Genomic DNA, 55,190 nt, shown 5'->3' on the forward strand with positions numbered 1-55,190 from the left:
GGCCCGAGGCCAGCCCGCTCACGCTGATGTCGTCACCCACGAGGAAGCCGTTGCGCGTGGCCGCGCCCTGGGTCTGCGTGCTGCCGTTGTAGGTCGAATTGCTGGCGGTGCCGCTGACCGATGCGCTGGCGCGGTTGACCACGCTGGCCGTGTTGTCGACCAGGCTCACGGTGTAGTTGTTGCCGCTGTTGCCGTCATTGACGGTGTAGCCGGTGACGCTGACGGTCTTGCCCGAGCCCGCGTTCTTGTTGAGATAGGCCTGGAGCAGGCCGCTGACGCTGTCGCTGCCTTGCAGGCCGCTGACGGTGGGCGTGGCGCCCGCCGTGGTGTTGCCGTCATAGGTCTTGGTGTTGGCCGTGGCGGTCAGCGTCAATGGCGCAGGTGTGATGGCACCGATCGACCCGCTCACGGATGTGGGCAACTGGTAGTTGGCCAGCACGGTACCGCCGGTTGGCGAGTAGTCGCTGTTGCTCAGGGACACCGTCACCGTCTTGCCTGTGCCCACATTGGCGTTGTCATAGGTGCCGGTGGTCTTGGTGACGGTGGCACCGTCAGCGCCTACCCAGCCGCTCAACAGGAAGTTGCCCGACACCAGAGAGGCGGTGGTGCTGGCGTTGTAGACCTTGCTGGTGCTGCCTGTCAGGCTGCCGGTGATGACGGTGAGGGATGCCGGCGAGATGGTGAGTGTGCCGTTGGCAAAGGTCAGCGCGTAATTGGCTGCACTCAGGCCTGTTGGGGTGATGGCGTACCAACCTGCATTGGTGGCGCCCTGGCTGGTGCCGCCATAGCCCAAGGCGCCCGTCAGCACGCTGCTGGTGTCGCCATTGACGAAGCCGCTGTAGCTGACGCCGTGGCCGCCACTATAGGCGTTGCCGTCATAGACCTTGCTGTCGTTGTTGGCGGTGACCGTCAAGGGGGCGGGCGTGACGCTCAAGGCGCTGCTGTTGCCCGCGGCTTGTGCAAAGCTGTAGTTGCCATGGTTGGCGCTCAGGCCGCTGCCCGTCAGGCCGTAGCTGCCCACGCCGCTGCCGGTGTTGGCGCTGGTCGAGAACGCCAGTGAGCCGGTGGTGGCGCTCGCCAGCGTCTCGCCGTTGACGAAGCCCGTCACCGATCCACCGAAGCTGGGGTTGGCTGCGCCATAGGTGCGGCTGGCGCTGTTGGCCACGATCGTCAAGGTGGCGGGGTTGATCGTGAGGGTGCCGCCGCTGTAGCTCAACGTGTAGTTGCCAGCGCTCAGGCCTTGCGGCGTGAAGGTGTAGCTGCCTGCGTTGACCGCGCCCTGGCTGTTGCCGCTGTAGGACAAGGTGCCAGTCAGCAGGCTGCTGGTGTCGCCATTGACGAAGCCGCTGTAGCCAACGCCATTGCCACCTGTCCAGGCCTGGCCATCGTAGGTCTTGCTGGCGTTGTTGGCCGTCACCGTCAAGGGGGCGGGGGTGATCGTCAGGGCGGCACTGTTGCCCGCGGCTTGCACGAAGGTGTAGTTGCCGTTGTTGGCGCTCAGGCCGCTGCCATTGATGGCATAGGTGCCCACATTGCTGGACGAGGTGGCAGCGCTGCTGAAAGCCAGCGTGCCTGTGGTGACGTTGGCCAGCGTCTCGCCATTGACCAGACCACTGACCGAGCCGCTGAAGCCGGGGTTGCTGCTGCCATATTGGCGGCTGGCGGTATTGGCCGTCAGTGTCAAGGTGGCCGGGTTCACCGTCAGCACACCGTTGGCGTAGCCGATGGTGTAGTTGCTGGATGTCAGCCCGGCCGGTGTGATGGTGTAGCTGCCCGCGTTCACCGCGCCTTGGCTGTCACCCGAGTACGAGAGCGTGCCACCCAGAACCGATGTGGTCTCGCTGTTGACAAAGCCGCTGTAGCTGACGCCATTGCCGCCGCTGTAGGTGCTGCCGTTGTAGGTCTTGCTGGCGTTGCTGGCGGTGACCGTCAACGGGGCAGGGGTGATGTTGGCCGTCGTCGAGATCGAGCCACCACCAGAGACCAGGTAGTTGCCTGCATCGGCGCCACTCAAGGACACGCCCGAGACATTGACCGTGATGTTGTTGCCCACGTTGGCGCTGGCAAAGCCGCCGGTGGCGTTGATCGTGACGGCATCACCCGTGACGATGCCGCTGCCGGTCACGCTCGCCGCCGTGGTGCCGTCATAGACCTTGTTGCCAGCCGAAAAGCTGTTGATGGTCTTTTGGGTGATGGTGTAGGTGCCCTGGCTGTAATAGGCCACGGCGTAGTCGGTGCCACCGCTGGTGTAGGTGTTGGGGTTGCCCGCAGCGCCCGTCAGCGTGGTGTAGGCCCCCACGTTCTTGCTGGGTGTCGTGAAGTTCACCGACCCCAGGTCGCCCATCACGAAGCCGTTGGGCCCGCCAAGCGATGTCAGAGGCAGGCCCGTGGCGTTCGTGGTGCCGTCATAAACCCGGGAGGCATCCCCGCTGAAAATGTAGAGCGGGGTCATGGCCATGTTGACCACGTTGTAGCCGGCCGAGGTGTAGCTCTGGTTGCCGCCAGGGATCACCATGGTGCCGCAATTGGGGTAGCCGGGGTTGCAGGGCGGGCTCTGCGTGAAGGTGGTGGCCTTGTTGTTGCCGTTGATGCGGAAAAGCATGTGTGCCACGCTGGGCGCCCAGAACTGTACGCGGGCCTGGCTACCGTTGTTGACGAGGCCCAGCGCACCCAGTGCGTTGGTCGTGTTCTGCGCATCCACAACGATGGCGCCTGTGGTGCTGGATGTCTTGAAGGTGGTCACGGTGCCGGAGTTGGCCTCCACACCAAACCCGAAGACCTTGTCGGCACCCGAGCCCGCGCTGATGCCGCTCATGTACAGCATGCCGCCGCCGGTGTCGACCGTTGCGCCCGACAGCACGTAGATGCCGCCCTTGGTGGCCGAGTAGGAGCCACTGTTGGTTGCGGCACTGCGCCCGTTGATGGTGATGTTGCCGCCCGCTGACTGGATGGACACATTGGTGCCGATCTGCACAGCGGGCGTGCTGGCCGTGGCATTGAGCGCGTAGCCAATGCCGTAGCTTTGCGCGGTGGTCTGGTTGCCTCCGGCGCCACCAATCAGGATGCGGCCGCCGTTGGAGCCCAGGTTGGCCGCCACGTTGACGCCACCCAGGCTGCTGCTGGCATTGTTGGCCGCGCTCAGCGTGATGCCCAGTTGCCCGGTGGTCGAGGTGATGGCGCTGTTGACGTAGATGCTGCGGTCTGCCTGCAGCGTCAGCGTGGCATTGCCGCCAGCGGTCTTGGTGATGGCGCTGGCCACCGTGATGTCACCGCTGCCGGAGCCGGTGCTGCCATACGAGGTGTTGTTGGCCTGCGTGGTGACGGTGACGCTGGTGCCGCTGTTGAGGGCCGTGGCAATGTTGGTGGCCGCCGTGGCATTGATCGTGTAGTCATACGGGTCGATCAACCAGGTACCACCCTGGCCGAGGCGCGAGCCCGCATCAACAGACAGGCCCACGGCCGTGTCCACGTGGGCCGCAGAGGTCTCGATGTGGCCACCGTCTCCGCCGTTTGGTGCACTGGCATCCAGTTGCCCGCCCACATTGAGCTGCCCATGGTCCATGTCGCCCAGCAGGTCGATTTCGCCACGTGCACCGGTGCTCAGCGTGCGTGCCCGGATCACCCCGGTCTGGTTGATGACCGAGCGGCTCAAGGCATCGGCCGCCTGGGCAGTCAGGATCACATGCCCGCCGTCGGCGCGGATGGCGCCACCGTTTTCAATCAGCGAATCAAGCGCACCACGCTTGATCTGCACAGGCACGGCGCCGCCCAGGTCCAGCGTCACCTCGCTGGCAGACACCAAGGCCACCGTGCCGCCGTCGCCTTGCAACTCACCACGGTTGACCACCTTGGCGGCCACCAGCGCCAGGCCAGCACCGTTGCGGGTGAGGATCTGGCCTTCATTGATCACGGATGCAGTGCTGTCACCGCTGAGGCGATAACGGCCCGCCATGAAGTCCGCATCGCTCATCGACAGCGTGGAGGCCAGCAGGCCGCCGGTTTCTACACGCGCGGTCGAGCTGAACAGCACGCCATTGGGGTTGAGCAGGAACACCTGGCCGTTGGAGCGCAAGGCGCCCTGGATGGTCGAGACCTCGCCACCCAGCACGCGGTTGAGCGCCACCGCACTGGCCGATGGCTGGTTGAACTGCACCGTGTTGCCCACACCGATGTTGAAGCTTTGCCAATTGGTGACCAGCTTCTGGGTGGCCTGGTTGATCGTCAGGGTGTTGGCGGTCAGGCTGATGCTGCCGCTGCCCTGGACGATCTGCGCACCTGTTGGCAAACCGCTGCTTCCCCCAGCCAGGGCCGACATGCTGGCCAGCGTCAGGATGGCGGCGGCCACGCGCGTCGCAGTGCCTGCGCGCCCACGTTTGCCGCGGCCAGAAGTCCCCTCGGGTACAGGCACCCAGGTCAACAAATGATCGGACCAGACCAGGCGAAAGACGTGGTTCAGCGAGGCGCCATGCATGTGAGGACTCCAAAGTGCAATCGATGCACAAGGATCGCCACTCAGCACCCCAGCATTTCACCTTGCGGCAAACACCCGCCGAACTCCTTGCCGATTCGACCGAGGCGATCGTGTTGTTCGGAGCCCGGTCTTTGACAGGGCAACCCGCTCGCGCACGATTCGTTACACGGTGTTATCGGAAGAGATAAATAACTCTTTAGATGGTGTGACAGCGTATTTATGGATATATATGGCCATATGATGCCAATTTATTCGCTTGACTGGGCAGGTTTGCCCACTCAATCTTTGTCTTTGGACCGAAGTGGCCTGCGCTCCTGGTCGCGGTCATCTTCCCGGCCGCGGTTCTTCTCCCGTCCTGGCCCTTGGTCATGGCCTAGACCTTGGCCTTGACCGTGCAATCGTTCGGGCTGCTCACGCCGCGTGGCATCCGGGTACGGCGCTTGTCTGGGGCGATCGGGTTCGGGCGCTCTTTGCAGCTCGGGCGGCCGCTGCTGGTACTGGCGCACAACCGGGTCACGCGGCTCATAGCGGTAATGCTCCTCGCGGAGTGATCGTTGCTGCGGCACCTGCTGGGGGTAGCGCTCGCCGGAATAGGGGCGTTGGTAGTTAGGCAGTGGTGCCGGTGGCGGCGCAGTGCGGCGGTTCCATTGGTCCCACCCTGGCCGGCCTCGCGCCCAGTCATGCCCCCAGTGCTCGCCCCAGCGTGGCGGTGCATCGTCTCGCCAGTCACGGAAGTAAGGGGGCTGCACCCGGTAGTAGCGAACCGGCACACGCAGCACGAACACCGGCACGTAATAGGGGTCAACATAGTCCCATGGCCCGTTGTACCAGGCGCTGGCGTACCAGTTGTCGTCCTGGAAGACCCAGTACATGCCGTCGTAGAAAAAGAAGTTCGCGTCAACCTGCGGCGCGTAATACACCGGGTAGCCCGGCACGCGCACCAGATCCGGGTAGAACGGCAGGTTGATGCCAATGCTCAAACCCGGCATGCTCATGCCGATGCCCACGCTCACTTGTGCCGGCGTCGACGCCACAGCGCCGCACACCAAGCAAAAGCCAATGATCAGCTGGCGCATGCGGCCTCCTTCATGGTGACCATGGGGCTGGCTTGAAGGCTAGGCGCGCCGGCCCTGGATCAGGTTGACCAGGAAGACCACGACGGCGATCACCAGCAGGATGTGGATCAGGCCACCCATGGTGTAGGAGGTAACCAGCCCCAACAACCAGAGTACGAGCAGGATAACGGCGAGGGTCATGAGCATGGTGGCTCTCCTTTTGCCTGGCAGTGAGCCAAGCGTGAATCAACTCTTCTTGAACCACGAGCTGGCCTTGCGCTCCCACTCCGCCAGTTGCTTTTCGGCTTCTTCCTTGGCGATACCGTAACGCTCCTGCAGCTTGCCAGTGAGCTCGTCACGCCGCCCGGCAATGACCTTCATGTCGTCATCGGTCAGCCTGCCCCATTGCGCCATGGCCTTGCCGGTGGCCTGTTGCCAATTGCCTTTGATTTGATCCCAGTTCATGTTGAACTCCTTCGTGGTGTGGGGGCAAACGTGCGCGGATGGCTCGTTCTTGCCCGCCTTCATGACAGGGAGACTAAGTGGCGCGCGTCGCGGCTTCTGTGCGGTAGCTCACACAGTGGCACGATGTATCCGATGCGTCAATTCCCCCCTGTCCCGCAGGCTGCAAGCGGTGCGATGGGTTTCAAAGGGCGGCCCGCATTCAATTTGTGGCTCATAAATTAGCCATTCGTGCCGATAAGTGAGTGCCATGTCAAATCGCCCAAAGTTTCGGGCCGAAGGACTCGCGCCATTTTGGAGCTGTAAACATGAAAAACTTCACGGTCAAGAAGCAGCTATTGCTTGCGTTTGGCCTGCTTGCCGTCATTGTGTTGCTCGTGAGCGCCCTTGCTTTACGCGATCTCAGCGTGGCAAACGAGCGCTTCAAGGATCATGTCAACGGCGCGGCAGAGCGCGAGAGCCTGGCCACCGATGTGCGCACTTTTGCCAACCGACGTGCCATCGGCGTGCGTGACATGGTGCTGGTCAAGACGGATGCCGATCGTGAGTCAGCAAAAGCCATGGCCGTTCAGGCCAATGGCGATCTGCAGGCCAGCCTCAAGGCCTTGAAGGGTGCCGTTGCCAGCACAGCCGACGTGAGCGATCGGGATCGTGCACTGGTTGCCGCGATCGACAAAGTCGAATCGCAATACGGCCCAGTCGCTGTGGCCATTGTTCAACTGGCCGCATCGGGGATGCAGGATCAGGCCATCGAAAAAATGAATGCTGAGTGCAGACCCTTGCTGGCCTCATTGCTGGCGGCGGCCAATGACTATGTCAGCTACAGCAAGGAGCAGGCCAAAGTCAGCGTTGAAGAGGCTTCCACCACGTACACCACGCAACGCGCCTTGTTGCTTGCACTCAGTGCATTTTCGTTGGTGACCGCCGTTGCGCTGGGGTGGCTGATCACGCGGCGTCTGCTGGCCTCACTCGGTGCAGAGCCAGTGGACCTCAGCGAGGCCGCACAGCGCGTGGCCCGAGGTGATCTCAGCCCGGTGCAGGGCGTAGATGCGGCCCCGGTGGGCAGTGTGCTGGCATCAATGGGTGCCATGCAGGCGCAATTGGTCGGACTGATCGGGCAAGTGCGCACGTCTGCCGACAGCATCGCCACGGCCAGCGCCCAGATCGCACAAGGCAACAGCGATCTGTCCAGCCGCACCGAAGAGCAGGCATCGGCCCTGGAAGAAACCGCGGCCTCCATGGAACAGCTCAGCTCGACCGTCAGGCAGAACGCCGACAACGCCCGTCAGGCCAATGAACTGGCCCAAGGTGCCAGCACCGTCGCCGTCAGAGGCGGCGCGGTGGTGGGGCAGGTTGTCGAGACGATGAAGGGTATCAACGACAGCTCCAAGAAGATCGCCGACATCATCACCGTCATTGATGGCATTGCCTTCCAGACCAACATCCTGGCGTTGAATGCCGCCGTGGAAGCCGCACGTGCGGGTGAGCAAGGGCGAGGCTTTGCGGTTGTGGCGTCAGAGGTGCGCAACCTGGCAAGCCGCTCGGCAGAGGCTGCAAAGGAGATCAAGAGCCTGATCAATGCCAGCGTGGAGCGTGTTGAACAGGGCTCTGCGCTGGTGGACCAGGCCGGCGTCACCATGTCGGAAGTCGTTGGTGCGATCCAGCGCGTGACAGACATCATGGGTGAGATCAGCACGGCCAGCGTCGAGCAAAGCAGCGGGGTTGCGCAAGTGGGTGAAGCCGTGAGTCAAATGGACCAGGCCACGCAGCAGAATGCGGCGCTGGTCGAAGAAAGTGCCGCCGCAGCGGAGAGCATGAAGCTGCAGGCACAACAGCTGGTGCAGGCGGTGGCCTTGTTCAAGCTCCACCATGCCGACCTCGGCCATGCCACGGCCAGGACACCAACCTCGCACGCCAGGCACAATCCAGGCGCCACAAGGAGCGTGAGCCCCTCGGGCCTCAAAGCCAGGGCAACCCAGTTTGCCGCAGCCAGCAACGCGCCCCAAGTGGCCGCACCACCCAGGACGGGCACTGACAACTGGGAGTCGTTCTGAGCGCGGTTGACCAAGCCATGTGACACGCAGCAGGGCCATGTGGTCATCGAGTCGGGCAGGCTGTACATTGCCAAGGTGCGGTCAGCACGGAGGACGCAGATGCTGCAGATGCCACTTGGACAGGCGGCTCAGCTCAAGTGCTTGCTGTTTGTGGCCTTGCTTTGCCTGGCCGGCTGCAGCAGCCTGCCCACCATCGTCCCCGATCTGGCCCGCGCGCCGCGCCAGCCGGTGCAATTGCAAGGGGTGCATGGCCCCCTGACACCCGCCCAAAGCAAGGCCATCCTTGAGGGGCTGGGGCGCCATGGCCAGGAGACGGGCATCTTTGATCGCCATCTGGCGCGCGAGGAGGCCATCGTCGGCAGCCCGCTCACCACCGGCAACCGCGTGCTGCTGCTTCAGAACGGCCCGGCCACTTACGGCGCCATGCTGGAGGCCATCACCGCGGCACGCGACCACATCAACATGGAAACCTACATCCTCGAAGATGACGAAGTCGGCCAACGCTTTGCACAAGCCCTGATCGACAAACAGCAGCAGGGCGTTCAGGTCAACCTGATCCGCGACAGCGTCGGTACTCGGGGCACCCCGGCGTCGTTCTTCCAGAAGCTGGCTGATGCCGGCGTGCGCGTGCTCGAGTTCAACCCCATCAACCCCTTTGTGGCGCGCAAGGAGTGGGAGCTGAACCAGCGTGATCACCGCAAGCTCCTGATCGTGGATGGGCGCAAGGCCTTCCTGGGCGGCATCAACATCAGCAGCGTGTATGCCAGCGGCTCTGCCAAACAAGGGCGGCGCGTGCAAGATGCCGACGGCCCCACCTGGCGCGACACCGATCTGCAACTGGAGGGGCCAGTGGTGGCCGAGTTGCAAAAGCTCTTCCTGGCCACTTGGGCGGCACAAAAGGGCGACCCACTGGCCACCAGGCGTTACTTCCCGCCCACCCAAGCCGTGGGGCAAGAGGTGGTGCGCGCCATTGGCAGCTCACCAGACGAGGCCTACAGCCTGATCTACGCCACGCTGCTGTCGGCCATTGGCAGCGCCCAGACCAGCGTGCTGTTGACCAATGCTTACTTCGTGCCTGACCCGCAACTGCTCGCTACGCTGGAAGCCGCCGCCGCCCGTGGTGTGGACGTGAGGCTGATCCTGCCCAGCCAGACGGACTCATGGCTGGTGTTCCACGCCGGCCGCGGCTACTACGAGCAACTGCTGCGTGCGGGCGTGAAGCTCTACGAGCGCCGCGGCGTCATCTTGCACTCCAAGACGGTGCTGGTGGACGGCGTGTGGGCCACGGTGGGCTCCACCAACCTGGACTGGCGCAGCTTTCTGCACAACCACGAGCTGAACGCCGTGGTGCTGGGTGCGGATTTCGGCAAGCAGGTGCAGGCCATGTTCGAGAAGGACCTGGCCGAGTCTGATGAGATCACGCTGGCTCAGTGGCAGAAGCGGCCGATCAAGAACCGCCTCAAGGAGTACCTGGCCAGGATGTGGGCTTACTGGCTGTGAAGGGGCAACAAGTCACGCAGGGGGCAGGGGCCACCGCTGCTTGCGCTCGGCGGTGTAGTGCCACCAGGGGTGCGGTGCCTCGCCATCCATGAAGCGGGTGATGGAGATGAACACGTCCAGCACACACGGGTCATGCCGGGTGTTCGTTGCCGTGCAAAGGCGCTCGTACAGCTCATATGGGCACAGGCCGATCAGCTGTGCGGGCTGCGTGATCCCCAGGCGCACCAGATCGGCCGCCATGGCGGGGCCGATGTTGGGCAGGTCGGTCAGGCGGGTGACTTGCTCGCGGATGACTTTGCTGGGGTGCATGGCGGGCGCCTTTCAAATGCCGTTGCCTTGCATCGCAGTGGCCTTTGCCATGAGGACGTAAGGCCCCTCTGGCCCAACGTCTTCCCGAATGGCAACCCACCCCTGGGTCTTGTAGAACTGTATGGCGTTCACATTGGCTTGAAGGCACTTGAGCGTTGGCGTTTTGGTGAAGTACCTGGCGCAACTGGCCAGCAGCGCCTGGCCCACGCCCTGGCGCAGGGCAGAGGGGTGAACAAAGAGGTTGTGTACGAAGCTGTCTGGCTCCCAGATGGAGGCAAACCCAAGCACCTTCGAGCCCCTGACGGCCACCAGGACGCGCTCACCCTCGGTGTGCAGGTCAAAGTCAGATGCCTGGTGCGAACCGGCAGAGGCCCAGGTGAAGGTGGCGTTGCGAGACGCGACGTACAGATCGCGCAGGGCCTGCCTGTCGGCTTCTTCAAACTCGCGTACGAGGCTGTGCATGGTGATCAGCTGCCCGAAGTAGCCAAGCCTGGGCCGGCCACTTGCTCGTAGTGCAGGACCGTTGGGGAAGGATCGTAGAAGTGATGCAGCAACTTGCGCCACGCTTGATAGCCCGCGGATTGGCGAAACCCGATCTCATGGTGTTCGACGGACGCCCAGCGAACCAGCAGCATGTAGTGGTCAGCCTTCTCAACGCACTTCTGAAGCTCGTGGCCGAGATAGCCGGGCATGGACGAGATGATGGCCTGGGCGACGCGGAACGCTGCTTCAAACTCGGCGCCTTGGCCTGGTCGGACTTGCAGTTGGGCGATTTCGAGGATCATGGGTGTTGATTTAGACGGGGCCCTATGCCAGCGTTAACGGGCGGCGCTGCGAAGCGGCGAATGGGATGCATATTCATCAGTAGGTCATCGTGCCCACCAAAGGCGGGCAAGCTTCGCGTCCGTGTTGAACCGCCAGTTGGGCCGATTACCGCGAGATTAGTCTGCTTTGCAGCTTCTTCTGGAAAGCAATAGTGCAGCCAAGCCAAGAAGCATTAATGGATATGTCCCAGGCTCCGGGACGGATGGAGTTATCAGCACAGCGCGACTTGAAAATGTTCGTGAGTTGAATGCGTTGCCGACAATGATGCCTTGGTCATTGATGTCTGTCGCACCTTGTATTTCCCAGCCATCATTTTTCAGCGATGTGTCGAGAAACGAGTTGAGGTCAAGGGCTATTGCCTTGTCCCACAAAACTGCATGATTGCCGCCGCCAGCTACTTGGCTACCACCAACTATTACACCATTGCTATTAATCGCGCTGGCCCAACTGGTGTTAGCTGGAGATTCAAGTGCGCCAAGATCGATTGCAACGTCACCATTCCATAGCGTGGCATGCATCGCGCGATTGCCGGCAACACTGGCCCACCCAATAATTTGTCCAGCATTGTTTATTCCATACGCATAGCTTTCTTGGCCCCCGAGCGTGCCTAGGTCAGTCACTGTTCCATTGCTCCACAAAGTGGCATGACCGACGCCCGCAGATGTGTACGAATACCCAACAACCTGACTCCCATCGTTGATTGCTCTCGCTTCACTGCGATCTCCACCTGGAAGGGTCCCTAAGTCAGTAGAAGTGCCGTTGCTCCATATAACGGCATGATATGCGGCGAAATTGTTTGTGTATGCTCCGCCAACGATTTGGCCAGAGCTATTTATCGCTAGTCCTTCACTGGTGTTGCCCCCAATAGTACCTAAGTCAGTTCGTGTATTCTGGCTCCAAATGGATGCGTGAGATTGCTGATTAATATTTGCGTCGGATGTGCCTGAAATTAGACCCGTATCGTTAATAGCAGAAGCTCTACTGCTGCCTAGATCATATGTTGCAGCGCCATCCCAGAGGATGGCATGTTGCGCCCCACTGGCTGTCAGCAACCAGCCAACGGCCTGTCCTTGATTGTTAATGCCGGCGCCAACACTTTTGCTTCCACCTAGGTCATCAAGGAACGTGATGCTATACCCAGTAGCTCCAAAGGACGTTGCGCAAAAAAATAATGAAGCCAAAGAAGTTAAAACTGGCTTAATTTTAGTGAAGTACATTTAGATCCCTGTTAAATTTGGCTGATAGGTAAGTTTTATTCTATGTCTAAGGCTTATTCTGTCGCGATCCTACTTTGGAGGGGCTGAAGTTGACTTTGGCCCGTGTGCTTTTGGATGCATGTGCCCCCCCCTGAGCTTTTGCGCCTCCTTATCGTCGCGCAGCCCAACTGAGAGCGGACGCGCTAGCTAACTTGATAGCTATTGAGACACGCATGTCCCATAACTGATCTTGTTTGGACAGGTTGCGCTGCTTCTTGACGTCATCTTGTACGTGCATCTCACCAACCTCCCCAGTTGTTCATTGATGCTTGCTCAACAAACTATAACCGTACCGTCCAGAACAAGAAACGCCTGTTTGCAGGTGCCGAAATAGCGTCACCAGCAGACCCCAGCCCCAGCGGCCTGAAAGGGCCTCTGTGTCGCTGAGGAGCGGAGGGCTCACCTGGTTCGGCCCGCAGGGCCGATGGGTAAGCTGTTTGAGCCGCCGAAGGACGGCGAGTTTGCGCACCCAAAGGTGAGCCTGAGCACCGCAAGGGAGTCGGTGCCGCAGGCGCCGACCGGCACAGTGAACCGCTCAGGCCGCTGGGGCTGGGGTTTGCCTGCTCGGTCTCCGCATGTATGACGAACCACAGCCTAGGCAAAACCAAGTGTTCACAATGTCAACATTGTGTGCTTAAATCCACCCCATATACAGCCACCACCGATGGGGAGCCCCACATGAGCCACGCCAAAGCCGACAAAGCCAACTGCCCGCGCATCGGCACCCGCTACCGCGACTGGCGCCTCAACGGCCCTTATGACGCGCTCATCATCGGCTCCGGCATGGGCGGCCTCACCACCGCCGCCTTCCTGTCTGAACTGGGCTGGAAGGTGGCCGTGCTCGAGCAGCACTACACCGCCGGCGGCTACACCCACAGCTACGAGCGCGAAGGCTATGAATGGGATGTTGGCCTGCACTACGTGGGTGACATGGGCGCGCCCACCATGCCGCGCAAGCTGATGGACTTCCTCACCGGCGGGCGCCTGCAATGGGCCGCCATGGCCCAGGCTTATGACCGCTTCTTCATCGGCGACAAGGTGTTTGACGCCCTGGCCGGCAAGCAGGCTTACCGCGATGAGTTGGTGCGCCGCTTCCCGCAAGAGGCCAAGGCCATCGACACCTACCTGGCCCGCCTGGCCGAGGTCAAGAAGTACGTGCCGCTGTTCACCATGGCCCGCCTGCTCAAGCCCTGGCAACGCAAGCTGGCCCAGCCCCTGCTCAACATGCTGCTGCCCCGCAGCTTCAGCATGACCACGGGCGCCGTGCTGGCCGAACTCACGCGCGACCCCGATCTGCTCGCCGTGCTCACGGGCCAGTGGGGGGACTATGGCATGTCACCCAATCAGTCGTCCTTCATCATCCATGCGCTGGTGGCCAGCCACTACATGCATGGCGGCTACTACCCCGTGGGTGGCAGCTGGCGCATTGCCGAAGCCATCCTGCCCAAGATCCGCGCGGCCGGTGGCGAGGTGTTCACCTATGCCCGCGTCAAGCAGATCGTGGCCGAGCAGGGCCAGGTCAAAGGCGTGTTGATGGAAGACGGCACCCGCATCGATTGCGCCTGCGTGGTCTCCAGTGCCGGTGTCTTCAACACCTTCGAGCACCTGCTGCCCCCGGCCGAGGTCAAGCGCGCCGGTTATGACAAGCTGCTGCCCAAGGTCAAGCCCAGCGCGGCCCACCTGGGTGTCTACATCGGGCTCAAGCAGACAGCCGAAGAGCTGGGCCTGCCCAAGACCAACTTCTGGGTCTACCCCGGCAACGATTTTGACGGCATCACCCAGCGCTTCACGGATGACCCGGATGCACCGTTCCCTGTGGTCTACATCTCCTTCCCCTCGGTCAAGGACCCGGACTTTGCGCGGCGCTACCCGGGCAAGGCCACCATCGAGATCGTGGCCCCGACCAACTACGCCTGGTTCGAGAAGTGGGAAGACACCATCTGGGGCAAGCGCGGGCAGGACTACGAAGCCGTGAAGGCCCAGTGGGGCGAGCGCCTGATGGCGGTGCTGTACGACAAGCTGCCACAACTGCGCGGCAAGGTGGATTACTTCGAGGTGTCCACGCCCTTGTCGACCAACTGGTTTGGCGGCTACCAGCGCGGCGAGCTGTATGGCCTGGACCATGACCCGCAGCGCTTCCAGCAAGAGTGGCTGAGCCCGCGCACGCGCATCGAGGGCTTGTGGCTGACGGGGCAGGATGTGCTGTCTTGCGGGATTGTGGGCGCCATGATGGGCGGGGTGCTGACGGCCACCGCCGTGGCGGGCCTGCGCCAGATAGGGCCGGTGCTCAAGGGCATCATGCAGGCCAAGGCGCTTGCCCCTGGCGAGGTGGCGGCGGACCACATTGGCGCGCATTGACCACTTTTCAAGGGTTTTGTTGCGCCTGAGGGCCTGCAAATCGTGCTTTTGCGTGCAATTTCTCCGCATTCATATCCAGCTCGCCTACTAAGATCAGGGTGACGTAATGGGTTCGAGCGGCCCGCTGCCTGGGCGGCTGCTTGCATCTCTGGAGGGTCACTCTTGGAGCTGGACGCGGCATCGGCAGACAACCAGGCGCTGGTCGATCAGACTTTGGCGGATGGGTTTCGCTGGCTGCGGTTTCCGGCGAAGCTGGAGCGCGCCTTTGTCGAGCACCATGGTGAAGAGCGTGCGGTCAAGCTCAGCCTGGCCGCGCTGAGTTCCTTCATCGTGTATGGCGGCGTCCTGATCTCTGATTACCTGATGTACCGCCCGGACATGGGCTTTGCACTGGCCCTGCGCGTTGGCGTGTACGTGCCCTTTGTGCTGATCGTGCTGGCGGTGTTGCGCCAGCTGAACCGCGCCGCGCTCAATGAATGGGTGGTGCCGCTGGTGGCCGGGGTGGCCTGCGTCATCTCCGGGCTGATCGCGCTGACGGGCTCCCACCCCATGGTCTATACCAAGGTGGTCGAGCTGCTGCTGATCGTTTGTTATGCCACGGTGTTTGCACGTTTCAGGCCTATGGTGGCGCTCAGCGTGGGCGCGGCCCTGGTGCACACGACCGTCATCTTCACGGCGGTGGACACGCTGGGCACGCTCAGGCTGGGCGCCAGCTTCCTGCTGCTCACCACCGTGTCGTTTGCGCTGTATGCCTGTTATGTGCGCGAGCACAACGACCGGTTGGCTTACCTGCTGGATGTGCGTGAGCAGGGCTTGCGTTCGTCCTTGAAGGCCACCAACGAGCGGCTTGAAACCGCGGCCCTCACGGATGCGCTCACGGGCACCGCCAACCGCCGCGCTTTTGACGAGTTCCTGACCCAGAGCTGGGCGCGCTGCCACGCCGAGAGCCAGCCGCTGTCTTTGTTGATGGTGGACGTGGACCACTTCAAGGCCTTCAACGACCGCTATGGCCACCAGGCCGGTGACCGTTGCCTGCAGACCGTGGCCGAAGCCATTGGCACGTGCCTGCGCCGGCCGGTGGACTTGCTGGCACGCTGGGGTGGCGAAGAGTTTGCCGTGGTGATCACCGATGCCGATGCGCAGGCCGTGGCCCAGGTGGCGCAGCGCATCCGCCAGGCGGTGGAGGCCTGCGCTTTGCCGCATGCGGCCTCCAGCTGCGCGAGCGTGGTCACGGTCAGCATCGGGTTGGCGTCGATGCGGCCAGCTGAGGGGGACCAACCCCAGGCCCTGGCGCGCCAGGCCGATCAAGCGCTCTACAAGGCCAAGGCGGGTGGCCGCAATCGGGTCTGCGTGGGCGATGAGCCGGTGGCGCAGGCTGTGGGCAGCGAAGCGGGGCAGCGCGAGGTAGCCGCATGAGCGGGGCCAGCGCCCAGCCCATCACGCTGCTGTCGGCCTTGCGCGAGATGCGCGCGCTCTACATGCGCGGCCTGCGTTTCGAGCCCGAGCTGGAGGCGCGTTTCAACCAGGCCAGTGCCCCGGGCCGCATGCTGCACATGCAGATCACCGCGGCCACGGCATTGCTCCTGTTCAACCTGTTCCTGGTGTCGGACTGGTACATGATCCCCGATGCCTTCATGCTGTCGGTGAAGCTGCGCCTGTTCACGCTGACACCGCTCGTGCTGGCGCTGGTCATCTTTGGCTTCGTCGTGCGTGACTGGTGGCTGAGCCATACACCACCCTGGTTGACGGATGTGATCGCCATGGTGGGCACCATGCTGGTGGCGGGCTGCCTGGGTGTGGTGCTGATGGCCAGCAACAGCCCACAGGTCTCGATCTACCGGGCTGGCCTGATCCCGGTGCTGATCTTTGGCAACCTGGTGCAGCGCTTGCGCTTTCCACGTGCGCTGGCGGTATCGGCTTTCATCTTGGGCCTGTTCATTTACACGACCGTGGCGCGCCAGGGCGAGTGCCGGCCCTACGCGATCATCGAGGCCCCCATGGGTTTGCTGATCATCGTGGTGACGCTCTACACGCTGATCTCGAACTTCAACCTGGAGCTGGACGAGCGGCAGCGCTTTTTGCAGAACGAACGCGGGCAGTCACTTCGCTCAGAGCTGGAGCAGATGAAGCGCGGCCTGGAGGACCTGTCCAACCTGGATCCGCTCACCGGCCTGCCGAACCGGCGCTGTTTTGATGGTTACCTCAAGGAGCTGTCCTCGCAAGACGGGGCGACCACCGCAGGGCAGGGCATGGCGCTCTTGCTGATCGACGTGGACCATTTCAAGGCCTTCAACGACCGCTACGGCCACCCGGCTGGCGACCAGTGCCTGCGCCAGGTGGCGCGGGCCATGCGCTCGCGCCTGGGTGAAGGGCGTGGGTTGCTGGCCCGCTGGGGCGGCGAAGAGTTCGTGGTGGTGCTGCCCGGCGCCACGCCCCAGGCGGCCATGGCCGTGGCCGAGGACTTGCGCCAGGCCGTGGCCGCGCTGGCCATGCGGCATGAGGCGTCCACCACCTCGGAGCACGTGAGCATCAGCGTGGGCGTGGCAGACCCCAGCCAGGCCGGCGCCGATGAGCGGCCGCTGGTGGACCGGCTGGTCAGCCGCGCTGACGAGGCGCTGTACCGGGCCAAGCAGGACGGGCGCAACCGCTGCGTGCTGGCCGGAGTGGCCTGATCTATTTTGAGCTGATCGCGCACTTTCCTTGTCACCTTTCCTGGGCTGCTCACGTCTAATGACAAGACAAGCCGCAAACAGGAAGATCGACACCATGCCAACCCCGGACATCAGCATCACATTGCCCGAGCCCCCACTGAGTCAGGTGGACCAGCTGGTGGACAGCGAGCTGGTCCGGCTGGCGACACAAGGTGACCCGCTGGCCTTCACGGCCATCATGCGCAAGTACAACCGCCTGATGTTCCGCAGCGTGCGTGGCGTGGTCCATGACGATGCCGAGGCGCAGGACGTGGTCCAGGAGGCCTATCTGCGTGTGTTCACCTCGATTCGCCAGTTCAAGGCCGATGCCGCATTGGGGACCTGGCTGGTGCGCATTGCCATCAACGCTGCGCTGGATGGGCAGCGCAAACGCGGGCGCTACATCCGCATCGACGACATGGCCGAGCCGGAGCGCCTGTCGCTGGATGAACGCATGGCGGCCCAGCCCGATGCGATGAGCCAACCCGATGCCCTGGCCGAACGGGGCCAGATCGGCGTCTTGTTGCAGCGGGCCGTAGACAGCCTGCCACCCATCTACCGCAGCGTGTTTGTGCTGCGTGCGGTGGAGGACATGAGTGTGGAAGACACCGCCGCCTGCCTGCAGGTCAGCGAGGCGGTGGTCAAGACGCGTTACCTCAGGGCACGCGCCATGTTGCGCGATGCACTGGGCGCCCAGCTGGAGCCGCACATCCCCGGCGTGTATGCCTTTGCAGGCGCACGTTGCGAGGCTGTGGTGCGCCACGTGCTGGGGCAACTGAAGCGGCTGGGTCGGCTTGCGCCACCCATCTGACGCTGCATGACGTGGCTGACGGCCGCGTTTTCAACTTTCGTTTTTTCAACCAAGCAAGGAGATGGCCATGAGCGGTCAGAGCAAACTGTTGTCTGAAATTTTGTCGCCCCTGTCACGCCGCATGGCGCTCAAGGGCTCGGGGGCGGTGCTGTCTGCCGGGGCCGTGGCCCTGCTGGGCGGGCGTGATGCGCTGGCCGCCAGCACCAAAGGCCAGCCGGGTGATGCGGGCAGTGATGTGCGCATCCTCAACACCGCCCTGGGCGCCGAGCTGGAGGCCGTGGCGGCTTACCAGGTGGGGGCCGAGAGCGGCTTGCTGAGCAAGGACGTGCTGGCACTGGCGCTGGCCTTCCAGGGCCACCACAAGGAGCATGCCGAGGCCCTGGCCGCCACCGTGCGCAAGCTGGGCGGGCAGGCGCTGGAGCCCAAGGCCAAGTACAGCTTCCCGGTGGACAAGCTCAAGAACCAGGCCGACGTGCTGCGCTTTGCAGCCGGGCTGGAAAAGGGCGCCATCTCGGCTTACCTGGGCGCGGTGTCCTTGTTTGGCGACAAGGCCCTGGCCCAGGTGGCTGCCAGCATCCTGGGTGACGAGGCCATGCACTGGGCGGTGCTGCGTCAGGCACTGGGTGAGGCCCCGGTGCCAACGGCCTTCATGTCATGAGCGCCCGCCTGATTGGCCTGCTGGTGGCTGGCTTGTCCACGTGGTCGATGGCCGCCCGCGCGGCTGATCAGGCCGAGTGGATGCAACGCGGGCAAGCGGTGTACGAACGCTGCCAGGCCTGCCATGCCATCGAGCAGCATCGCACGGGGCCTGCGCACTGCGGGCTGTTTGGCCGCAAGGCTGGCTCGGCACCGGGCTTTGAGGGCTACTCGGCAGCCATGCGCCAGTCCGGCTGGGTGTGGACGCCCGCCACGCTGGACCGTTTCCTGAAAGCACCGATGCAGGCCATGCCCGGCACCAGCATGGGCTATGCCGGGGTGAAGGACGATGGCGAGCGCGCCGCCTTGATCGCCTGGCTCAAGCTGGCCACCCAGCCCGGGCGCAGTTGCCAACTGCCCCAGCCGTGAACGAACGGGGATCAGGCACTGGCCCCTTTGATCAGGGCTTCGATCACCTCGGAGCCCGTGCCGCCTTGCGGGTCCAGCTCCTGCACCTTGCTCAGATAGGCCCGGGCTGATTCAGGGTCCTTACGGCGCAGCCGGATGAAAGCCAGCGCCTTGAGCGTGAAGGCCCAGAAGCGGGCAGGGCCCGGCGTGAGGAAGTCGGCCATGTCCGGCGTGACGATGCGCCAGTCATCCGGCAGGCCGGCTTGTTCGGCGGCCACCTCCAGCCCTTTTAGCGCGGCCAGCTCGGCCTGTTCAAAGTCCGCATGCCGTGCATGGAACTTGTAGAGCAGGTAGTACAGCGAGGGGCAGTTGGGCGCGCAGACCTGCGCTGTCCACAGCAGGGCCAGCGCGCGCTCGGGCGTCTCGGCCGTGCGCGCCTGTTCGACCAGGGACTTGACCTGCGGTGGCACATCGCCACCAAACAGGTCCGTCGATGATTCGCCGGTGAGGATGTTCACCACGACCCCGCCGAGGCCGCCAGGCGTGTCACCACTTCGCCACCCAAGAGGTGCTTCTCGAAAATCTCGGGTATGTCTTCAGGCTTGACGCGGCTGTAGAGCACGCTGTCGGGGAAGACGACGACGTTGACGCCGCCATCACAAGGGCCCAGGCAGCCGGAGTAGGTCACGCCGACCTGTTCATAGGCATTGCGGACCTGCAGCTCCTTCCAGAAGGCCTGCAGCACGGCCTGGCTGCCCTGTGCGGCGCAGCAGCCCCGAGGGTGCCCGGGCGGGCGTTGTTGAGAGCACACGAAGACACTGCGTTCGGGGCGGGACATTGGGGGTTTCCTTTCAACCGAACTTGAACAAGATGCCGTGGCCGCCGCGCGGGTACTCCCACGCCACATTGCTGTGCTCGGAACAGATGATGCGGCAGCTGCCGCATTCCAGGCAGCCGTCGGTGATGAGCGTCACCGCGCCGTTGCCTTCGGTCTTGTAGCAGGAGGCGGGGCACACGAAGGTGCAGGAGCGGTCCTTGCATTCGCTGCGGCAGACCTCGGCATCCTTGATCTGGATGTGGGGGCGGCCGGCGTCGACCTTGTAGCGGTTCTGGAAGAGTTTCTCTTCCACGTTCACATTGATGGGGATCATGGTGTCACTCCTGAGTCAAGGGGTGGAAGGGCCGTGCAGACAAGCTTCAACGGAAGGCACGCCACAGCTTGAAGGCGTCGCCCACCAGGCCGCTGAAGGTCCGGGCTGTCTTGAAGCTGGAGAAGATCTCGCGCTCCTTGGTCTTCTTGTCGATGTTGTCCACCGTGACCATGGTGCGGGCGGCTTTGTTGAGCAGCTCGGGGTAGGTGGTGAAGAACTGCGGGTTCTCGTGGAAGACCTTGGGCATGTCGCGGTACTTCTTGAGGTCCTTCATCACGAAGGACTCGTCCAGCGCCTTCTGGTAAGCCTTGAGCGTGGATTCGTTGAAATCCTTGCCGGCGGCCTTGGCGTTGATCACCGTCTCGGCCGCCAGGCGGCCTGTGGTCATGGCCAGGTTGGAGCCCTCGCGGTGCACGGCGTTGACGAAGCCACCCGAGTCACCCACGATCATCCAGCCATTGCCATACACCTTGGGCACGGCGAAGAAACCGCCTTCGGGGATCAGGTGGGCGCAGTACTCCTTCATCTCGCCACCCTGGATCAGCGGGGCCACGGAGGGGTGCTGCTTGAGCTGCTCCAGCAAGGTGTAGGGCGAGGTCTTGTTCTCGTTCTTCTTGAAGTCCGACAGCATGCAGCCGATGCCGATGGTGAGCGAATCCTTGTTGGTGTAGAGGAAGCCCGTGCCCATCATGCCGTCGGTGATCTTGCCCACCATCTCGATGACCACGCCTTCTTCGTCCTTGATGTTGAAGCGCTGCTGGATCAGCTCTTCGGGCATGAAGAGGATTTCCTTGACGGCCAGGGCCACGTTGTTGGCCTTGATCTCGCCATGGAAGCCCGCCTTGCGGGCCAGCGTGCTGTTGACGCCATCGGCCAGGATGACCACATCGGCGAACACATCACCGGCTTCGCGGTCGCAGCGCACGCCCACCACCTTGCTGCCGTCCATGATCAGCTCTTGCACGGTGGTCTCGCAGATCAGCAAGGCGCCGGCTTCGCGCACCTTGGAACTGAACCACTTGTCGAACTGCGCGCGGATGATGGTGTAGCGGTTGTAGGGCGGCTTGTTGTAGTCCTCGCTGCGGAAGTGGCTGCCCACGAACGACGCGTCATCGAGCACCCACATGCGCTGCTCGATGATGTGGCGCTCCAGCGGCGCATCGTCGCGGAAGTCGGGGATGATACGCTCCAGCGCGTCGGCATACAGGATGGCGCCTTGCACGTTCTTGGATCCGGGGTATTCGCCCCGCTCGATCTGCAGGACCTTCAGGCCGGCCTTGGCCGCTGTGTAGGCCGCCGCGTTGCCAGAAGGGCCTGCGCCCACGACGATCACGTCAAAATCTTTCTTGCTCATGTCAGTGCTCCTGATCGGTCCATGGGGAGGGTCAAGCCACGCGCTTGATGCGCTGGTCGATGTGGGCCTGGAATGCTTGGGTCAGCGCGGGCAGCACCTGCATGGCATTGCCCACGATGCCGTAGTGCGCAAAATCAAAGATGGGGGCGTTGGGGTCGGTGTTGATGGCCACGATCACGTCCGAGGCCTCCATGCCCACACGGTGCTGGATGGCGCCTGAGATACCCGCCGCGATGTACAGCTTGGGGCGCACCGTCTTGCCCGTCTGGCCCACTTGGCGATCGGCCTCGACCCAGCCGGCCTGGACGCAGGGCCGTGTGGCGCCTACCTCGCCACCCAGCACCCGCGCCAGGTCGAACACCAGCTTGAAGTTGTCGGGGTTCTTCAAGCCCTTGCCCCCGCTGACGATCACGTCGGCATAAGGCAGGTTGATCTTGTTGGAGTTGGCGTCTGCGATGAAGTCCAGCAGCTTGGTGACGATGTTGGTTTCGATCAGGCCCAGCGCGTCTTCGCTGATGGTGCCGGTGCGCTCGGCTTCGGCACGCGGCATGGCCATCACGCGGGGGCGGATGGTGGCCATCTGCGGGCGGTAGGCCAGGGTCATGATCGTGCACAGCAGCGAGCCGCCAAAGGTGGGGCGGGTGGCGGCCAGCGCGCGGGTGTTGGGGTCGATGGCCAGCTCGGTGCAGTCGGCGGTCAGGCCTGTCAGCAAGGTGGTGGCCACGGAGCCGGCCAGGTCACGGCCTTGGCTGGTGGCGCCCAGCAGCACGATCTCGGGCTTGTACTTGTTGACCAGGTCCGTCAGGCCCTTGGTGAAGGGCTCGTTGCGGTAGCCGTTGAGCACGGTGTCGCGCATGATGTAGACGTGGTCGGCGCCAAAGGTGTGAGCCTCCTTGGCGAACTCGTCCAGGTTCTCGTCGGGGCCACCCAGCACCACGCCGCACAAGGGCGAGCCCAATTGGTCAGCCAGCTTGCGGCCTTCGCCCAGCAGTTCCCATGACACGCTGTGCGCGTGGCCGCGCTCGTGCTCGATGAACACCCACACGCCCTTGTAGGCCTTGAGTTCTTCAGACAGTTCCAGATTGCGACCGCGTCCGGCGGGTTTCAAGGCAGGTTTGGCTTCACTCATGATGATGCTCCGGGGTAGGTGATGACAGCGTGGTGGACGGGGCTTGTATGAGGGGGCGCATGCGTCAGGCGCTGAACTTCTCGACCAGGTCCTGCTCCAGCGTGGGGTGGACCGTGAAGATGGACTGCAAGAGGTTGAGCGAGATGTCGCGCAGGCTGGAGGTTTCGAGGTTCACCATCTCGGCCTTCTCGGAGCGCGGGGTGGGGCCGAAGACGCGGCTCACCACCGTGGGCGAGCCCTTGAGGCCGATCTTGCTGATGTCCTCGATGCCGGCATCGTCCTTGTTCCACTTGCGCACCTGGTAGGCGGCGGCGTGGATCATCGATGGCAGCGAGGCAAAGCGCATCTCGTTGGTGTTCTCCAGCATGGTGATCAGGCAGGGCAGCGCCGTCTTGAGGATCTGCACACCACCTTCACCACGACGCTCCACCGTGATCGTGCCGGCCTCCAGATCGGTCTCGACAATGCGAGACACATAGGTCAGCAGTTGCAAGCCCATGCGCTTGGCGATGCCGGGGCCCACTTGCGCCGTGTCGCCGTCGATGGTTTGCTTGCCTGTGAAGACCATGTCCACCTTCTGCTCGCTGTTGAGCTTGCGGATGGCGGCAGCCAGCGCGTAAGACGTGGCCAGCGTGTCGGCGCCGGCAAAGGCGCGGTCGGTCACCAGCACCGCGTCATCGGCCCCGAAGGACACGCACTTGCGCAAGGCCTCTTCGGCTTGCGGTGGGCCCATGCAGATCACGGTGACCTTGCCGCCGAACTTGTCCTTCAGGCGCAGGGCTTCTTCCAGCGAGAACAGGTCATACGGGTTGACGATGGCCGGCACACCCTGGCGCATGATGGTGTTGGTGACCGGGTGCACGCGGATCTGGGCCGAGTCCGGGACCTGTTTGATGCAGACGACGATGTGCATGGTGCTCTCCTGCGAGGCGGGCTTGTGTTGTTGTGTTGATCAGGCAGCGTGCGGTGCGGCGGGCACGGCAGGCACGGTGTAGGACGGCACAGAGCCGCTTTGCGATGGCAGCGTGGCCTTGAGGTTCTGCAGCGTCACGTGCTGATGGCCGTCCACATCCTGGAAGACCTTGAACACCTTCTCTTGCGCCGGTGTGGACTTGACGAAGTCACCATAGGCCTTGATCAGCAGGGTGCGGTAGCACTGGTAGAGCGCCTGCTCGTTGTCTTCGGGCAGATTGGGCTCTTGCCGGATGTACTGGTAGAAGCGCTTGAGGATGTGCAGGCGGCTGACGTTGACGACGGCCTTATCGTGGGGCACGCCAAAGAATTGCAGGAAGTCATCAGCTGAGGAGAGCTGACGCAGTTGGGCGGCAAAGGTGTCGGTCATGATCAGGCTCCGTTCGTGGGTCTGGGGGACAGGCTGAAGGTGGGTTGCGAGCAGGTGTCGTCGCATGTATGGCAAACGGACTCCACAGCGGCATCCTTGGCGGCAAGGCCCTTGATGAGCTTGAGTTCTTGTTCAAGGTCGCTGATGCGGTCCAGCAGGCAGCCAATGGCCTTGCCGACCGGATCGGGGATGAGGTGGTGGTCGAGGTTGATGTCGCGGCCGGCCTTGCTGGTGCTGGCGGGCGCCTGGCGCACCACCACGCGGCCGGGGATGCCCACCACGGTGGCGGCATCGGGCACGTTGTCGATGACCACGGAGTTGGCGGCCACACGGGCCCGCTCGCCCACGGTGATGGCGCCCAGGATCTTGGCGCCGGCGCCCACGACCACGCCATTGCCCAGCGTGGGGTGGCGCTTGCCGGGCCGCCAGGTGGTGCCGCCCAGGGTCACGCCGTGATAGAGCGTGACGTCGTCACCGATCTCGGCCGTCTCGCCGATCACGACGCCCGCGCCATGGTCGATGAAGAAGCGCCGGCCAATGCGCGCGCCGGGGTGGATGTCGACATTGGTGAAGCCACGGGCCATGAAGGACAACCAGCGCGGCAGGTAGCGCCAGCCGCGCGCCCACAGCGCATGGGCCATGCGGTGCAACGCGACGGCCTGCACGCCGGGGTAGATGGTCCAGACCTCGAAGCGGCTACGCGCGGCCGGGTCACGTGCCAGCACGCAGGCCACGTCCTCTTTGAGGCAAGCCCACCAAGATGGCTGGGCGACTGGGCCAGGGGTGTGGAGGGCGGCCATGGCTTGGAGCGCTTCCAATGCGGGGTCTTCGCGTTTCATGATGGCTGCCCCTGTGCGGCCGAGGCTTCCAGGAAGAAGCGCTGCAGGTCGTCAGACGTGGGCGCCTGCTTGGTGTTGACGGCGTGTGTGCGGATGCGCTCCAGCAGCGAGGGCACTTGCGGGTCGATCACCGGCAGGCCCAGCGCCTGGTAAGCCACGCGCACCGCCCGTGAGCCCGAGTGCTTGCCCAGCACCGTGCGGCGCTCGCGGCCCACCTCGGCAGGGTCGAAACCTTCGTAGTTGCTGGGGTTCTTGAGCAGGCCGTCCACATGGATGCCCGATTCATGGGTGAACACGGCCTCGCCCACGATGCTCTTGTTGGCGGCCACCGGGCGCCCCGATGCACGCGCCACCAGTTGCGAGATCGCGACCAGGTCGGTGGTGCGCACGCCGCAGTCCAGCCCGTGCAGGTGGCGCAGGCTCATCACCACTTCTTCCAGCGCGGCGTTGCCGGCACGCTCACCCAGGCCGTTGACGGTGGTGTTGGCGTGCGTGGCGCCGGCACGCAAGGCTGCCAGTGTGTTGGCGGTGGCCAGGCCCAGGTCATTGTGGGCATGGATCTCGATCTCGATGTCCACCACGGCGCGCAGGCGGGCGATGGCCTCATACGTGGAGAACGGGTCCAGCACGCCGAGCGTGTCCGCAAAGCGGATGCGGCGTGCGCCTGCGAGCTGTGCCTGTGCTGCCAGTTGCGAGAGGAAGACCGGGTCGGCACGCGAGGCGTCTTCAAAGCCGACAGACACTTCATGGCCCGCTTCATGCACGGCGCTCACGTAGTAAGCGACTTGATCCAGCGCCCATTCACGGGTCTGTTGCAGCTTGTGTTGCAGGTGGATGTCGGACGCGGGGATGGACAGGTGGATGATGTCCACATCACATTCGAGTGCGGCGGCAATGTCAGCCTCGCACATGCGGCCCCACACCATCAGGCGGCTGCTCAGGCCCATGGCCGCGATGCAGTTGATGGTCTCGATCTCGGCCTGGCCCATGGTCGGGATGCCGACCTCCAGCTCGGGCACGCCAGCGTCTGACAAGGCCTTGGCGATGGCGCACTTCTCGGCCACGGTGAAGGCCACGCCAGCGGTTTGTTCGCCGTCGCGCAGTGTCGTGTCATTGATGATCGCGCTGTGCATGGTGGGTGTCGCTGGCTGGGTGGAGGGCAACTTGTCTGATGCTTGAACTGCAAGCGGTGTGCCAGCGCATTTGGCGGCGCCAGAAAGCGCCAAGCCTTTGATTTGATTCAGCTTTTGCGTGCGTTTGGAATGTCCGGGTGGCGCGTTTGGGGCTGTCGGGTTTACGCCATTTCCCACACAGCGCCTGGTTGGGCGCCGCGGCCAAGGCGGGGCATGGGCAGCCTCTGTCACACTGCCGAACCTTCAAACGCCTGCCCTTGCCACATGAACCCCGAAGACCTGCAGAAGCTGGCCACCATGACCATGCCGTTTGGCAAACACAAGGGTGTGCTTCTGGCCGACCTACCCGGTAACTACCTTGGCTGGTTTGCGCGTGAGGGCTTCCCCAAGGGCGAGATGGGGCGACTGCTGGCGCTGATGTATGAGCTGGACCACAACGGGTTGCGTGAGTTGTTGAGGCCGTTGCGAGGTGGCAGGTAGTGCGGATCAAGTTGGTGGGGCGTTCTGCTCCGCTCATGTCCCCCGGCATTGGCCGAAAGCCAATGCCTCCTCCTTGACTTCGCTATGCAGAACGCCCCACCAACTGGATCTTGCGTGGCGGCGTGGGTTGCGTGACTCATTGCGGCGTCAAACGAGTCTCATTCAGCGCAGCCTTCTTCAGCTTGTTGATGCAAGCTTGATTCTCGTCAAATGTGCAATATGCACATGTATTTTGGTCGGCAGGATTTGTCGCTAGGATCGCTCGTCAGCGGTGGATCTGAGGCGGTGTTGCCTTGGTCTGGCCGCCACGGCGAACCACGCGATCCATCACTGAGGACCAAGACATGTCACACCCCCAATTTCTGCTCCTGGCATCGGCCACGTTCATGGCTGCGACCGGGTTGAGCGCCTCGGCGTTGGCGGCCACCACCGTGCAAATCGGCAGCAGTGGCAAGACCTTCGCCTCAACGGCTGCCCAGTGCGCCATCAGCCCGGCTACCGGCTTGAATGCGCCCAAGGTGCAAGCTGGTCTGTTCAACCCCACGGTGCGTACTGAGGCCGATGTGCTGCTCAATGGCGTCAAGATCAATCACGTTCTGGCTGCCGCGCCGGTGGCCGATGTGTGGCTTGCCGATGGCAGTAACGCGGTTTCGGTGGTGTTGAGCAAGAAGGTGGCCGACACCTATGTCTTTTCGGTGACCACTGGCCAGTGCAGCCAGCCAGCTACCTCGGGCAACTACTTCAGCACGGACGGCACACTGGAATACGCCGCAAGCGGCAAGTCGTACATGACCGTGACGCCTGGCTGCGCGCTGAATGGGGCTACGGGCCTGACGCAACCGTTTGTGAACCTGTTCGACAACGGCAGCTTCCTGCTCAATGTGTCGGTCAACGGCGTACCGCTGACCCAGCTGAGCGCGCTCAGGCCGCACACACCCGTCTTCCTGCGCGCGGGGCAGAACATCATCACCGCCGCCAATGGCACCTTGTCGACAGACACCTATGTCCGCGATGGTGGCACCGGCAGTTGCGTTTTGCCTTGAACCTTGAAGTAAGGTGCGTCCAGATCAAGCTACCATCTTGCCAGCGGCTGGTGCGCCAACTCACTGCGCCGCCAAGTTTCACAAGGTGTCGCCTGATGAAAATGGACGCAAGGCCGTATCTCCTGCTTGCACTCGGCATCCTGGGTGGCTGTGCCGGCACGCCGCCGCCTGACAAGCCTTCCACCCAAGAGCGCTGCTACAGCCATGGCGAGATCCGGACCTGCACGGCCTACCCGGCGCCATCTCGCCAGCAAATCGCTGAGGTGAAGAAGCTGCGCCCACCGCCGGTTGGTGTCAGCCGCCTGGTCCTGGTTCGCAATGATTGGCGTGACGCCTACGGGCAAGCCCAGCTTGTGCTCGATGGCACGAATTTGCCCACCCTCATTCCCTGCTCGGTCGTGGGGGTGGACGTCAAACCGGGAGAGCACCAACTGCAGATGGGCTACATGGCTGCCGCAGCATCACCGCTGCGTGTCACGTTGAAGCCGCGAGAGGTGGCCGTGGTCAGCGTGAAGCGCATGCCGCCTGGTACCGGGCCTCGTGGCTTCAGCCTGCTGCCCCTTGAGCGGGCCGACGCCATGGCCTTGATTCAGGAATGCGCCGTGGTGGGCTTTCTTGATCAGATGGCCACTGGGGGAGGTGAGGCGCGATGATGAAGCCGCTTCCACTGAGCAAAGCCTTTACCCTGCTGGAGCCGGGCCCGGTCGTGCTGGTAACCACGCGCAGCGCGCAAGGCTGCAACGTCATGACCATCTCCTGGACCATGGTCATGGACTTCACGCCGCGGTTCACCCTGACCACAGGCCCCTGGAACCACTCCTATGCCGCGCTCAAGAAATCGAAGGAGTGCGTGATCGCCATCCCCACTGTCGACCAGATCGATCAGGTTGTGGGCATCGGCACGTGCACTGGCGCCGACACGGACAAGTTCAAACAGTTCGGTTTGACCCCGCTTGAAGGGCAGATCGTCAAAGCCCCTTTGATCAAGGAATGCCTGGCCAACATCGAATGCAAGGTGGTCGACATCGTGAGCAAGCACAACATCGTCGTGCTCGAAGGCGTGGCAGCCTACCTGGACACCACCCGCAAGGAAAAGCGAACGCTTCACGCCGTTGGCGATGGCACCTTCATCGTGGACGGCGAACGCATCAACCGCAAACGCCTGATGCGCAGCAAGCTGCCGCCCGGCGTCTAGCCTTGAAAACGGTCTTCCCCGACCACCACCGTCCCCAGACAGGGCACTTGGGTGTTCAGCGCAGCGAAGTAGAGGAGGAGGGGCCAGCGCAGCTGGACACGGGGGACATGAGCGAAGTTGAGCACCCAAGTGCCCTGTCCCGCTCAACCCTCAGCGCTCCCGCGCATGGTTCCGGCTGAACTTGGGAAGCTCCACAGTGATGTCTCCGCCCTTCACCCGCACACTGCAAGCCAGCCGCGAGCAAGGCTCCAGCCCCCAGGCATTGTCCAGCTGATCGTTCTCATCATCATCCGGCTCATCCAAGCTCTCAGAACCAGCCCGAACCAGCACATGGCAGGTGGCACAAGCCGCCACCATGTCACACGCATGCTCAATGGCCACGCCATGCTTGAGCAGCGCCTCACACAGCGAAGCACCCTTCTTGACGTCAAACTGCTGGCCCTCTGGGCACAGCTCATGGTGGGGCAGGACAGTGACCAGGGGCATGGCAACAACTCGGTGAAGACAAGAAATCAGATCAGGAAATGGTGTCCAGCACACGCCCCGTGAGCGCCTTGCGGATGCTGGCGTCCATGCGGCGGGCCGCGAAGCTCGACGTGATCACATTCAGCGTCTGGCACACCGCCTTGACCGTGTCGGTATCGGCCTCGGTCTCCAGCGCATCGGCCACCAGGTTCATCGCATCCTGAATGTGCGCACGCTCGGCGGGCGACAACAATTCCTGCCCATCTTCCGCCAAGGCAGCCTCGGTCGCATCCAGCAAGCGCCGCGCATCCACCTGGGCTTCGCGCAGCATGCGCAACTGCATGTCCGCCTGCGCGCGACCCACGCTGTCTGTCAGCATCTGGGCGATCTGGTCGTCGCTCAAACCGTAGGAGGGCTTGACCTCGATGTGTGCCTGCACGCCCGTGCTCTGCTCACTGGCCCACACCGACAACAAGCCATCCGCATCAATCTGGAACGTGACCCGGATGCGCGCCGCACCGGCCACCATGGGCGGGATGCCCCTCAAGTCAAAGCGCGCCAGCGAGCGGCAATCATTGACCGCTTCACGCTCGCCCTGCACCACATGGAAGGACATGGCCGTCTGCCCGTCCTTGAAAGTGGTGAAGTCCTGCGCGCGGGAGGTGGGCAAGGTCGAGTTGCGCGGGATGATCTTTTCGACCAGGCCGCCCATGGTCTCGATGCCCAGGGACAGCGGCGACACGTCCAGCAGCAGCCACTGCCCGTCGCTGCCGGCATTGCCTGCCAGCACATCGGCCTGCATGGCCGCGCCCAGCGCCACCACCTCGTCCGGGTTGATGTCCGTCAGCGGCTGTTTGCCAAAGAACTGCGCCACGGCGTCACGGGCCACAGGCATGCGGGTGGAGCCGCCCACCATGACCACGCCGTCTACCTCGTCAATGCTCAGGCCGGCATCTTTCAGGGCACGGCGCGTGGCCGACATGGTTCGCTGCACAAGGGCCTGCGTACATTGGGCAAACACCTCACGCGTCACCGTGACACCTGCCACATCCACCGCATCAAAGCTGGACAGCGCTTCCTTGCCGGCACGCGCCGATGTCAGCAGGTGCTGTTGCTCGGTGGGGTTCAGTGCAGACCAGATTTGCTGGGTCTGCTCGGCCAGCCACAAGGCCAGGGCACGGTCGAAGTCATCACCGCCCAGGGCCGAGTCACCGCCGGTAGACAGCACCTCGAACACCCCGCGCGACAAGCGCAGGATGGAGATGTCGAAGGTGCCGCCACCGAGGTCGTACACGGCAAATACGCCTTCTGCAGCCTTGTCAAGGCCATACGCAATGGCGGCAGCCGTGGGTTCGTTGAGCAGGCGCAGCACGTGCAGGCCGGCCAGGCGCGCGGCATCCTTGGTGGCCTGACGCTGGGCGTCGTCAAAGTAGGCCGGTACGGTGATGACCACGCCGGTCAGTTCACCACCCAGCGAGGCCTCGGCGCGGGCCTTCAATGCGCGCAGAATGTCGGCCGAGACCTCCACCGGGCTCTTGACGCCGGCCACCGTGTCCACCGACACCATGCCGGGGCCGTCCACCAGCTTGTAGGGCGGCGAGCCCGCCTTGAGTGCATCGGCCATGGACCGGCCCATCAGGCGCTTGACGGAGGCAATCGTGTTGAGCGGGTCTTGCGCCTGCAGGGCCAGGGCAGGGTAGCCCACCAGGGGCGGCTCGCTGGTATCGGCGGTGTAGTGCACCACGGAAGGCAGCAGCACCTGATCGGACATGTCCACCAGGGCACGCGGCACGGCGCTTTGCACGCTGGCAATCAGCGAGTTGGTGGTGCCCAGGTCGATCCCCGCCGCCAGCCTGTGCTGGTGGGGGACCGCGCTTTGCCCGGGTTCGGCAATCTGCAGCAGTGCCATGGTGGGCCTCTTTCAAACAGCAAAGCTTTCGCCGCACCCGCACTCGGCCTTCGAGTTCGGGTTGTTGAACTTGAAGCCCTCGTTGAGGCCTTCGCGCACGAAGTCCAGTTGCGTGCCATCCAGAAAAGGCAGGCTCTTCTGGTCGACCAGCAACTGCAGGCCATGGGTCTCAAAGGCGATGTCTTCGGGCGAGGTTTCGTCGGCGAACTCGATCGCGTAGGACAAGCCCGAGCAGCCGCTGGTCTTCACGGCCAGGCGCAGCCCCACGCCCTTGCCGCGCTTGTTGATGGACTTCTGAACATGGCGGGCCGCCGCCTCGGTCATCGTGATCGCCATGGCGGGCCTCACATCGAGAAGGAGCTGCCGCAACCGCAGGTGGTCTGCGCATTGGGGTTGTGGATCACGAAGCGCGAGCCTTCCAGACCGTCTTCATAGTCAATGTCGGCGCCCATCAGGTACTGCAGGCTCATGGCGTCCACGACCATGGTCACGCCGTCGCGGTCGATGCGGGTGTCGTCTTCGTTGAGCTGGTCGTCAAAGGCAAAGCCATACGAGAAGCCCGAGCAGCCGCCGCCGGTCACATACAGGCGCAGCTTGAGGTTGGGGTTGCCTTCGTCGGCGATCAACTCGCTGACCTTGGCTGCAGCGGTGGCGCTGAAGCTCAGGGGGGCGGGTGGGGGCATATCGTGGCCCACAGAGGCGGTCATGGTCGATTCCATCTTCTTGCTCCTTGTGCGGTTGACAATGAAAAGCGGGTCGGTTCGGTGCGATCAATTCGGCGCGCATACCGGCTGGTCGGCCAGCGTGGTGGAGGCGGTTTCGCCTTGTGCGTGCTTGTTCTGGTAGTCAGCCACCGCAGCCTTGATGGCGTCTTCAGCCAGGATGGAGCAGTGGATCTTCACGGGCGGCAGCGCCAGCTCTTCGGCGATCTGTGTGTTCTTGATCGACAGGGCTTCGTCCAGCGTCTTGCCTCGCACCCATTCGGTGACCAGCGAGCTCGATGCAATGGCCGAGCCGCAGCCATAGGTCTTGAAGCGGGCGTCTTCGATCACGCCGGTGGCGGGGTTGACCTTGATCTGCAGCTTCATCACGTCGCCGCAGGCGGGCGCGCCCACCATGCCGGTGGCCACACCCTCTTCGTCGGCCGCAAAGGCGCCAACGTTGCGCGGGTTTTCGTAGTGGTCAATCACCTTGTCGCTGTATGCCATCTTGCTTCTCCAGTTTCAGTTAGCGAGGGCGGGGTCAGCGCCGGGCCGCCCCAAGCGTCCGGCCCCGCACCCCCGTGGGGGGCTGCGGTACCCCGCAGCCGGGGGCGCCTTTAATGCGCGGCCCATTGGATGCTGTCGAGATCGATACCGGCCTGGACCATGTCCCACAAGGGACTGAGTTCACGCAGTCGGTTGACGACTTCGGTCACGCGGGCGATCGCAAAGTCGATCTCTTCCAGCGTGGTGAAGCGGCCGATCGTGAAGCGCACCGAGCTGTGGGCCAGTTCGTCGCTGCGGCCCATGGCGCGCAGGACATAGCTGGGTTCCAGGCTGGCCGAGGTGCAGGCCGAGCCCGAAGACACGGCGATGTCCTTCATGCCCATCAGCAGCGATTCGCCTTCGACGTAGTTGAAGCTCACATTGAGGTGGTTGGGCGTGCGGCGCTCCAGGTCGCCATTGAGGTGGACCTGGTCGATGCGCGACAGGCCGGCCCACAGGTGGTCGCGCAGGCTGCGGATGCGCTCCAGCTCGGGGCCCATCTCTTTGGCGGCCAGGTGGTAGGCCTCGCCCATGCCGACGATCTGGTGGGTGGGCAGGGTGCCCGAGCGCATGCCGCGCTCGTGGCCACCACCGTGCATCAGGGCCTCGATGCGCACGCGCGGCTTGCGGCGCACATACAGGGCGCCCACGCCCTTGGGGCCGTAGCTCTTGTGGGCCGACATGGACATCAGGTCGATGGGCATCACGCTCAGGTCGATGTGCACCTTGCCGGTCGCTTGCGCCGCGTCCACATGGAAGAACACGCCCTTGCTGCGGCAGATGTTGCCCAGGGCCTCGATGTCCTGGATGACACCGGTTTCGTTGTTGACGAACATGACCGATGCCAGCACGGTGTCAGGGCGGATGGCGGCCTTGAACAACTCGATGTCGACCAGGCCGTTGTCCATCACGGGCAGCACGGTGACCTCCCAGCCCTCGCGCTCCATTTCGCGCATGGTGTCCAGCACGGCCTTGTGCTCGGTGGCCAGCGTGATGAGGTGGCGGCCCTTGGTCTTGTAGAAGGTCGCGGCGCCCTTGATGGCGAGGTTGTTGCTCTCGGTGGCACCCGAGGTCCACACGATTTCACGCGGGTCGGCGCCAATCAGCAAGGCCACTTGTTCGCGGGCCAGTTCAACCGCTTCTTCGGCAGCCCAGCCATAGGCATGCGAGCGGCTGGCAGGGTTGCCGAAGCGTTCGCTCAGGTAGGGAATCATCTTGGCGGCCACGCGCTGGTCCACGGGCGTGGTAGCTGCATAGTCCAGGTAGACGGGCCGGTTGGGCTGCACGATCAACGTCGTCATGAGGGCTCCTTGTTCTGCGCGGTCGGTATCGACTGAGGGGGCGCTTGCAAGGGCTCATTGCAACTTGGGTGCCAACTTCCAGGCTTTTCTTAAGTGATTGATTTCATTTGATAAATGTCAAAGTGACCCTTGTCGTTGTAGTGAAATCGTCGCGACAAGGCCATGTGGTTTTTGTCGGATTTGTTGTGAGCGTGGGGGCTTGCCTTCCCGCTGATCTCTACCTGCGGCACCAAGGGCATTGATCTTGCAAAGTGCTCGGGTATTGAGTGAAACAGGGTCGCCTTGTCGACAACCCACCATGCCCATCTACGAATACCACTGCCCCGCTTGCGACAAGCACTTCGAGCTGCTGGTGCGCAGCAGCACCGTCCCGGCTTGCCCGCAATGTGGCTCGACCGTGCTGGACAAATGTGTGAGTGCGCCGCAGCCACCCGGCAAGAGCGCCGGCATCATCAAGCGGGCGCGCGCGCGGGCGGCTGCGGAAGGGCACATGAGCAACTACAGCCAGGCCGAGCGCAGCAAGCTCACGTCGTAGCCAGCCTGAGGCGCCTGGCGGTGTGACGGGCCTTGCGCTTGCGGGCCCAGATGAGCACACCGGTCAGGCTTAGCGCAGCGATGCACAGCCCCAGCGCCGACATCAGCACCCGGCCGGGCAAGCCGATGATGCGGCCCGAGTGCAAAGGGAACATGGCCTGCATGAAGACGTCTCCCGTCGAGCCGGTACCGGGCACGTCCTGGCCAAGGAGTGCGCCTGTTTGTGCGTCCACATACAGCCAGGTGTTGCCCAGGCCACCGTCACCATGGCTGGCGCCAGGCTTGAACAGGCCCACGCCCCATGCGGCCTGCTGCGGCAGGTGGAACAGGCCGCCCAGCGGCGTGACCCAGCCCTGGCGGCGGGCTTCCTGGCTGGCCACATCCAGCACGGCTTGCCGCGAGATGCCCGCGGTCACATGGCCCTTCACGTGGCCCTGATCTGCGGCGGCGCGGCCCTCCAGCGGGGGCGGCGTCAAGGAGGACAGGCTGTTGACCAGGGGCTTCATGACCGGCTCGCGCAGGTTCATGGCCACCGAGGTGATGGCCACCATCAGCACCAGCAGCCACAGCCAGACCCCACCTGATCGATGCAGATCGAACACGAGCCTGGGGCCGCCTGCCCGCCAGCGAAAGGCCAGCGAGCGGCGCCATTGCCGGGGGGCGGGAAAGGAGATCCACAAGGCGATGAGGCAGTCCAGTACCCAGGCCATGGCCAGCAGGCCCATCAGCCAGATGCCCAGGTCCACCCCGCCTACCTGGGGCAGGTGCAGCGAGTAGTGGAGCTTGTAGATGAAGGGCATCAGGTTCTGTGGTGCGAGCGAGAAGGCCCCCCATTGCCGGCAGCCCTGTACGGCACCCGTGACCGGGTCCAGGGCGACCTGGTCATAGCCCAGCTCAAAGGGCCGGCCGGTGGCCGGATCGACACGGGGCCGCACGCCAAGCAGCAAGGCGTCACCGGTTTCGATGGCCAGCGGCAGCCAGGTCACCATCAGGCGTGGCTCGGCGCGCTCCAGGCCTTCGGCCAGGGCCAGGCTGCTCAGGGGCTGACCTGGTGTCTGTGCACGGTAGAGCTGTGGGCTGATCAAGGCGTCCAGCTCGTGGTCCCAGGAGATCAGGGCACCAGTCAGGCCGGCCATGAACAGGAAGGCCGCTGCGCTCAGGCCGAACCAGCGGTGCAGGCGAACAAGAAGGGCGCGCATGGTCAGAAGGTCCAGCTCAGGCTGACTTCGCCATGGCGAGGGGCACCGTAGTAGGCCTGATCCCAATACAGGCTGTTGAGGTACTTCTGGTTGCCCAGGTTGCGGACCTGGGCCGATGCCTTCCAGTGCGGGCTCAATGCGTAGCTGGCGCCCACGTCCAGCAGTGCATAGGCCGCCTGGCGAGCCACGGCACCGTTGCTGCTTGAGTAGATGGCCGATTGCCAGCGCAGGCTGGCTGTGGTGCTCAGGCGGTCGGTGGGCTTGTAGCGCAGGCCCACGCGCACGGTGTCGCGTGGCACGAAGGTGCGCGCCTGCTGGCCATCGGCGGTCTGGAGCGACAGGTGGGTGATGCTGCTGGTGATCTCCAGCCGTTCATGCGCCTGGCCCGTCAGCTCCAGCTCGATACCCCTGCTGCGCGTGTCCACACCCTCGTAGGCGGTGTAGCCAGGCTGGGAGCCGGAAGGCGCGACATAGCTTGCATTGCCTGCCAGGCCATTCTGGCGTGTGTCGAACACGGCCAGTTGGGCCGCCAGCGCCTTGTTCAGCAGGTCGGCCTTGATGCCCAGTTCCGTGTTGCGGCCCTGGATGGGGGCCAATACCTGGTGCTGGGCGTCGAGTTCGGTCTGCGGCTTGAAGATCCGGGTGGCACTGCCATACAGGCTCACGTTCGCGCCCAGATCCCAGACTGCGCCGATGTAAGGCGTGGTCTGGCTGTGGCTGTAGGTGTGGTCCGAGCCGTAGTTCTGGCCTTGCGAGCTGATGTGAGTAAAGCGGCCCCCGGCCAGCAACTTGAAGGTGTCGCTCAGGTTCAGGCGCGTGCCGCCATAGACGGCCATGCTGTTGGTGCGGAAGTCCGATCCGTTGTAGGACGCGTTGAATGCAGGCTTGGTGATCTGGCCGTTCCAGTTACTCAGGCTGAACCCCAGTGGCTGGCCTGTGATGCTGCTGTAGCCGGACTGCTCCCAGGCGTCTTCATGGGCCCAGCTCGCACCCAGGGTCAGTTCATGCTGGCGCCCGGCCAGCGAGTAGGGGCCGCTGGCCTGCACATTGAGCATGTCCTGCACATAATGCCCAGCGAAGGCCGACGGGTAGATGAACAGGCCTTGCCCCGTGTCCCGGTCGGGCGTGCCATACAGGTAGAGCAGTTCGGAGTCTGTGTTCATTTCCCGGTGGGTGAGCACGGTGCGCAGATCCCAGCCATTGGTGAAGGCGTGTTGCAACTCGGCGTGCACACGCTGGTCACGGTTGTTCCACCAGGCCCAGTCTGCTGCGGTGCTGGTCGACGCGTCGTAGTTGGTCTGTGAGCCGTCGGTGTAGTTCATGGGCAGGGCGCCCCACAGCGGGCTGCGCGCGCGCGTCTCCTGTGTCAGCAGGCCAAGCGACAGCATGGTGGCCTCACCCAGGTCCATGTCCACCACGCCATACAGCGTCTGCCTGGCTCGGCCGTATCGGTCCAGATAGCTGTCCTTGTCCTCGACCGCACCCACGAGCCTGGCACGCACGGAGGCATCGGCATTGAGCGCACCGGAGACGTCGGCCTGCGCGCGCTTGAGATTCCAGGAGCCCAGGGTGAGCTCGGCAGAAGACTGGAATTTAGCCGTGGGTTTCTTGCGCACGAAGTTGACCGTGGCCGAGGGTTGGCCGGTGCCGGTCATCAGGCCATTGGCGCCGCGCAGCACATCGATGCGGTCATAGATCACCGTGTCCAGATCGCCCCATTGCGCACCGTTGGTGAAGGGCATGCCGATGCCATCAAGCTGGAAGTTGTCGATGTCCAGGCCGCGTGAGGCGTAGTAGGTGCGGTCGGTCTCGACCTTCTCGACGGTGACGCCCGGTGCCATGGCCAGCGCGTCGTTGACCGAGGTCAGCCTGAAGTCCTGAAGCTGGCTGTGGGTGATGGTGCTGATGGCTTGTGGTGTTTCGCGCGGTTTGAGCGCCAGCCCGGTGGCGGTGCTGCTGCGCTGGGCCTTGTAGCTTGGACGGCCTTCGCTGGGGTCTGCTGTGGGCAGCGTGTCGGTCACGGTGACGTCGGGCAGTTGTGGGGCGGCCTCTGCAGGGGGTGTCGGGGCCTGGGCCTGGGCGCCATTGGCCAGGGTGAACAAGGCCAGCGCAAGGCAGGAAAGACGGGGGGATGTGGACTGCATGGGAAAGCGAGAACGAGTGGATGAAAAATGGGCGGACAAGGCGCTGCCCGACACGAGCGGTCTCGCGCCTTGTTGTCAGTAGGGAGGGGGAAGCCTGGCGGCTCAGTCGGTCCGGGCTTTGGGCTTGGCCCGGGCCAGTTGAAGCACGGCGGGCGGGCATGGCGCCGCTTGCGTCTCCTGACTCAAGCTGCCCAAAGCCTTTTGCAGGGCCGCCTTGCTGGGCGTGTCCACGAACGCACAGCGCTTGCCGGTGCGTTTGCAATGCTCTTTCACGCGCCAGTAGGCATCGTGGCTGATGCAGCCGGTCTGGCAGATGACCAGATCGGCCGCCGCCAGGGTGGTGTCGAGCTTGCTGATGCAGTGGTGCTCGCCGCCATCGTGATGGAGGAAGCGGCCCCCCGTGCGCTCGATGACGTAGCGGTAGAGGGGCACGGCGGCCGTTCTCCCCCCTACGCACAACACAGTCTGATTGGTCAGGGGCGTGGCGTCCTTGGCCTGTTCCGCAGCAGGGGCGGGCTCCGACGCGGCCACCGACCTGCCGGCCTCCATGCGGGCCAGTTGTTCCTGTAGCCTCGCCTTGTCGGTCTCGCTGCGGATGAGGTCACCTCTGAGCCGCACGAGCGTGGCTTCCAGCGTCTGAATTCGCTGGGCTTGCGCCTGCGCGATACAGGTGCTGCGCTTTTGTGCCGAGGCCAGTTCACGGGCCAGCACGGCGTTTTCATCCATCAGGGCGGCAAGATGGGCCTGATGCTGATCGAGGTGGTGTGGCATGGGACGTGCGCCGCGGTGCGCCTGGTTTGCGATGCTTATCAATGTAAATAAGAATCATTCGCAAATGCAAGCAAGGCACGCAACAAACCTGATGCCATCGTGGTTGTTCGAGTGTGGCCGCTCGCCGGCCACGCGGGCGGGGCGGTTTAGTGTTGGCGCATGAGCACGTTGCGCCTTATCAAAGGGCAAAGGTCTGGCTGACCAGATCATGGAAACATGAACAAGCGCATTCTGATCATTCAAGGGCACCCTGATGCAGCTGGCGGCCAGCATCTGTGCCATGTGTTGGCCCAGGCCTACGCGCAAGGGGCGATCACCGCCGGCCACGAGGTGCAGGTGGTGGATGTGGCCACGCTGGACTTCCCTCTGCTGCGAAGCCAGCAGGAGTGGGAGGAGGGTGCGGTGCCGCCCGCGTTGATGGCTTCGCAAAAAGCCATTGCCTGGGCAGATCACCTCGTGCTGTTCTTTCCCTTGTGGCTGGGTGACATGCCGGCCTTGCTCAAAGGCTTTCTGGAGCAGGTGGCGCGGCCCGGTTTTGCCTTGAGCAAGGGCGGGGAAGGGCGCCTGCCTGCCAAGCTGTTGACGGGGCGCTCGGCCCGCGTGGTGGTGACCATGGGTATGCCCGCCTTGATCTACCGGTGGTACTTCCGGGCCCACAGCGTGAAGGCGCTGGAGCGCAACGTTCTGGGTTTCGTGGGCATCGCACCCATCCGCGAGACCTTGATCGGTGGTGTCGATGGCCTGGGCGAGGCAGGCGTCGCCACCTGGTGTGGCAAGTTGAGCAAGCTGGGGCGAAGGGCGTATTGAGTCGCCTGTTGAGCCACCTGATAGGGGGCAGACGTGGTGAATCGTCACCAATTCACGGGGGATACGGGCTGACGCGTCTTGATCTGCATTGAAATGCGAATCATTCTTGATTACAATGAATTAACAATGATTCGCATTTGCAGTAAGCATGCCAGCCCAACTTGCCATCCACGGTGGCCAGCCTTCCGCCTTCAGGATCTCGCCAACAGCCATGGCGATGGTTGTGGCGGCGCACGTGGGTGTCGCGCTGCTGCTGACGGTCTCCCGCACCTTGCCGATCACGCCGCCTCGGCCGCCATTGATGGTCGAGGTCATCACGGCCAAGGCGCCCACGCCGCCGGCACCCAAGGCCCCCGACATCACGCCGCCCAAGCCCAAGCCCGTGGCCAAGCAGGAGCGGGTGACCCGTGCGCAAGACGTGCCAGTGCTGGCTGCCAAGCCCATGGCGCAGGAGCCCGTGGCCAACGAAGCCAAGACGCTGCCGCCCGCACCCTTGCCGCCCATTCAGACCCCGCCGGCTCCCGCGCAGGCCGCACCGGCCGCGCACGCCGTGCCGGTGCCCGCCGCCACACCCCTCCCCCCCAAGTTCGACGCCGACTATCTGGACAACCCCAAGCCGGTCTACCCGCCTATCTCGCGCCGTGAACGCGAGCAGGGCAAGGTGCTGCTGCGTGTGCATGTCGAGGCCTCTGGCGCAGCCGGCAAGGTGGAGCTGGGTACCAGCTCCGGCTACGAACGGCTCGACAAGGCCGCTTTGGCTGCGGTGAGCCGCTGGCGCTTCGTGCCCGCCCGTCAAGGATCTGAAGCCGTGGCCGCCTGGGTCACCGTCCCCATCATCTTTAGTCTCAAGGATTGAACTGCCATGAACGAGTCACTTGACCTGGCCCACTTCTGGGCGCATCTGGACCTGGTTGCCCGCTTTGTGCTGGCGATCCTGCTGTTTGGCTCCATCACCTGCTGGTACCTGATCGTCACCAAATCGGTTCAGGTCTACCGCACCAGCCAGCGCAGCCGCCGCTTCCTCAAGGCCTTCTGGGATGCGCCCAATCTGGACGCCGTGGCACGCGACATCAAGGCACAAGGCTCTTCTGACCCGTTCTCGCATCTGCTGCACCACGGCTTCACGGCCTTGGACCACCTCAGCCGCCGCGAAGAGGCCGCCAGCCTGATCGACGCCGGTGCCCCCGACGAGATGCTGACGCGCGCCCTGCGCCGTGCCATCGAGGAAGACAAGGCCAGCATGGAGTTCGGCCAGTCCTTCCTGGCCACGGTGGCGTCAAGCGCCCCCTTTGTCGGCCTGTTCGGCACGGTCTGGGGCATCTACCACGCGCTGGCGGCCATCAGCCTGACGGGGCAGAGCACGCTCGACAAGGTCGCCGGCCCCGTGGGCGAGGCCCTGATCATGACCGGCATCGGCCTGGCTGTGGCCATCCCCGCGGCCATTGCCTACAACTCGTTTGCCCGTGTGAACCGCAACGTGATGTCCCGGCTGAACTCCTTTGCCTATGACGTCTTCAACTTCATGGCCACGGGCATCAAGGCGGCACCCCGCATGGCTGGCAACCTGGCCGGCGCGGACAAGGTGATCGACCTGCCGCGCGCTCAAACGCACGCAGTGCGCTGATCGGGAGCACGAACATGGCATTCGGAAGCCTGGAAGGCGAAGAGGACAACGCCCCTCTGGCGGAGATCAACATGGTGCCGCTCATTGACGTGATGCTGGTGCTGCTGGTGATCTTCATCGTCACGGCGCCCATGCTCACGCATGCGGTCAAGGTGGACCTGCCCAAGGCAAGTTCTTCCCTTAATGTGACCAAGCCGGATCACGTGCAACTGGCCATCGATGCCCAGAGCCACCTGTACTGGAATGGCGCCCCCATCGAAGCCGATGCGCTCAAGGTGCGCCTGCATGACTCGGCGGCCTTGCAACCTCAACCCGAGCTGCACATCCGTGCTGATCGCACCACGCCATACGAGAAAGTGGCGCAGGTGATGTCCATGGCCGCCAGTGAAGGCCTGGGCAAGATCGGCTTCATCACCGACCCAAGCACGCCTGCGCCGTCAGCACCATGAGCACCACCATGGACAGCAACCCGGCCGAGGACAACACCCCGGCCTTGTCGATGCGCCAGCCCTTGCCCCCACCGCCCCGCGTGGACAGCCAGCAGCTGTTCGAGGGCCAGCGCGAGCTGATCATCCAGCATCAAGGCGAGGAATACCGCCTGAGGATCACGCGCCACGACAAGCTGATCCTCACCAAGTAATTCCCCCGACCGTTTCAGACCACTGATTCACCGCAGCCAGCCAGTCGCCATGATGTGCACAAGCCAGCCAGCCTCCATGACTTCACCATTCAGGATTGACTGACCATGTCTCATTGCAAGAAAAAACGTGCAGGCCACCAGAACCTGCTGCCATTGGGCGCACTCATGATGGCCGGCCTGGCGCCCCTGTCTCAACAGGCACTGGCTGAAGAGGCCACACCGGCCAAGGCCAAGGAACTGGCGCCTGTCAATGTGCAGGCCGATGTCGACAAACCCGATGGCGCCCGTGCCACCACCACCCGCGTGGGCAAGGTGCTGCAGGACCCGCATGACGTGCCCCAGGCCGTGACCACGGTGACCAAGAGCATCATGGAGCAGCAGCAGGTTGGTTCCTTGAAAGAGGCGCTGCGCAATGTGTCCGGCCTGTCGTTCAACGCCGCCGAAGGTGGCCGCTCTGGCGACAACATGAACCTGCGCGGCTTCTACACCTTCGGGGACATGTACCTCGATGGCATCCGCGACACGGCGCAGTACAACCGCGAGACCTTCAACCTGGAGCAGATCGACGTGCTGCGTGGTGCAGGCGCCATGCTGTTTGGCCGCGGCCAGGCCGGCGGCGTGATCAACCAGGTCAGCAAGACCCCGTTGGCCCGCGACCAGTACAAGCTCACGGGCAGCGTGGGCACGCATGGCTACCAGGAGGCCACGGCCGACCTCAACAAGGTCATCAACGAGCACACGGCCATTCGCATCAACGCCATGCAGCGCGATGAAGGCAGCTGGCGCAGCAACCCGACGACGGGCAGTGAGCCCGAGGTCCATCGCACCGGCCTGGCTGTGAGCCTGGGCTTGAACCTCAACACGGACAACCAGTTCTGGCTGAACCATTACACGGCCTATGGGCGTGACAACCCGGACTATGGCAACTCGTTTGATGCGTCCACGCGCAAGCCGGGCGAGCGTCTGCCGGCCAGCACTTACTTTGGCAACGAGAAGACCTTTGACGACAGCGACACCAACATCACCACGCTGGTCAACGAGTACCGCATCACGCCGAGCACGCAGTTGCGCACGCAGTTGCGCAGCGCCGACTACAAGCGCAGCTACTGGGCCAAGACGCCCAACCTGACCACGCTGCCTGACGCCGTGGGGGCCGTCGGTGGCAACGTGGCGCGAGTACTGGACTACCGCACCATCACGCTGCAGTCGGACTTGTCCACCAAGTTCGAGCTGGCGGGCATGAAGCACGAGGTGATCACCGGGCTGGAGTTGCTGCGCGAGGACAGCTTCCGCAAGGCCTTGCAGAACTACGGCACGAACACCGCGCCTGACTATCGCCCCTATGAGGAAGCGACCACCGGCACGGCCACAGCCTTCACCAGTGATTCGTATGCCTACTATGTGCAGGACACCGTGGAGTTCATCCCCAAGTGGAAGGCCACGCTGGGCGTGCGCCGCGACCAGATGGACGCCGAGTACAGCAGTGCCACCTCGCCCAAGTTGAAGTACGGCGAGAACAGCTACCGCAGCGCCTTGTCTTACCACCCCACGGACGACACCCACTACTACCTTGGCTGGAGCGACTCCTTCAGCCCGACGGCCGACCTGTATCAGCTGACGGTCAAGCCTCAACCCCCCGAGCGCAGCGACGTGCTCGAATTGGGTGCCAAGTGGCTGGTGATGGAAGGTGACCTGGCCTTGCGTGCCGCGGTCTACCAGGCCACGAAGAACTGGGAGCGCAATGGCGACCTGGAGTCCACCGCTGCCATCCTGACCAAGAAGCGCCGCACACGGGGCATCGAGCTGGAAGCCGCTGGCCGCATCAATGAAGACTGGGAAGTGTTTTCCGGCCTGGCGCTGATGAACGCCAAGATCCTGGAAGTGGCAGAGAACGTGAATGCCACCACCGGGGCCATCACGGTGGCCAACCCCGAATACACCGGCAAGCGCGCCCGCAACACGCCCGAGTACACCTTCAACCTGTGGTCGACCTACCAGCTCAACTACCAGTGGAAGGTCGGTGGTGGTGTCGAGGCCAAGGGTGACCGCCAGGCGGTGAACCCCAGCGGTACCGGTGCCGTGCCCACACTCAATGGGGTGTACTACCCCAATACCGCGCCGTCGTATGTGCGCTGGGATGCCATGGTCGAGTTCGAGCCGACCAACAAGTGGCTGTACCGCGTCAACGTCAAGAACCTGTTCGATAAGGTCTACTACGAATCGGTGTATGACAACGGTGGCTTTGCGGTGCCCGGTCCTCGTCGTACCGTCACTGTGACGGCCGAGTACAAGTTCTGATCTTTGCCACATGGAGGGGCCATGCTCATCACGATCGACGATGTTCTGACGACGCAAGAGCTGGCCACCGCCCGCGACCTGCTGGCCCGCTCCCAATGGCAAAGTGGTGCCATCACGGCGGGGCCTCAGGCCGCCCAAGCCAAGAACAACCAGCAGTTGCCCGAGAGCGCCGAGCACCTGACGGCCTTGCGGCAACTGGTACTGGGGGCCTTGAACCGGTCCCCCCTGTTTTTCGCGGCAGCCTTGCCACTCAAGGTCTTGCCGCCTTTTTTCAACCGCTACGGCGGTGATGCCAATACCTACGGTTTTCACACCGATTGCGCCATGCGCCTGTCGCCGCAGCGCGGCGAGGGCTATGTGCGCGCCGATGTGTCGGCCACGCTCTTCTTGTCCGAGCCCGAGGAATACGACGGCGGCGACCTGACCATCGAAGACACCTTTGGCACGCACGGCGTGAAACTCAAGGCGGGCAGCCTGGTGCTGTATCCCTCGTCCTCGATCCACGCCGTGACACCGGTGACACGGGGGCAGCGTCAGGCATGCTTCATGTTCATCCAGAGCATGGTGCGCGATGCAGGGCAGCGCCGGCTGCTGTACGACATGGACATGGCCTTGCTGCAATTGCGCCAGGAGGTGGGCGAATCCGACCCGGTGGTGCGCCTGACGGGCACCTATCACAACCTCCTGCGCCGTTGGGCGGACAGCTGATGAGCTTGCCGCTGATTGACCGCGCAAGCGACTACATGCCTTTGGCGCGCGAGCGCCTGGACGAGGCCACCTGGCGCTATCTGCAGGACGGCGACGGCACGGGCAACGAGCATGCGCTGTCCGAGGTGCGCCTCATGCCCCGGCCTTTGAGCGCCGTGGCGGGCGGGCACACGCGCCTGCGCTTGTTCGGACAGGATCTGGCCCATCCCTTCTTGCTGGCACCGGTGGCCTACCAACGCCTCTTTCACGCCGATGGCGAGGTGGCCACCGCCATGGCCGCAGCAGCACAAGGCGGCCAGCAGCTGATCAGCAGCCTGGCCAGCACGGACATCCAGACCATCGTGCAGGCGGCCGTCGAGGGCGGTGGCCTGGCGCCCTGGTTTCAACTGTATTGGCAGCGCGACCGGCAGCGCACGCAGCGCCTCTTGCGCAAAGCTGTGGACGCAGGATGCTCGGCCATCGTGTTCACCGTCGATGCGCCCGTGAAGCTGGCGACCATGCGCCTGCCTGCTGACATCCGCGCGGTCAACCTGGAAGCTGAGGCCCATGCGGCCGTGCCTGTGGAGGGCGGGAGCCTGGTGTTTGATGGCTGGATGGTCCAGGCGCCAACCTGGGACGATGTGGCCTGGTTGCGAGCGCAGACGACGCTGCCCTTGTTGATCAAGGGGGTGTTGCACCCGGACGATGCCATGCGCGCCCTGGACCTGGGCTGCGATGGCGTGGTCGTCTCCAACCATGGTGGCCGCGTGCTGGAAGGCGCAGCCCTGAGCCTGGCAGCTTTACCGCGTGTGGTGGCGCGTGTGGCAGGCCGTGCGCCCGTGTTGTTTGACAGCGGTGTACGCGGTGGCCGCGATGCCCTGGTGGCCATGGCCCATGGTGCGGCGGCCGTGTTGCTGGGGCGGCCTTATATCTGGGGCCTTGCCAGCCACGGCGCCCTGGGTGTGGCCCATGTGATCCGCCTGATGCGTGACGAGCTGGAGATGACGATGGCGCTCACGGGATGTGCCACGCTGGCTGATGTCACCGCTCAGGTACTGGACGCAGGTCAGCCTCTCTGAGGCTGCAGGGATGGCAGCTGGGACGGCCGGGTGCTCAGGCCAGGGCCATGACCAGCTCGCACAGGCGGGCCAGGTTGCCTTGTTCGTCTTCCACGGTATGCCGCTGAGAGACCGCTTGTGCATGCATGCGAAAGTGAGGGTCATCGATCAGTGCATGCAGGGCTTGAACGCCCGTGCTGTCGATTTCATGGGGCTGTAGCGCGATGCCTGCGTTCAGCTCGCAAGCACGATAGGCAACGAGCCATTGCTCGATGTGGGCTGGCAACAAGAGCAATGGTTTGCCGCGCGACAGCGCAGAAAACACCGTGCCCGAGTTGCCCTGGCAGATCACCACGGCAGCTTGCGCGATGGCCTCGGTCATGTTGATCGGCGCCCGTACCGTGTGGATGTGGGCATGCGCCTGCAGCTTTGCCAGGTGTTCGGGCGTGGCTTCGGGCAGAACGAGCAAGGTCGGCAAGCGGGCCGCCATCAGCATGGCCAGGATGGCGTCGATCCCGGGGTGGCTCGCCTTCACATAGGCCAGGCATGTTGGCGGCGCCTGACTTGGCCAAGCCCCCGATCGAGAGACCAGGGGTGGCGGCAGCGGCCCGGTGAAGGTCTGCCTTGGTGAGGCCCTTGGGCCGTAATGGTGCAGTTCCGGCCAGGTCAGCAGGGCATCCACGTCGGTCTGCAGCAGCTCGGCCAGGCTTGGTAGCGGCTCGATCCCGCAAGCGCCTTGCGCAGACTGGCAATGCGCCAGCAAGGTGGCTTCATCAGCAGGGTCGACGGGGCTGGTGTCCCAGAAACGGAAACTGGGAAATGGGTTGCCCGTTGGCGGCTGGAAATAGCCGTTGCCGACTTGCGCCGTGCGCATGCCGGGCATGCCCTTGGCCGCAAGCAGCGCTGTAGGGGCGTGGTCGGTGACCAGCACTTTGGGTTGAATCTCGCGCAAGAGATCCAGCCATGCCTTGACGTGGCCGCGCAAGAACGGTGCATCGAGGTAGCCACAAAAGCACAGCAACTCCGCATAGGTACGCGCAGCCGCTGGCATGCCCGGTGCGTTGGCAGCGCCCCGCCAGCTTGGTGCGCGCCACAGGCGCAAGCCGGGTTCGTCGAGCAGATCGCCCAGGCAGCTGTTGACGGCGCTCAGATCACGCCAGACCAGGTCCACTTCATGGCCGTGTTTCAACAGTGTTCTGGCGAGCTGGGCCAGCGTGGCAGCATGGCCCATGCCCCCACCTTGTTCCCAGGCCAGTGCAAAGCGGGCCATGTCAGCCAGCGCGCGCCGGTTCGCTGCTGGCGGTCACAACTCGCTTCGCACGCCCAGGGTGAAGCGCCAACTGCTGACGTTCTTTTGAGCAAAACCCGTGTCGTAGTCAGTGAACAGGGTCAAACCGCGCTGGAGGATGGCCGAGGCACCCAGGCCGAACTGGCCATATTGGCGGTCAATGGCCCATGGGTTCGGTGTGGGCAGCGGCCCCGTACCAGCGGCATAACTCATGCCGGATTCACCCTGCAGGTGCCAGCCTGTGATGTGCGTGAATTCGAGGCGGGCGTGAGGCGCGATCAACCCCCAGCTGGTGGGGATGCTGGTCTGGAGCTGGGAGCCGGCACTGACCGAGCCACTGCGGGCCGTGGTCGAGCCAGCGCCATCCCCAAAGCTGCCGATGCGGCTGCTTATTTCATCGGCGCGCGCGTAAGGGGAGAGGGTCCAGGCGCCCAGGTTCAGGTCATAGCCGGCAGACAGGCTGATGCCCAGGCTGGTGCCGCTGGCGCGATCCTGGGCGCCACTGGCCGCGTCGGTAGACCGCACGGTGTAGTGGGTCTTCTCGGTGCTGATGGCCAGGGCCACATAGCTGGCGGGGCTGGGGCTCCAGCTGCCATAGCCGGTGAGGTTGCCGCTGTTGCCGTCCACTTTGGCATCGTCGCCAAAATAGCGCATCCGCGTGCGGCCCAGGCCCAGCGACGCACCCGCAGTCCACTGGTCATTGAACCGGTAGTCGGCGCCCACGGTGATGTCCACCCTGCTGACGCGCAGGGCCGACGAGCCTGATGCCGCATCACCACCTTCTCTGCGTGATTGGTCAGAGCCAAGCGCATACAGGTTCAGCGGTGCCGAGTCCGTCGATCGAGGTTGCAGACGCAACTGCGCGACACGGCGCAGCGTGCTGTCCAGGCTCGCGCGCGTACGGTGTGCGCCTTGTGCTGCCAGCGGTGCGCCAAAGGCCTCGGACGTGCAGGCGGTGACGTCGTTGAGCGCGGTCGCGGTGGCCGCCGCTGGCGAGGCGTTGGTGCCGGCCGCCTGGGCGGTCAGGCGATTGCGCCCGGTCTGAATGGGGGGCAGTCCACCTTGGAAAAGGTTGTCGCTTGCGCCGCCATATGCGACGTTGTCGTCAATGGGCGCAGGGTCCTGGACCGACGTGACGTTGGCCGAGCAGGCTGCGTGGCCTTCTGATGGCGTGAGGGCTGATGCGCCGGCGAGCGCGACGCCCACGGAAATCAGCGGAATGGTAGTTTTGAACATAGGTGCACCAGCGAGTTTTATGGCCTGCGCGCGGTCACCAAGAGCTGGCACGCGGCCGAGCCCCCTTGATACCCCCTGGTATCTCCCCTGTTTGATGTGACGCACGCGCTTGGTAGGCGGCTTTATGGTGCGGATTGTTCCACACGCGTGGTGGCGGGCACCCCCCCTTCTTGGTGGGGGCTGGCTTGGCTGACAATGCCGCCGAAGGGCTTTCGCGATGCACAAGTGATGCACAAGATGATGTTGATTCATGGCGGCAATGGCGTGCCAGCGGGCATGGCCCTGCTGGCCGAACAGTTGCGGCCATATGCCGACGTGTGGTTGCCAACCATGCTGGGGCATGGGGGGCGGCCCTTGCCACCTGCCTTGTCCGTGCCCGCCATCGCGGCGGACTTGCTCGCCCAGATGGATGAGCGGCGCATCGAGCGCTGTTTTGTGGGCGGGTACAGCTTTGGCGGCCTGCTGGCCTTGTACCTGGCCCGGCAGCACCCGGCGCGGTTCTGTGGCGTGTGGACCTTGGCGGCCAAGGTCATCTACGACGCCAAGGCGGTATCGCATGTGGTGCATTTGACCTCCCCGCAGCGCGTGAGCCGGTTGAGCAAAGCGTATGCGAAGGATGTCCGTCAGCGGCATGCACCACAGGATTGGCGTGCGGTGATGTTGCTCAACCAGGCGATGTTCAAGTCATTGGAGGGGGTGCCACTGCTGGGGGAGGACGCCTGGCCGGCCAGCGAGATGCCGGCCCTGGTCATCTCCGGCGAGCTTGACCCATTGGTGTCGGCCGATGAGACCAGGCGTCTGGGGGCCTGGCTGCAAAGTCCGGTGCTGATGTTCCCGGGGGCGGCCCATCCTTTGACGGCCGTGCCGGTGCAGGCCCTTGCACACGATGTGAAGGCCTGGATGGATTGGGTCAGTGCAGCGCCTGAATCAGGCCTTGGGGTCAGAGGCCAGCTTGCCGGCCAGCAGCAAGGCCATCAGGGGGATGAACTCCGCAAAGATGCGGATCTCTGACAGGTTGCCCACCACCATCATGCCCAGGAAGAAGGGGATGAAGCACAGCATCATGTTGCGCAGGCGCGTGTCCGCCTTGCCGCGCATGAAGAGCAGCGCCCAGGCGAAGCCGAAGGCAAAGAACACATTGGCCGTGCCGCGGTACTCTGGCCCCAGCCAGGCGAAAGCGAAGTTGTAGTACAGGCGCAGGAAGCCGGGTACGTGGTAGAGCGAGACCATGTCATCGCTGGAGGCGTTGAGCAGTGTCGAGATGATGACCTTGACGGCCACGCTCACGGCCAGCATGGCGAGGAACGGCCGCCACACGGCACGCCAGGCTGGCCAATGGAAGGCCAGGTAGAAGAAGGGCAGGAGGATGGCCGTTTCCCGGTTCATCATCGCGGGCACGCAGAACGCGAGCAGCATGAGCCAGGGTTGCTTTGACACGATCATCCACACACCGATGGCCATGAAGGCCAGCGAGGTCATGTCATACGGGTAGTAGTAATTGTTGTAGCTCGACACAACAAAGGTCGCGAACAACTGCCACCAGAACAGGAAGAACATGGTCAGCAGGCTGCCCTTGTTCTTGCCCATGGCAGACCAGGCCTTCCACACGAAAATGAAGGCGATGACGGTCGCGGTGAAGTCCATGGCCATGAACAGGAAGGCCAGGCCCCGGTCGCCCAAAGGGTGAAGCCTGTCGACGCCATTGGCGATCATGAAGGTCAGCACGCGGGACTGGAATGGCTGTTCGCCATCGAAGTCGACCAGGAAGCGCCACTTGAACAGTACCCGGCTCTTGGCCGCGTGGCTGAAGGTCAGCATGGCTGCGAGCAGCACGTTGACCATGGCGATCAGCAAGATGTGGATCTTCTTGGGCTGGCTTGTTGTGCCGCTTGCTTCCATTTGCATGACTGGGTGTGGGGTGAGCCGGATCCGGCTGAATGTAGCACCCGCTTCATGCAGGACAGGGGCCGGGTAAATGCCCGGAGCCACTCAAGTCGGGGTCATCCTGAACCACTGGGGGTGTTGCTGGCGGTAAACCCGCAGCCACATCATCAGGGCGGGCGTCAGCGCGCGTGCACCGAACACCAGGGCGTCGTCCAACTCGCGCCCACCGGGGCCCGCAAGGGCTTGCCCGGCCACGGCGGTGCCGGCCCAGTCCACCTCGGGCATGCCTTCGCGCAGCTCGGGGGGCAGGGCGGCGGCCGCTTCCGTGAGCAGACGCAACTGCCGCGCCACCTCCTGCCGGGTCAGGCGTGAGGCCAGCAACTCGCTGTCTTGCAGGCCTTCGGTGAGGGTCAGCACGGCAACGCCGGCCTCTTCGATCGTCTTGAGCAGGGCGGCGCCAAACATGGTCTGTCTCAGTGGGCTTGAAGGGCGCGGCTGCACAACAGGTCGTTGGTGGCCCAGGCGAATTCCACCCAGGCGGCAGCCAGGTCGGCGGTGATGGCGCGCAGGTAGTCCCCGTCGGGCTTGTGCTCGTCGGGGAAGTTGGACAGCGCGCAGGACTTGGCGTTGAAGACAAGCGCGTCGGCCACCAGCTCCTTGCTGAAGCCGGCAAACGTGGCCAGCACCGGCGGCGTCAAGGCGTGGCGGCCTGACGCGTGCCCAGGCTCGGCGGGCTCGCTGGCGCACAGGTCCAGGCTGGCCAGTTGCTCCAGCGCGCGAGTGTAGGTCTGCTCGACGGCGGCCAGCACGGCTCGTTGGGTGAGCTGCTCGCGGTCCTGTCTGGACAACATCTGTTTGACGTGTTGCTGGTAGCGGGGCATGGCTTGTTCGCGCTCGGCTGCCACCCATTGTTGAAAGCGGGCCAGGGCTGCATCTCCCTGCAAAGACTCGGGCGCGCGGCTTGCCGGCACGGGGCGCAGAAAATCGGCCAGGCGGGCGGCGGACTCCAGCGCGCCCTCCATGTGGCCTGCGGCCTGCCTGGCCGTTTCCGTGCCGCCGAAGAAGAGGCGACCGGACCAATGCGGGCGGCGCAAGACCGGGTCGGCTTGAGGTGGGGCACCAAGCTGGTCGGTGCGGTCCAGGTCGCTGCAGGTCAGCGGGTCAGTGGCCCAGTCCTGTGTGGTGATGGTGTCGGCCTGTGCTTCAAGACCGAACAGTTGCGCGAACTGGCTGGACACCAGCAGGGGCATGCTGCGCTCGAAGCTGGCGCGGGCGTCGGGTGGGATGGCGTGAAAGCCGGCCAGGGCCGCACCGTGTTCGTCACTGGCATCCCACACTTCGCGCAACACGGCCTGCACATGGCCCACGAAGGCGCTGCCTGACCAGCCGTGCTGGAGCCAGAAAGGCTGGTCATAGCGCGCAATGGATTTGGCCTCGCGTGCCATCCAGGTCGAGACGGCGTTCATCGCGTCCACCGTGAAGGCCGGCAGCGGGGGCTCGAACCGGATGCCCTGGGCCATCAGCCTGGGCGGCACGGCCAGCACGACACGCCTGGCCTGCACCTGGGTCAATTCGGTCACAGTGCCTTGGGTATCGGGTGTGGTGCCACTCAGGCGCAAGGCGATGTGGTCGCCCTGGTCCTGAAGCGACACCAGTCGCTGGCCCAGTTGCACCGTGCCCTCAGGCAGGTGTCCTGCAAGGGTGCGCGCCAGTTGCTGCATGCCGCCCGACAAGCGGCGGGCGCCACCATGGATGCCTTCGGCGTCCAGTGGCTCGGGGGCGCGGCTGGCGTCGGGCAGGTTCAGCACGACGCCGCTGTCTGGTTGGGGAAAGGAGCGCAGGCCCAAGGATTCGACGAGCGCGGTGATGCGGGGCTCGGTGTCGGGCCAGTACCAGCTGCCACCGAGGTCCACGGCGGCCCCGCCTTGTGTGGGCACATCGGTGAGGATGCGCCCACCCGCTCGCGAGCGGGCATCGAACACGGCCACACGCAGGCCCTGCAGGTGCAGTTGCCTGGCAAGCGCCAGCCCGGTAAGGCCGGCTCCAACAATGGCGACATCGATCATGGCGGGCCTCCCGTGGGCTTGCTGGCCGGTTCAGCGTGGGGTCAGACGAAGCTCAGCAGCTCGACCGTGACGGGCTCTTCGCCCAGCGTGGCCTGACAGGCCAGACGCGACTTGGAGCTCACGCCCACCAGGGCATCGAGCTTTTCGTTCTCGGTGCGCTGGATCTTGGACAAGCTCTTGCAGCCTTCCTGGATGAAGACATGGCAGGCGCCGCATTGGGCCTTGCCTTCGCACTTGCTCATGATGGCAGCGCCAGCGGCCTTGATGGCGGCCATCAGGGTGGTGCCGGGGGCCGCGTCGAAGGTGATGCCGGCGGGCAGGATGGTCAGGGTGGTCATGGTGCTACTCCTTTGTGGTGGTCAGCGGTTGGCGGGAAACAGAATGAACGGGATGGGTCAGGACGCGCACAGCAGCGCGGCCACTTCAGCCAGGCTCAGGTCGATGCGCGTCACGTTGTTTTCTTCCAGGAAGCGCGCTTCCATGCGGGTGGGCTCGTTGGGCAGCACCGCCCAATGGCGCTCGCCGGAGCGCTTCATGATCTGGCGGGCAAAGCTGCGCGTGAGCTGGTCGTTGAAGCGGCAGCCCATGAACAGGAAGCCTTTGCCTTTGCGCAACGCCTGCACTTCGGCGGGGATCGGGGTCTGGATGTCGATCTCGGTCAGCACCTCGACATAGTCCGAGTCCGACACCAGGTAGTTGCTGGCCGGCGAGCGGCCGCCGATAGGGCGGTAGACCAGGGCCTTCCACGCGGGCGAGCAGCTCTCGGCCAGTTGGCCGTCCGCATCGTAGAAGGCCGTCCAGGTGCCGAAGTGCTCGGACTGGGACAAGCCCTGCACCTGCCCCCAGTCTTTGGCGGGGCGTTGGGCGGCATAGGCCTTGACCAGGGTGTCGTCATACCAGCTCTCGACCACCAGCGGTGGGGCCAGCCTGGCGATCCAGTCGTGCAAGGGGCTGGCCGTGGGGACCTTGGCGAACGCCTCGTCCATCTGGCCCACCACGCTCTTGCGGTGCTTGAAGTTCTCGATGTACTGCGCGGCCTGCGTGAGCCGGTTGCGGATCTTGTGGGGCACGGTGACCTTGGCGGTCAACTGCGCCACCAGGGCTTCGGGTGTGGAGGGCACGGGGCAGTCGGGGATCAGGTCCAGCAGGCCGGGGCCCAGGTAGGGCACGACGCGGCCTTCCTTGAGGCCCCCGACCAGCTCGGGCAGCCACTCGTTCACGTTGGCGGCGGCAAGGGGCTTGTTTTGGGCTTCGATGACGGGCATGTTCAACTCCGATGTGTTCGGTTCGTGTCAGTAGATGGCGGCACCTGCGCCCACATTGACGGAGGCGTCCTTGAGCGTCTTGACGATGTACTTGACCTCGTCTTCGTCCAGGTGGGTGTGAAAGGGCAGGGTGAGCGAGCGGTCGGCGATGCGCTCGGTGTTGGGCAGCAGGCCGCGGTGCCAGCCGCTTTGCTGGTAATGGAACTGCTGGTGCAAGGGCACGCAGTAAATGGCGGACTCCACCGAGTTCGAGTCCATGTCCTCGATGATCTGGTTGCGTGCACTGCCGGTGAAGCGCTTGCCCAGATGGATCTTGTAGAGCATCCAGTGCACCTCGTCGATGTTCTCGGCGAGATAAGGCGGCTTGATGCCTTCAAAGCTTTGCATCTGCGTGTGGTACCAGGACTCGACCTGCTTGCGCTTCATCAGGATCTCGTCGATGCGCTTGAGCTGGGCCAGGCCAATGGCCGCGTCCAGATCGCTCATGCTGGCCTGCCAGGGCACGCGGCTGCCCACCGACACCGAGTTGCGGTCGCTGATGCGGCGCTCGCGCAGGTAGCCCAGCTCGCTGGCGATCTTGGGGGCGTCGGTCAGCACCATGCCGCCCTGGCCGCAGCACAGGGCCGAGGGCTGTGAGAAGTCGAAGATGGCCACATCACCAAAGCTGCCGGTGAGCTGGCCCTGGTAGCGTGAGCCAATGGCTTCGGTGCTGTCCTCAATCAGCTTGAGACCGTGCTGGTCGGCCAGGGCGCGCAGGCCTTGCCAGTCGGCCGGGTGGCCGTTGACGTTGCTGGCCAGGATGGCCTTGGTGCGCAAGCTGATCTTGTCGGCGGCCTTGGCGGGGTCGATGCAACCGGACCAGTAGTCGATGTCGGCCAGGATGGGGGTGGCGCCCACGATGGTGATGGCGTGCGCGATCTGGTGCCAGGCGTAAGCCGAGGTGATGACCTCGTCACCCGGGCCGATGCCCATCACCTTCAAGACCAGGCAGGCACCCAGTGTGCCGCTGGCCACGGCCGCGGCGTGCTGGCGCCCGATGTAGTTGGCCATGGCCTGCTCGAAGCCGGTGACCAGGGGGCCGGCCGACAGCTGGTTGCTGCGCAAGGTCATCACCACGGCTTCGAGTTCATCGGTGGTGATGTCGGGGTCCGAGAGGACAAGCCAGTTATCTGGCCCTTCGTCCGTGGTGTTGGCGGCTTCGGTTTGCGTTGGGGTTTCCATGGCGGGCCCTTCAGATCAGGCGTTCTGCGTCAGCACGAAGGCCGAGGCCTGCTGGGGTTCGGCGGTCACCGTCCAGCAATGGCCATCGGTGGACATGAGGTAGATGGCGCGCTCGGGCGTCACCTGCATGGCGGGTTGTTCGCCGCGCATGTCGAAGGCGTCCAGCACCAGCGCACGCAGCGGCGCAAAGCGCTCGCGGATGGTGGCCGCGGCCGCGCGCACCGTGGCCGACTGGCCCAGGATGCTGGCGGCTTCACTCAACTGTTCGCTGGAGATGGCCATGTCACACCTCCTCGCCGGTCGTGGTGCGCTTGGCCTCGACCGTGATGGGCAGCCGGGTGTCGTCGGGCATCTCGGGCAGGGCCAGTTGCCAGCCATTGGCCATGGTCACCAGGCCACCCCACATCGTGGGCCGCTCCATGGACACGATGGGCTCTTCCAAGTCCTTCTTGGGGATGTAGACAGACAGGATGCCGTCGGCGCCCTTGCGGATCATGACTTTCATGCAAATACTCCAGTTGAGACTTGGGAAGGGCTTGCCAGCGCTGCACCAGCAGCAGCGCGTTCGGCCATGAGGGGCGCGAGCTCAAGCGGCAGGCGCTCGATCACGGTCTGGATCTGTTGGGCGGTGGTGTGGGTCGACAGGCTCAGCCGCACGGCGCACAAGGCTTCTTCACGCGTGAGGCCCATGGCCATCAACACAGGCGAGGGCTCGTTGCCGCTGGCCGAACAGGCCGCACCGGACGAGGCCATCACGCCCATGCGGTCGAGCTTGTGGAGCACCACATCGGCGTGCACATGGCCGAAGCGCAGGTAGCAGGTATTGGGCAGGCGGGCGGCCTGCGCCCCGAAGATGACGGTGCCAGGCAGGGCGGCCAACAGGCCTTGTTCCAGCGTCAGGCGCAGGCGGGCTTGCGTGGCCGTGTGCGCCAGCCAGGCCTCGGGCGTCATGGTGAGCTTCTCGGCGGCGGCGCCCAGGCCCAGGATGCCGGGCAGGTTCTCGGTGCCGCCGCGTCGTGCGCGCTCCTGCGTGCCCATGAAGAGC

At 64.1% G+C, this 55,190-nt stretch carries 59 protein-coding genes (1 of these 59 running past the window's edge); 22 read left to right on the forward strand and 37 right to left on the reverse strand.

The genetic code is table 11. The annotated features are described in order from the left end of the window. The 4 genes from HY019_RS06450 to HY019_RS06465 all read right to left on the reverse strand — a co-directional run. On the reverse strand, positions 1–4,471 hold a 4,471-nt coding region (locus tag HY019_RS06450), incomplete at its 3' end, for an MBG domain-containing protein (RefSeq protein WP_290689368.1). A gap of 278 nt (positions 4,472–4,749) precedes the next feature. Beyond that, positions 4,750–5,547, reverse strand: a complete 798-nt coding sequence (locus HY019_RS06455) for a hypothetical protein (RefSeq protein WP_290689370.1) — start codon at positions 5,545–5,547, stop codon at positions 4,750–4,752. A gap of 39 nt (positions 5,548–5,586) precedes the next feature. Next, positions 5,587–5,733: a lmo0937 family membrane protein gene (locus HY019_RS06460; protein WP_290689372.1), complete on the reverse strand. Its 147-nt coding sequence runs from the start codon at positions 5,731–5,733 to the stop codon at positions 5,587–5,589. 39 nt (positions 5,734–5,772) lie between these two features. Then, entirely contained in the window at positions 5,773–5,991 is a 219-nt protein-coding gene (locus HY019_RS06465; RefSeq protein WP_290689374.1) for a CsbD family protein, read from the reverse strand. Positions 5,992–6,296: 305 nt separating this feature from the next. On the opposite strand from HY019_RS06465, the gene HY019_RS06470 reads away from it, so the two are divergent. Then, the gene (locus HY019_RS06470) at positions 6,297–8,042 is read left to right on the forward strand and encodes a methyl-accepting chemotaxis protein (RefSeq protein WP_290689376.1); all 1,746 of its coding nucleotides are present in this window, start codon (positions 6,297–6,299) and stop codon (positions 8,040–8,042) included. A 99-nt stretch (positions 8,043–8,141) separates the two neighbouring features. After that, positions 8,142–9,542, forward strand: a complete 1,401-nt coding sequence (cls, locus tag HY019_RS06475; RefSeq protein WP_363302418.1) for a cardiolipin synthase — start codon at positions 8,142–8,144, stop codon at positions 9,540–9,542. 12 nt (positions 9,543–9,554) lie between these two features. Here cls and HY019_RS06480 read toward each other — a convergent pair whose 3' ends face one another. The 4 genes from HY019_RS06480 to HY019_RS06495 form a co-directional block, all read right to left on the reverse strand. After that, positions 9,555–9,851, reverse strand: a complete 297-nt coding sequence (locus HY019_RS06480; protein WP_290689377.1) for a helix-hairpin-helix domain-containing protein — start codon at positions 9,849–9,851, stop codon at positions 9,555–9,557. A 12-nt stretch (positions 9,852–9,863) separates the two neighbouring features. After that, on the reverse strand, positions 9,864–10,313 hold the full coding sequence (locus HY019_RS06485) for a GNAT family N-acetyltransferase (RefSeq protein ID WP_290689379.1): 450 nt from the start codon (positions 10,311–10,313) through the stop codon (positions 9,864–9,866). Between the two features lie 5 nt (positions 10,314–10,318). After that, on the reverse strand, positions 10,319–10,636 hold the full coding sequence (locus tag HY019_RS06490) for an antibiotic biosynthesis monooxygenase (RefSeq protein ID WP_290689381.1): 318 nt from the start codon (positions 10,634–10,636) through the stop codon (positions 10,319–10,321). 156 nt (positions 10,637–10,792) lie between these two features. After that, positions 10,793–11,893 carry a PEP-CTERM sorting domain-containing protein gene (locus HY019_RS06495; protein WP_290689382.1) on the reverse strand — a complete coding sequence of 367 codons (1,101 nt, stop codon included), beginning with the start codon at positions 11,891–11,893 and terminating at the stop codon, positions 10,793–10,795. A 717-nt stretch (positions 11,894–12,610) separates the two neighbouring features. Between HY019_RS06495 and HY019_RS06500 the strand changes: the two genes are divergently transcribed. The 6 genes from HY019_RS06500 to HY019_RS06525 all read left to right on the forward strand — a co-directional run bounded on the left by HY019_RS06500 (position 12,611) and on the right by HY019_RS06525 (position 18,856). Further along, positions 12,611–14,290, forward strand: a complete 1,680-nt coding sequence (locus HY019_RS06500; RefSeq protein WP_290689384.1) for an NAD(P)/FAD-dependent oxidoreductase — start codon at positions 12,611–12,613, stop codon at positions 14,288–14,290. A 162-nt stretch (positions 14,291–14,452) separates the two neighbouring features. Beyond that, a complete protein-coding gene (locus tag HY019_RS06505; RefSeq protein ID WP_290689386.1) occupies positions 14,453–15,706 on the forward strand; it encodes a diguanylate cyclase in 1,254 nt (417 codons plus the stop codon). Beyond that, positions 15,703–16,962 (forward strand): diguanylate cyclase, encoded by a 1,260-nt coding sequence (locus HY019_RS06510; protein WP_290689388.1) that lies wholly within the window; start codon positions 15,703–15,705, stop codon positions 16,960–16,962. Before HY019_RS06505 ends, HY019_RS06510 begins: the two co-directional genes overlap by 4 nt. Positions 16,963–17,056: 94 nt before the next feature. Beyond that, positions 17,057–17,791, forward strand: a complete 735-nt coding sequence (locus tag HY019_RS06515; protein ID WP_290689389.1) for an RNA polymerase sigma factor — start codon at positions 17,057–17,059, stop codon at positions 17,789–17,791. A gap of 67 nt (positions 17,792–17,858) precedes the next feature. Beyond that, on the forward strand, positions 17,859–18,449 hold the full coding sequence (locus tag HY019_RS06520; protein WP_290689390.1) for a ferritin-like domain-containing protein: 591 nt from the start codon (positions 17,859–17,861) through the stop codon (positions 18,447–18,449). Continuing rightward, entirely contained in the window at positions 18,446–18,856 is a 411-nt protein-coding gene (locus HY019_RS06525; protein WP_290689391.1) for a c-type cytochrome, read from the forward strand. The genes HY019_RS06520 and HY019_RS06525 overlap by 4 nt, the downstream gene beginning before the upstream one ends. 11 nt (positions 18,857–18,867) lie before the next feature. Here the strand turns inward: HY019_RS06525 and HY019_RS06530 are convergent, their stop codons facing one another. The 9 genes from HY019_RS06530 to nifV form a co-directional block, all read right to left on the reverse strand. Beyond that, positions 18,868–19,353 (reverse strand): hypothetical protein, encoded by a 486-nt coding sequence (locus HY019_RS06530; protein WP_290689392.1) that lies wholly within the window; start codon positions 19,351–19,353, stop codon positions 18,868–18,870. Beyond that, complete coding sequence (locus tag HY019_RS06535; RefSeq protein ID WP_290689394.1) at positions 19,350–19,673, reverse strand: (2Fe-2S) ferredoxin domain-containing protein; 324 nt, start codon at positions 19,671–19,673, stop codon at positions 19,350–19,352. The genes HY019_RS06530 and HY019_RS06535 overlap by 4 nt, the downstream gene beginning before the upstream one ends. Before the next feature lie 13 nt (positions 19,674–19,686). Continuing rightward, positions 19,687–19,986, reverse strand: a complete 300-nt coding sequence (locus HY019_RS06540) for a ferredoxin family protein (protein WP_290689395.1) — start codon at positions 19,984–19,986, stop codon at positions 19,687–19,689. 46 nt (positions 19,987–20,032) lie between these two features. Then, the gene (locus HY019_RS06545; RefSeq protein ID WP_290689397.1) at positions 20,033–21,340 is read right to left on the reverse strand and encodes an FAD-dependent oxidoreductase; all 1,308 of its coding nucleotides are present in this window, start codon (positions 21,338–21,340) and stop codon (positions 20,033–20,035) included. Between the two features lie 31 nt (positions 21,341–21,371). Next, on the reverse strand, positions 21,372–22,469 hold the full coding sequence (locus tag HY019_RS06550) for an electron transfer flavoprotein subunit alpha/FixB family protein (RefSeq protein ID WP_290689399.1): 1,098 nt from the start codon (positions 22,467–22,469) through the stop codon (positions 21,372–21,374). A 64-nt stretch (positions 22,470–22,533) separates the two neighbouring features. Further along, positions 22,534–23,382, reverse strand: coding sequence for an electron transfer flavoprotein subunit beta/FixA family protein (locus tag HY019_RS06555; protein ID WP_290689401.1), 849 nt, complete (start codon positions 23,380–23,382; stop codon positions 22,534–22,536). Positions 23,383–23,421: 39 nt separating this feature from the next. Further along, positions 23,422–23,811, reverse strand: coding sequence for a nitrogenase stabilizing/protective protein NifW (nifW, locus tag HY019_RS06560; protein ID WP_290689403.1), 390 nt, complete (start codon positions 23,809–23,811; stop codon positions 23,422–23,424). Between the two features lie 2 nt (positions 23,812–23,813). Further along, positions 23,814–24,650, reverse strand: a complete 837-nt coding sequence (gene cysE / locus HY019_RS06565) for a serine O-acetyltransferase (RefSeq protein WP_363302426.1) — start codon at positions 24,648–24,650, stop codon at positions 23,814–23,816. Next, the gene (gene nifV, locus HY019_RS06570; protein WP_290689405.1) at positions 24,647–25,783 is read right to left on the reverse strand and encodes a homocitrate synthase; all 1,137 of its coding nucleotides are present in this window, start codon (positions 25,781–25,783) and stop codon (positions 24,647–24,649) included. Before nifV ends, cysE begins: the two co-directional genes overlap by 4 nt. 264 nt (positions 25,784–26,047) lie before the next feature. Here nifV and HY019_RS06575 point away from each other — a divergent pair, with 264 nt between their 5' ends. The 4 genes from HY019_RS06575 to HY019_RS06590 all read left to right on the forward strand — a co-directional run bounded on the left by HY019_RS06575 (position 26,048) and on the right by HY019_RS06590 (position 28,501). Further along, on the forward strand, positions 26,048–26,263 hold the full coding sequence (locus HY019_RS06575) for a DUF3820 family protein (protein WP_290689407.1): 216 nt from the start codon (positions 26,048–26,050) through the stop codon (positions 26,261–26,263). A gap of 344 nt (positions 26,264–26,607) precedes the next feature. Then, a complete protein-coding gene (locus HY019_RS06580; protein ID WP_290689409.1) occupies positions 26,608–27,306 on the forward strand; it encodes a hypothetical protein in 699 nt (232 codons plus the stop codon). A gap of 95 nt (positions 27,307–27,401) precedes the next feature. Continuing rightward, the gene (locus HY019_RS06585) at positions 27,402–27,959 is read left to right on the forward strand and encodes a hypothetical protein (protein WP_290689411.1); all 558 of its coding nucleotides are present in this window, start codon (positions 27,402–27,404) and stop codon (positions 27,957–27,959) included. Continuing rightward, on the forward strand, positions 27,959–28,501 hold the full coding sequence (locus HY019_RS06590; RefSeq protein WP_290689413.1) for a flavin reductase family protein: 543 nt from the start codon (positions 27,959–27,961) through the stop codon (positions 28,499–28,501). Before HY019_RS06585 ends, HY019_RS06590 begins: the two co-directional genes overlap by 1 nt. A 150-nt stretch (positions 28,502–28,651) precedes the next feature. On the opposite strand, the gene fdx is transcribed toward HY019_RS06590, so the two are convergent. The 6 genes from fdx to HY019_RS06620 all read right to left on the reverse strand — a co-directional run bounded on the left by fdx (position 28,652) and on the right by HY019_RS06620 (position 33,423). Next, entirely contained in the window at positions 28,652–28,987 is a 336-nt protein-coding gene (gene fdx / locus HY019_RS06595; protein WP_290689574.1) for an ISC system 2Fe-2S type ferredoxin, read from the reverse strand. Between the two features lie 31 nt (positions 28,988–29,018). After that, positions 29,019–30,875 (reverse strand): Fe-S protein assembly chaperone HscA, encoded by a 1,857-nt coding sequence (gene hscA / locus HY019_RS06600; protein ID WP_290689415.1) that lies wholly within the window; start codon positions 30,873–30,875, stop codon positions 29,019–29,021. Between the two features lie 12 nt (positions 30,876–30,887). Continuing rightward, positions 30,888–31,211, reverse strand: coding sequence for an iron-sulfur cluster assembly protein IscA (gene iscA / locus HY019_RS06605; RefSeq protein WP_290689417.1), 324 nt, complete (start codon positions 31,209–31,211; stop codon positions 30,888–30,890). Between the two features lie 8 nt (positions 31,212–31,219). Continuing rightward, complete coding sequence (gene erpA, locus HY019_RS06610) at positions 31,220–31,582, reverse strand: iron-sulfur cluster insertion protein ErpA (protein ID WP_290689419.1); 363 nt, start codon at positions 31,580–31,582, stop codon at positions 31,220–31,222. 63 nt (positions 31,583–31,645) lie between these two features. Then, positions 31,646–32,083 carry a Fe-S cluster assembly scaffold IscU gene (iscU, locus tag HY019_RS06615; protein WP_290689421.1) on the reverse strand — a complete coding sequence of 146 codons (438 nt, stop codon included), beginning with the start codon at positions 32,081–32,083 and terminating at the stop codon, positions 31,646–31,648. A gap of 110 nt (positions 32,084–32,193) precedes the next feature. Then, positions 32,194–33,423 carry an IscS subfamily cysteine desulfurase gene (locus HY019_RS06620; protein WP_290689423.1) on the reverse strand — a complete coding sequence of 410 codons (1,230 nt, stop codon included), beginning with the start codon at positions 33,421–33,423 and terminating at the stop codon, positions 32,194–32,196. Positions 33,424–33,721: 298 nt separating this feature from the next. On the opposite strand from HY019_RS06620, the gene HY019_RS06625 reads away from it, so the two are divergent. Beyond that, on the forward strand, positions 33,722–33,958 hold the full coding sequence (locus tag HY019_RS06625; RefSeq protein WP_290689425.1) for a zinc ribbon domain-containing protein: 237 nt from the start codon (positions 33,722–33,724) through the stop codon (positions 33,956–33,958). On the opposite strand, the gene HY019_RS06630 is transcribed toward HY019_RS06625, so the two are convergent. The 3 genes from HY019_RS06630 to HY019_RS06640 form a co-directional block, all read right to left on the reverse strand. Next, positions 33,948–35,156 (reverse strand): PepSY-associated TM helix domain-containing protein, encoded by a 1,209-nt coding sequence (locus HY019_RS06630; RefSeq protein ID WP_290689427.1) that lies wholly within the window; start codon positions 35,154–35,156, stop codon positions 33,948–33,950. The genes HY019_RS06625 and HY019_RS06630 overlap by 11 nt on opposite strands. Positions 35,157–35,158: 2 nt before the next feature. Then, on the reverse strand, positions 35,159–37,300 hold the full coding sequence (locus tag HY019_RS06635; protein ID WP_290689429.1) for a TonB-dependent siderophore receptor: 2,142 nt from the start codon (positions 37,298–37,300) through the stop codon (positions 35,159–35,161). Positions 37,301–37,402: 102 nt separating this feature from the next. After that, positions 37,403–38,071, reverse strand: coding sequence for a DUF2325 domain-containing protein (locus HY019_RS06640; RefSeq protein WP_290689431.1), 669 nt, complete (start codon positions 38,069–38,071; stop codon positions 37,403–37,405). A gap of 216 nt (positions 38,072–38,287) precedes the next feature. On the opposite strand from HY019_RS06640, the gene HY019_RS06645 reads away from it, so the two are divergent. The 8 genes from HY019_RS06645 (at position 38,288) to HY019_RS06680 (ending at position 45,206) form a co-directional block, all read left to right on the forward strand. Continuing rightward, on the forward strand, positions 38,288–38,878 hold the full coding sequence (locus tag HY019_RS06645; RefSeq protein ID WP_290689433.1) for an NAD(P)H-dependent oxidoreductase: 591 nt from the start codon (positions 38,288–38,290) through the stop codon (positions 38,876–38,878). A gap of 148 nt (positions 38,879–39,026) precedes the next feature. Next, positions 39,027–39,734 (forward strand): energy transducer TonB, encoded by a 708-nt coding sequence (locus tag HY019_RS06650; RefSeq protein WP_290689435.1) that lies wholly within the window; start codon positions 39,027–39,029, stop codon positions 39,732–39,734. Between the two features lie 6 nt (positions 39,735–39,740). Then, the gene (locus HY019_RS06655) at positions 39,741–40,502 is read left to right on the forward strand and encodes a MotA/TolQ/ExbB proton channel family protein (RefSeq protein ID WP_290689436.1); all 762 of its coding nucleotides are present in this window, start codon (positions 39,741–39,743) and stop codon (positions 40,500–40,502) included. Positions 40,503–40,516: 14 nt separating this feature from the next. Continuing rightward, entirely contained in the window at positions 40,517–40,951 is a 435-nt protein-coding gene (locus HY019_RS06660) for a biopolymer transporter ExbD (protein ID WP_290689437.1), read from the forward strand. Continuing rightward, a complete protein-coding gene (locus tag HY019_RS06665; RefSeq protein ID WP_290689438.1) occupies positions 40,948–41,142 on the forward strand; it encodes a hemin uptake protein HemP in 195 nt (64 codons plus the stop codon). Before HY019_RS06660 ends, HY019_RS06665 begins: the two co-directional genes overlap by 4 nt. A 105-nt stretch (positions 41,143–41,247) precedes the next feature. Then, complete coding sequence (locus tag HY019_RS06670; RefSeq protein WP_290689439.1) at positions 41,248–43,440, forward strand: TonB-dependent receptor; 2,193 nt, start codon at positions 41,248–41,250, stop codon at positions 43,438–43,440. Positions 43,441–43,461: 21 nt separating this feature from the next. Continuing rightward, the gene (locus HY019_RS06675) at positions 43,462–44,148 is read left to right on the forward strand and encodes a Fe2+-dependent dioxygenase (RefSeq protein ID WP_290689441.1); all 687 of its coding nucleotides are present in this window, start codon (positions 43,462–43,464) and stop codon (positions 44,146–44,148) included. After that, positions 44,148–45,206: an alpha-hydroxy acid oxidase gene (locus HY019_RS06680; protein ID WP_290689443.1), complete on the forward strand. Its 1,059-nt coding sequence runs from the start codon at positions 44,148–44,150 to the stop codon at positions 45,204–45,206. Before HY019_RS06675 ends, HY019_RS06680 begins: the two co-directional genes overlap by 1 nt. Before the next feature lie 34 nt (positions 45,207–45,240). On the opposite strand, the gene HY019_RS06685 is transcribed toward HY019_RS06680, so the two are convergent. Continuing rightward, complete coding sequence (locus tag HY019_RS06685) at positions 45,241–46,455, reverse strand: nucleotide disphospho-sugar-binding domain-containing protein (RefSeq protein WP_290689444.1); 1,215 nt, start codon at positions 46,453–46,455, stop codon at positions 45,241–45,243. Between the two features lie 33 nt (positions 46,456–46,488). Next, the gene (locus HY019_RS06690) at positions 46,489–47,709 is read right to left on the reverse strand and encodes an autotransporter outer membrane beta-barrel domain-containing protein (RefSeq protein ID WP_290689446.1); all 1,221 of its coding nucleotides are present in this window, start codon (positions 47,707–47,709) and stop codon (positions 46,489–46,491) included. Between the two features lie 237 nt (positions 47,710–47,946). Here HY019_RS06690 and HY019_RS06695 point away from each other — a divergent pair, with 237 nt between their 5' ends. Continuing rightward, on the forward strand, positions 47,947–48,720 hold the full coding sequence (locus tag HY019_RS06695) for an alpha/beta hydrolase (protein WP_290689448.1): 774 nt from the start codon (positions 47,947–47,949) through the stop codon (positions 48,718–48,720). On the opposite strand, the gene HY019_RS06700 is transcribed toward HY019_RS06695, so the two are convergent. The 9 genes from HY019_RS06700 to HY019_RS06740 form a co-directional block, all read right to left on the reverse strand. Beyond that, positions 48,637–49,614 carry a hypothetical protein gene (locus HY019_RS06700; protein ID WP_290689450.1) on the reverse strand — a complete coding sequence of 326 codons (978 nt, stop codon included), beginning with the start codon at positions 49,612–49,614 and terminating at the stop codon, positions 48,637–48,639. The two genes, HY019_RS06695 and HY019_RS06700, sit on opposite strands and share 84 nt — an antisense overlap. Before the next feature lie 84 nt (positions 49,615–49,698). Beyond that, a complete protein-coding gene (locus HY019_RS06705; RefSeq protein ID WP_290689451.1) occupies positions 49,699–50,058 on the reverse strand; it encodes a hypothetical protein in 360 nt (119 codons plus the stop codon). Positions 50,059–50,066: 8 nt separating this feature from the next. Beyond that, the gene (locus HY019_RS06710; RefSeq protein WP_290689453.1) at positions 50,067–51,659 is read right to left on the reverse strand and encodes an FAD-dependent oxidoreductase; all 1,593 of its coding nucleotides are present in this window, start codon (positions 51,657–51,659) and stop codon (positions 50,067–50,069) included. A 41-nt stretch (positions 51,660–51,700) separates the two neighbouring features. After that, positions 51,701–51,997 carry a 2Fe-2S iron-sulfur cluster-binding protein gene (locus HY019_RS06715; RefSeq protein WP_290689454.1) on the reverse strand — a complete coding sequence of 99 codons (297 nt, stop codon included), beginning with the start codon at positions 51,995–51,997 and terminating at the stop codon, positions 51,701–51,703. A 57-nt stretch (positions 51,998–52,054) separates the two neighbouring features. Further along, on the reverse strand, positions 52,055–52,924 hold the full coding sequence (locus HY019_RS06720; RefSeq protein ID WP_290689456.1) for an SIR2 family protein: 870 nt from the start codon (positions 52,922–52,924) through the stop codon (positions 52,055–52,057). 27 nt (positions 52,925–52,951) lie between these two features. Further along, positions 52,952–54,145, reverse strand: coding sequence for a DegT/DnrJ/EryC1/StrS family aminotransferase (locus HY019_RS06725; protein ID WP_290689457.1), 1,194 nt, complete (start codon positions 54,143–54,145; stop codon positions 52,952–52,954). 15 nt (positions 54,146–54,160) lie between these two features. Beyond that, positions 54,161–54,427 carry a hypothetical protein gene (locus HY019_RS06730; protein WP_290689458.1) on the reverse strand — a complete coding sequence of 89 codons (267 nt, stop codon included), beginning with the start codon at positions 54,425–54,427 and terminating at the stop codon, positions 54,161–54,163. Position 54,428: 1 nt separating this feature from the next. After that, a complete protein-coding gene (gene nifT, locus HY019_RS06735) occupies positions 54,429–54,650 on the reverse strand; it encodes a putative nitrogen fixation protein NifT (protein WP_290689459.1) in 222 nt (73 codons plus the stop codon). Then, on the reverse strand, positions 54,647–55,190 hold the 3' portion of the coding sequence (locus tag HY019_RS06740) for a cysteine desulfurase family protein (RefSeq protein WP_290689461.1). 668 nt of this gene lie beyond the right edge of the window; 544 of the gene's 1,212 nt are visible here — the last part of the coding sequence; its start codon lies off the right edge, out of view; the stop codon is at positions 54,647–54,649. Before HY019_RS06740 ends, nifT begins: the two co-directional genes overlap by 4 nt.

The sequence above is a fragment of the Aquabacterium sp. genome (assembly GCF_016195855.1).
Lineage (GTDB): Bacteria > Pseudomonadota > Gammaproteobacteria > Burkholderiales > Burkholderiaceae_C > Aquabacterium.

Coding starts and splice junctions, on each gene's coding strand:
- HY019_RS06455 (WP_290689370.1), bottom strand. CDS start 5,547: ATGCGCCAGCTGATCATTGGCTTTTGCTTGGTGTGCGGCGCTGTGGCG.
- HY019_RS06460 (WP_290689372.1), bottom strand. CDS start 5,733: ATGCTCATGACCCTCGCCGTTATCCTGCTCGTACTCTGGTTGTTGGGG.
- HY019_RS06465 (WP_290689374.1), bottom strand. CDS start 5,991: ATGAACTGGGATCAAATCAAAGGCAATTGGCAACAGGCCACCGGCAAG.
- HY019_RS06470 (WP_290689376.1), top strand. CDS start 6,297: ATGAAAAACTTCACGGTCAAGAAGCAGCTATTGCTTGCGTTTGGCCTG.
- cls (WP_363302418.1), top strand. CDS start 8,142: ATGCTGCAGATGCCACTTGGACAGGCGGCTCAGCTCAAGTGCTTGCTG.
- HY019_RS06480 (WP_290689377.1), bottom strand. CDS start 9,851: ATGCACCCCAGCAAAGTCATCCGCGAGCAAGTCACCCGCCTGACCGAC.
- HY019_RS06485 (WP_290689379.1), bottom strand. CDS start 10,313: ATGCACAGCCTCGTACGCGAGTTTGAAGAAGCCGACAGGCAGGCCCTG.
- HY019_RS06490 (WP_290689381.1), bottom strand. CDS start 10,636: ATGATCCTCGAAATCGCCCAACTGCAAGTCCGACCAGGCCAAGGCGCC.
- HY019_RS06495 (WP_290689382.1), bottom strand. CDS start 11,893: ATGTACTTCACTAAAATTAAGCCAGTTTTAACTTCTTTGGCTTCATTA.
- HY019_RS06500 (WP_290689384.1), top strand. CDS start 12,611: ATGAGCCACGCCAAAGCCGACAAAGCCAACTGCCCGCGCATCGGCACC.
- HY019_RS06510 (WP_290689388.1), top strand. CDS start 15,703: ATGAGCGGGGCCAGCGCCCAGCCCATCACGCTGCTGTCGGCCTTGCGC.
- HY019_RS06515 (WP_290689389.1), top strand. CDS start 17,057: ATGCCAACCCCGGACATCAGCATCACATTGCCCGAGCCCCCACTGAGT.
- HY019_RS06520 (WP_290689390.1), top strand. CDS start 17,859: ATGAGCGGTCAGAGCAAACTGTTGTCTGAAATTTTGTCGCCCCTGTCA.
- HY019_RS06525 (WP_290689391.1), top strand. CDS start 18,446: ATGAGCGCCCGCCTGATTGGCCTGCTGGTGGCTGGCTTGTCCACGTGG.
- HY019_RS06535 (WP_290689394.1), bottom strand. CDS start 19,673: ATGTCCCGCCCCGAACGCAGTGTCTTCGTGTGCTCTCAACAACGCCCG.
- HY019_RS06540 (WP_290689395.1), bottom strand. CDS start 19,986: ATGATCCCCATCAATGTGAACGTGGAAGAGAAACTCTTCCAGAACCGC.
- HY019_RS06545 (WP_290689397.1), bottom strand. CDS start 21,340: ATGAGCAAGAAAGATTTTGACGTGATCGTCGTGGGCGCAGGCCCTTCT.
- HY019_RS06550 (WP_290689399.1), bottom strand. CDS start 22,469: ATGAGTGAAGCCAAACCTGCCTTGAAACCCGCCGGACGCGGTCGCAAT.
- HY019_RS06555 (WP_290689401.1), bottom strand. CDS start 23,382: ATGCACATCGTCGTCTGCATCAAACAGGTCCCGGACTCGGCCCAGATC.
- nifW (WP_290689403.1), bottom strand. CDS start 23,811: ATGACCGACACCTTTGCCGCCCAACTGCGTCAGCTCTCCTCAGCTGAT.
- cysE (WP_363302426.1), bottom strand. CDS start 24,650: ATGAAACGCGAAGACCCCGCATTGGAAGCGCTCCAAGCCATGGCCGCC.
- nifV (WP_290689405.1), bottom strand. CDS start 25,783: ATGCACAGCGCGATCATCAATGACACGACACTGCGCGACGGCGAACAA.
- HY019_RS06575 (WP_290689407.1), top strand. CDS start 26,048: ATGAACCCCGAAGACCTGCAGAAGCTGGCCACCATGACCATGCCGTTT.
- HY019_RS06580 (WP_290689409.1), top strand. CDS start 26,608: ATGTCACACCCCCAATTTCTGCTCCTGGCATCGGCCACGTTCATGGCT.
- HY019_RS06585 (WP_290689411.1), top strand. CDS start 27,402: ATGAAAATGGACGCAAGGCCGTATCTCCTGCTTGCACTCGGCATCCTG.
- HY019_RS06590 (WP_290689413.1), top strand. CDS start 27,959: ATGAAGCCGCTTCCACTGAGCAAAGCCTTTACCCTGCTGGAGCCGGGC.
- fdx (WP_290689574.1), bottom strand. CDS start 28,987: ATGCCCCTGGTCACTGTCCTGCCCCACCATGAGCTGTGCCCAGAGGGC.
- hscA (WP_290689415.1), bottom strand. CDS start 30,875: ATGGCACTGCTGCAGATTGCCGAACCCGGGCAAAGCGCGGTCCCCCAC.
- iscA (WP_290689417.1), bottom strand. CDS start 31,211: ATGGCGATCACGATGACCGAGGCGGCGGCCCGCCATGTTCAGAAGTCC.
- erpA (WP_290689419.1), bottom strand. CDS start 31,582: ATGACCGCCTCTGTGGGCCACGATATGCCCCCACCCGCCCCCCTGAGC.
- iscU (WP_290689421.1), bottom strand. CDS start 32,083: ATGGCATACAGCGACAAGGTGATTGACCACTACGAAAACCCGCGCAAC.
- HY019_RS06620 (WP_290689423.1), bottom strand. CDS start 33,423: ATGACGACGTTGATCGTGCAGCCCAACCGGCCCGTCTACCTGGACTAT.
- HY019_RS06625 (WP_290689425.1), top strand. CDS start 33,722: ATGCCCATCTACGAATACCACTGCCCCGCTTGCGACAAGCACTTCGAG.
- HY019_RS06630 (WP_290689427.1), bottom strand. CDS start 35,156: ATGCGCGCCCTTCTTGTTCGCCTGCACCGCTGGTTCGGCCTGAGCGCA.
- HY019_RS06635 (WP_290689429.1), bottom strand. CDS start 37,300: ATGCAGTCCACATCCCCCCGTCTTTCCTGCCTTGCGCTGGCCTTGTTC.
- HY019_RS06640 (WP_290689431.1), bottom strand. CDS start 38,071: ATGCCACACCACCTCGATCAGCATCAGGCCCATCTTGCCGCCCTGATG.
- HY019_RS06645 (WP_290689433.1), top strand. CDS start 38,288: ATGAACAAGCGCATTCTGATCATTCAAGGGCACCCTGATGCAGCTGGC.
- HY019_RS06650 (WP_290689435.1), top strand. CDS start 39,027: ATGCCAGCCCAACTTGCCATCCACGGTGGCCAGCCTTCCGCCTTCAGG.
- HY019_RS06655 (WP_290689436.1), top strand. CDS start 39,741: ATGAACGAGTCACTTGACCTGGCCCACTTCTGGGCGCATCTGGACCTG.
- HY019_RS06660 (WP_290689437.1), top strand. CDS start 40,517: ATGGCATTCGGAAGCCTGGAAGGCGAAGAGGACAACGCCCCTCTGGCG.
- HY019_RS06665 (WP_290689438.1), top strand. CDS start 40,948: ATGAGCACCACCATGGACAGCAACCCGGCCGAGGACAACACCCCGGCC.
- HY019_RS06670 (WP_290689439.1), top strand. CDS start 41,248: ATGTCTCATTGCAAGAAAAAACGTGCAGGCCACCAGAACCTGCTGCCA.
- HY019_RS06675 (WP_290689441.1), top strand. CDS start 43,462: ATGCTCATCACGATCGACGATGTTCTGACGACGCAAGAGCTGGCCACC.
- HY019_RS06680 (WP_290689443.1), top strand. CDS start 44,148: ATGAGCTTGCCGCTGATTGACCGCGCAAGCGACTACATGCCTTTGGCG.
- HY019_RS06685 (WP_290689444.1), bottom strand. CDS start 46,455: ATGGCCCGCTTTGCACTGGCCTGGGAACAAGGTGGGGGCATGGGCCAT.
- HY019_RS06690 (WP_290689446.1), bottom strand. CDS start 47,709: ATGTTCAAAACTACCATTCCGCTGATTTCCGTGGGCGTCGCGCTCGCC.
- HY019_RS06695 (WP_290689448.1), top strand. CDS start 47,947: ATGATGTTGATTCATGGCGGCAATGGCGTGCCAGCGGGCATGGCCCTG.
- HY019_RS06700 (WP_290689450.1), bottom strand. CDS start 49,614: ATGCAAATGGAAGCAAGCGGCACAACAAGCCAGCCCAAGAAGATCCAC.
- HY019_RS06705 (WP_290689451.1), bottom strand. CDS start 50,058: ATGTTTGGCGCCGCCCTGCTCAAGACGATCGAAGAGGCCGGCGTTGCC.
- HY019_RS06710 (WP_290689453.1), bottom strand. CDS start 51,659: ATGATCGATGTCGCCATTGTTGGAGCCGGCCTTACCGGGCTGGCGCTT.
- HY019_RS06715 (WP_290689454.1), bottom strand. CDS start 51,997: ATGACCACCCTGACCATCCTGCCCGCCGGCATCACCTTCGACGCGGCC.
- HY019_RS06720 (WP_290689456.1), bottom strand. CDS start 52,924: ATGCCCGTCATCGAAGCCCAAAACAAGCCCCTTGCCGCCGCCAACGTG.
- HY019_RS06725 (WP_290689457.1), bottom strand. CDS start 54,145: ATGGAAACCCCAACGCAAACCGAAGCCGCCAACACCACGGACGAAGGG.
- HY019_RS06730 (WP_290689458.1), bottom strand. CDS start 54,427: ATGGCCATCTCCAGCGAACAGTTGAGTGAAGCCGCCAGCATCCTGGGC.
- nifT (WP_290689459.1), bottom strand. CDS start 54,650: ATGAAAGTCATGATCCGCAAGGGCGCCGACGGCATCCTGTCTGTCTAC.